Annotated in this window: 53 protein-coding genes, 1 tRNA gene and 2 pseudogenes (1 of these 56 only partly in view); 31 read left to right on the top strand and 25 right to left on the bottom strand. The window is 69.4% G+C overall.

Features of this window, described 5'->3' with window-relative positions; genetic code table 11:
• Positions 1-1,213, top strand: the 3' portion of a protein-coding gene (gene pyk / locus GA0115254_RS16680; RefSeq protein ID WP_093896075.1) for a pyruvate kinase. It extends 221 nt beyond the left edge of the window; the window shows 1,213 of its 1,434 coding nt (coding positions 222-1,434); its start codon lies beyond the left edge, outside the window; it ends in the stop codon at positions 1,211-1,213.
• Positions 1,214-1,221: 8 nt separating this feature from the next.
• Here the strand turns inward: pyk and GA0115254_RS16675 are convergent, their stop codons facing one another.
• Both GA0115254_RS16675 and GA0115254_RS16670 read right to left on the bottom strand, forming a co-directional pair.
• Positions 1,222-2,007 carry a hypothetical protein gene (locus GA0115254_RS16675; protein ID WP_093896074.1) on the bottom strand — a complete coding sequence of 262 codons (786 nt, stop codon included), beginning with the start codon at positions 2,005-2,007 and terminating at the stop codon, positions 1,222-1,224.
• An 86-nt stretch (positions 2,008-2,093) separates the two neighbouring features.
• A tRNA-Leu gene (locus GA0115254_RS16670) sits at positions 2,094-2,176 on the bottom strand.
• A 95-nt stretch (positions 2,177-2,271) separates the two neighbouring features.
• On the opposite strand from GA0115254_RS16670, the gene GA0115254_RS16665 reads away from it, so the two are divergent.
• Positions 2,272-2,934 (top strand): ANTAR domain-containing response regulator, encoded by a 663-nt coding sequence (locus GA0115254_RS16665; RefSeq protein ID WP_093896073.1) that lies wholly within the window; start codon positions 2,272-2,274, stop codon positions 2,932-2,934.
• 73 nt (positions 2,935-3,007) lie between these two features.
• Here GA0115254_RS16665 and GA0115254_RS16660 read toward each other — a convergent pair whose 3' ends face one another.
• From GA0115254_RS16660 to GA0115254_RS16630, 7 genes are all read right to left on the bottom strand, one after another.
• A complete protein-coding gene (locus tag GA0115254_RS16660; protein ID WP_093896072.1) occupies positions 3,008-3,724 on the bottom strand; it encodes an ABC transporter ATP-binding protein in 717 nt (238 codons plus the stop codon).
• Complete coding sequence (locus GA0115254_RS16655) at positions 3,721-4,653, bottom strand: ABC transporter ATP-binding protein (protein ID WP_093896095.1); 933 nt, start codon at positions 4,651-4,653, stop codon at positions 3,721-3,723. The genes GA0115254_RS16660 and GA0115254_RS16655 overlap by 4 nt, the downstream gene beginning before the upstream one ends.
• A gap of 5 nt (positions 4,654-4,658) precedes the next feature.
• Positions 4,659-6,455: a branched-chain amino acid ABC transporter permease gene (locus GA0115254_RS16650; protein ID WP_093896094.1), complete on the bottom strand. Its 1,797-nt coding sequence runs from the start codon at positions 6,453-6,455 to the stop codon at positions 4,659-4,661.
• 5 nt (positions 6,456-6,460) lie between these two features.
• Complete coding sequence (locus tag GA0115254_RS16645; protein ID WP_093896071.1) at positions 6,461-7,390, bottom strand: branched-chain amino acid ABC transporter permease; 930 nt, start codon at positions 7,388-7,390, stop codon at positions 6,461-6,463.
• Positions 7,391-7,499: 109 nt separating this feature from the next.
• Complete coding sequence (locus GA0115254_RS16640; RefSeq protein WP_093896070.1) at positions 7,500-8,714, bottom strand: branched-chain amino acid ABC transporter substrate-binding protein; 1,215 nt, start codon at positions 8,712-8,714, stop codon at positions 7,500-7,502.
• Between the two features lie 669 nt (positions 8,715-9,383).
• A complete protein-coding gene (locus GA0115254_RS16635; protein ID WP_093896069.1) occupies positions 9,384-9,854 on the bottom strand; it encodes a PaaI family thioesterase in 471 nt (156 codons plus the stop codon).
• Between the two features lie 100 nt (positions 9,855-9,954).
• Positions 9,955-12,246 (bottom strand): FdhF/YdeP family oxidoreductase, encoded by a 2,292-nt coding sequence (locus GA0115254_RS16630; protein WP_093896093.1) that lies wholly within the window; start codon positions 12,244-12,246, stop codon positions 9,955-9,957.
• 151 nt (positions 12,247-12,397) lie between these two features.
• On the opposite strand from GA0115254_RS16630, the gene polA reads away from it, so the two are divergent.
• Entirely contained in the window at positions 12,398-15,109 is a 2,712-nt protein-coding gene (gene polA, locus GA0115254_RS16625; RefSeq protein ID WP_093896068.1) for a DNA polymerase I, read from the top strand.
• Positions 15,110-15,161: 52 nt separating this feature from the next.
• Here polA and GA0115254_RS16620 read toward each other — a convergent pair whose 3' ends face one another.
• On the bottom strand, positions 15,162-16,001 hold the full coding sequence (locus tag GA0115254_RS16620; RefSeq protein ID WP_093896067.1) for a DUF4184 family protein: 840 nt from the start codon (positions 15,999-16,001) through the stop codon (positions 15,162-15,164).
• 186 nt (positions 16,002-16,187) lie between these two features.
• On the opposite strand from GA0115254_RS16620, the gene GA0115254_RS16615 reads away from it, so the two are divergent.
• The 3 genes from GA0115254_RS16615 to GA0115254_RS16610 all read left to right on the top strand — a co-directional run bounded on the left by GA0115254_RS16615 (position 16,188) and on the right by GA0115254_RS16610 (position 19,187).
• Entirely contained in the window at positions 16,188-17,852 is a 1,665-nt protein-coding gene (locus GA0115254_RS16615) for a lytic transglycosylase domain-containing protein (RefSeq protein ID WP_093896066.1), read from the top strand.
• A 146-nt stretch (positions 17,853-17,998) separates the two neighbouring features.
• Positions 17,999-18,136, top strand: a complete 138-nt coding sequence (locus tag GA0115254_RS43175; RefSeq protein WP_107451335.1) for an SPW_0924 family protein — start codon at positions 17,999-18,001, stop codon at positions 18,134-18,136.
• A gap of 40 nt (positions 18,137-18,176) precedes the next feature.
• Entirely contained in the window at positions 18,177-19,187 is a 1,011-nt protein-coding gene (locus tag GA0115254_RS16610) for a cell envelope lipid trafficking protein PgfA (RefSeq protein ID WP_093896065.1), read from the top strand.
• Here the strand turns inward: GA0115254_RS16610 and hrpB are convergent.
• Together hrpB and GA0115254_RS16600 are read right to left on the bottom strand one after the other, a co-directional pair.
• Positions 19,174-21,671, bottom strand: a pseudogene (gene hrpB, locus GA0115254_RS16605) (ATP-dependent helicase HrpB). The gene GA0115254_RS16610 and the pseudogene hrpB sit on opposite strands and share 14 nt — an antisense overlap.
• Positions 21,672-21,735: 64 nt before the next feature.
• Positions 21,736-22,548, bottom strand: a complete 813-nt coding sequence (locus GA0115254_RS16600; protein WP_093896064.1) for a class I SAM-dependent methyltransferase — start codon at positions 22,546-22,548, stop codon at positions 21,736-21,738.
• A gap of 398 nt (positions 22,549-22,946) precedes the next feature.
• Here GA0115254_RS16600 and rpsA point away from each other — a divergent pair, with 398 nt between their 5' ends.
• On the top strand, positions 22,947-24,458 hold the full coding sequence (gene rpsA / locus GA0115254_RS16595; RefSeq protein ID WP_072483117.1) for a 30S ribosomal protein S1: 1,512 nt from the start codon (positions 22,947-22,949) through the stop codon (positions 24,456-24,458).
• A gap of 93 nt (positions 24,459-24,551) precedes the next feature.
• Here the strand turns inward: rpsA and GA0115254_RS16590 are convergent, their stop codons facing one another.
• Positions 24,552-25,514: a right-handed parallel beta-helix repeat-containing protein gene (locus GA0115254_RS16590; protein WP_093896063.1), complete on the bottom strand. Its 963-nt coding sequence runs from the start codon at positions 25,512-25,514 to the stop codon at positions 24,552-24,554.
• A 243-nt stretch (positions 25,515-25,757) separates the two neighbouring features.
• Here GA0115254_RS16590 and GA0115254_RS47615 point away from each other — a divergent pair, with 243 nt between their 5' ends.
• From GA0115254_RS47615 to GA0115254_RS16570, 6 genes are all read left to right on the top strand, one after another.
• Entirely contained in the window at positions 25,758-25,964 is a 207-nt protein-coding gene (locus tag GA0115254_RS47615) for a hypothetical protein (RefSeq protein WP_370740884.1), read from the top strand.
• Entirely contained in the window at positions 25,961-26,476 is a 516-nt protein-coding gene (locus GA0115254_RS47610) for a flavin monoamine oxidase family protein (RefSeq protein ID WP_370740883.1), read from the top strand. The genes GA0115254_RS47615 and GA0115254_RS47610 overlap by 4 nt, the downstream gene beginning before the upstream one ends.
• 92 nt (positions 26,477-26,568) lie before the next feature.
• Positions 26,569-26,733, top strand: coding sequence for an FAD-dependent oxidoreductase (locus GA0115254_RS47605; RefSeq protein ID WP_370740885.1), 165 nt, complete (start codon positions 26,569-26,571; stop codon positions 26,731-26,733).
• Between the two features lie 96 nt (positions 26,734-26,829).
• A complete protein-coding gene (locus tag GA0115254_RS16580; RefSeq protein WP_176740156.1) occupies positions 26,830-27,768 on the top strand; it encodes a PAC2 family protein in 939 nt (312 codons plus the stop codon).
• A 39-nt stretch (positions 27,769-27,807) separates the two neighbouring features.
• Complete coding sequence (coaE, locus tag GA0115254_RS16575; RefSeq protein ID WP_093896061.1) at positions 27,808-28,410, top strand: dephospho-CoA kinase; 603 nt, start codon at positions 27,808-27,810, stop codon at positions 28,408-28,410.
• 68 nt (positions 28,411-28,478) lie between these two features.
• Positions 28,479-28,847 carry a tetratricopeptide repeat protein gene (locus tag GA0115254_RS16570; RefSeq protein ID WP_093896060.1) on the top strand — a complete coding sequence of 123 codons (369 nt, stop codon included), beginning with the start codon at positions 28,479-28,481 and terminating at the stop codon, positions 28,845-28,847.
• Between the two features lie 55 nt (positions 28,848-28,902).
• Here the strand turns inward: GA0115254_RS16570 and GA0115254_RS16565 are convergent, their stop codons facing one another.
• Complete coding sequence (locus GA0115254_RS16565; RefSeq protein ID WP_093896059.1) at positions 28,903-29,181, bottom strand: DUF6343 family protein; 279 nt, start codon at positions 29,179-29,181, stop codon at positions 28,903-28,905.
• A gap of 100 nt (positions 29,182-29,281) precedes the next feature.
• On the opposite strand from GA0115254_RS16565, the gene GA0115254_RS16560 reads away from it, so the two are divergent.
• The 3 genes from GA0115254_RS16560 (at position 29,282) to GA0115254_RS16550 (ending at position 31,789) form a co-directional block, all read left to right on the top strand.
• Positions 29,282-30,400, top strand: coding sequence for an ADP-ribosylglycohydrolase family protein (locus GA0115254_RS16560; RefSeq protein ID WP_256102619.1), 1,119 nt, complete (start codon positions 29,282-29,284; stop codon positions 30,398-30,400).
• 129 nt (positions 30,401-30,529) lie between these two features.
• Positions 30,530-31,225, top strand: coding sequence for a class I SAM-dependent methyltransferase (locus GA0115254_RS16555; RefSeq protein ID WP_093896057.1), 696 nt, complete (start codon positions 30,530-30,532; stop codon positions 31,223-31,225).
• A 108-nt stretch (positions 31,226-31,333) separates the two neighbouring features.
• Positions 31,334-31,789 (top strand): DoxX family protein, encoded by a 456-nt coding sequence (locus GA0115254_RS16550; RefSeq protein ID WP_093896056.1) that lies wholly within the window; start codon positions 31,334-31,336, stop codon positions 31,787-31,789.
• Between the two features lie 105 nt (positions 31,790-31,894).
• On the opposite strand, the gene GA0115254_RS16545 is transcribed toward GA0115254_RS16550, so the two are convergent.
• Positions 31,895-32,242, bottom strand: a complete 348-nt coding sequence (locus tag GA0115254_RS16545) for a hypothetical protein (RefSeq protein ID WP_093896092.1) — start codon at positions 32,240-32,242, stop codon at positions 31,895-31,897.
• Positions 32,243-32,500: 258 nt separating this feature from the next.
• Here GA0115254_RS16545 and GA0115254_RS16540 point away from each other — a divergent pair, with 258 nt between their 5' ends.
• From GA0115254_RS16540 to GA0115254_RS16530, 3 genes are all read left to right on the top strand, one after another.
• Entirely contained in the window at positions 32,501-33,508 is a 1,008-nt protein-coding gene (locus GA0115254_RS16540) for a slipin family protein (RefSeq protein WP_093896055.1), read from the top strand.
• A gap of 190 nt (positions 33,509-33,698) precedes the next feature.
• Complete coding sequence (locus GA0115254_RS16535; protein WP_093896054.1) at positions 33,699-36,647, top strand: DEAD/DEAH box helicase; 2,949 nt, start codon at positions 33,699-33,701, stop codon at positions 36,645-36,647.
• The gene (locus GA0115254_RS16530; protein WP_093896053.1) at positions 36,644-37,960 is read left to right on the top strand and encodes an SWIM zinc finger family protein; all 1,317 of its coding nucleotides are present in this window, start codon (positions 36,644-36,646) and stop codon (positions 37,958-37,960) included. Before GA0115254_RS16535 ends, GA0115254_RS16530 begins: the two co-directional genes overlap by 4 nt.
• Before the next feature lie 32 nt (positions 37,961-37,992).
• Here the strand turns inward: GA0115254_RS16530 and GA0115254_RS16525 are convergent, their stop codons facing one another.
• Together GA0115254_RS16525 and GA0115254_RS16520 are read right to left on the bottom strand one after the other, a co-directional pair.
• Entirely contained in the window at positions 37,993-38,301 is a 309-nt protein-coding gene (locus tag GA0115254_RS16525; RefSeq protein WP_093896052.1) for a hypothetical protein, read from the bottom strand.
• Between the two features lie 79 nt (positions 38,302-38,380).
• On the bottom strand, positions 38,381-38,959 hold the full coding sequence (locus GA0115254_RS16520) for a TetR/AcrR family transcriptional regulator (RefSeq protein WP_093896051.1): 579 nt from the start codon (positions 38,957-38,959) through the stop codon (positions 38,381-38,383).
• Between the two features lie 76 nt (positions 38,960-39,035).
• Between GA0115254_RS16520 and GA0115254_RS16515 the strand changes: the two genes are divergently transcribed.
• Entirely contained in the window at positions 39,036-39,584 is a 549-nt protein-coding gene (locus GA0115254_RS16515) for an HXXEE domain-containing protein (protein WP_256102618.1), read from the top strand.
• A gap of 33 nt (positions 39,585-39,617) precedes the next feature.
• On the opposite strand, the gene GA0115254_RS16510 is transcribed toward GA0115254_RS16515, so the two are convergent.
• Entirely contained in the window at positions 39,618-40,133 is a 516-nt protein-coding gene (locus GA0115254_RS16510) for a DUF3574 domain-containing protein (RefSeq protein WP_093896050.1), read from the bottom strand.
• A gap of 202 nt (positions 40,134-40,335) precedes the next feature.
• On the opposite strand from GA0115254_RS16510, the gene GA0115254_RS16505 reads away from it, so the two are divergent.
• The 3 genes and pseudogenes from GA0115254_RS16505 (at position 40,336) to GA0115254_RS44500 (ending at position 41,696) form a co-directional block, all read left to right on the top strand.
• Positions 40,336-40,746: a RidA family protein gene (locus GA0115254_RS16505; RefSeq protein ID WP_093896049.1), complete on the top strand. Its 411-nt coding sequence runs from the start codon at positions 40,336-40,338 to the stop codon at positions 40,744-40,746.
• Between the two features lie 100 nt (positions 40,747-40,846).
• Positions 40,847-41,578 (top strand): DUF7873 family protein, encoded by a 732-nt coding sequence (locus tag GA0115254_RS16500; protein ID WP_093896048.1) that lies wholly within the window; start codon positions 40,847-40,849, stop codon positions 41,576-41,578.
• 32 nt (positions 41,579-41,610) lie between these two features.
• Positions 41,611-41,696, top strand: a pseudogene (locus GA0115254_RS44500).
• A 318-nt stretch (positions 41,697-42,014) separates the two neighbouring features.
• On the opposite strand, the gene GA0115254_RS16490 reads toward GA0115254_RS44500, so the two are convergent.
• Positions 42,015-42,632, bottom strand: coding sequence for a cysteine peptidase family C39 domain-containing protein (locus GA0115254_RS16490; RefSeq protein ID WP_093896089.1), 618 nt, complete (start codon positions 42,630-42,632; stop codon positions 42,015-42,017).
• Between the two features lie 13 nt (positions 42,633-42,645).
• Entirely contained in the window at positions 42,646-43,857 is a 1,212-nt protein-coding gene (locus GA0115254_RS16485; protein WP_093896047.1) for a pyridoxal phosphate-dependent aminotransferase, read from the bottom strand.
• An 86-nt stretch (positions 43,858-43,943) separates the two neighbouring features.
• Between GA0115254_RS16485 and GA0115254_RS16480 the strand changes: the two genes are divergently transcribed.
• The 3 genes from GA0115254_RS16480 to GA0115254_RS16470 all read left to right on the top strand — a co-directional run bounded on the left by GA0115254_RS16480 (position 43,944) and on the right by GA0115254_RS16470 (position 45,996).
• A complete protein-coding gene (locus GA0115254_RS16480; protein WP_093896046.1) occupies positions 43,944-44,612 on the top strand; it encodes a winged helix-turn-helix transcriptional regulator in 669 nt (222 codons plus the stop codon).
• A 114-nt stretch (positions 44,613-44,726) separates the two neighbouring features.
• Positions 44,727-45,233: a cupin domain-containing protein gene (locus GA0115254_RS16475; protein WP_256102617.1), complete on the top strand. Its 507-nt coding sequence runs from the start codon at positions 44,727-44,729 to the stop codon at positions 45,231-45,233.
• A 115-nt stretch (positions 45,234-45,348) separates the two neighbouring features.
• Positions 45,349-45,996 (top strand): nucleoside/nucleotide kinase family protein, encoded by a 648-nt coding sequence (locus GA0115254_RS16470; protein WP_093896045.1) that lies wholly within the window; start codon positions 45,349-45,351, stop codon positions 45,994-45,996.
• Between the two features lie 31 nt (positions 45,997-46,027).
• On the opposite strand, the gene GA0115254_RS16465 is transcribed toward GA0115254_RS16470, so the two are convergent.
• Both GA0115254_RS16465 and GA0115254_RS16460 read right to left on the bottom strand, forming a co-directional pair.
• A complete protein-coding gene (locus tag GA0115254_RS16465) occupies positions 46,028-46,924 on the bottom strand; it encodes a carbohydrate kinase family protein (RefSeq protein WP_093896044.1) in 897 nt (298 codons plus the stop codon).
• The gene (locus GA0115254_RS16460; RefSeq protein ID WP_093896043.1) at positions 46,921-47,931 is read right to left on the bottom strand and encodes a pseudouridine-5'-phosphate glycosidase; all 1,011 of its coding nucleotides are present in this window, start codon (positions 47,929-47,931) and stop codon (positions 46,921-46,923) included. Before GA0115254_RS16460 ends, GA0115254_RS16465 begins: the two co-directional genes overlap by 4 nt.
• Before the next feature lie 133 nt (positions 47,932-48,064).
• On the opposite strand from GA0115254_RS16460, the gene GA0115254_RS16455 reads away from it, so the two are divergent.
• Positions 48,065-48,427, top strand: a complete 363-nt coding sequence (locus GA0115254_RS16455) for a cupin domain-containing protein (protein ID WP_093896042.1) — start codon at positions 48,065-48,067, stop codon at positions 48,425-48,427.
• Between the two features lie 4 nt (positions 48,428-48,431).
• On the opposite strand, the gene GA0115254_RS16450 is transcribed toward GA0115254_RS16455, so the two are convergent.
• The 3 genes from GA0115254_RS16450 to GA0115254_RS16440 form a co-directional block, all read right to left on the bottom strand.
• Positions 48,432-49,796 carry an MFS transporter gene (locus GA0115254_RS16450; protein ID WP_093896041.1) on the bottom strand — a complete coding sequence of 455 codons (1,365 nt, stop codon included), beginning with the start codon at positions 49,794-49,796 and terminating at the stop codon, positions 48,432-48,434.
• A gap of 121 nt (positions 49,797-49,917) precedes the next feature.
• Positions 49,918-50,460 carry a methylated-DNA--[protein]-cysteine S-methyltransferase gene (locus tag GA0115254_RS16445; protein ID WP_093896040.1) on the bottom strand — a complete coding sequence of 181 codons (543 nt, stop codon included), beginning with the start codon at positions 50,458-50,460 and terminating at the stop codon, positions 49,918-49,920.
• 59 nt (positions 50,461-50,519) lie between these two features.
• Positions 50,520-51,470: a glycerophosphodiester phosphodiesterase gene (locus GA0115254_RS16440; RefSeq protein WP_093896039.1), complete on the bottom strand. Its 951-nt coding sequence runs from the start codon at positions 51,468-51,470 to the stop codon at positions 50,520-50,522.
• A gap of 215 nt (positions 51,471-51,685) precedes the next feature.
• On the opposite strand from GA0115254_RS16440, the gene GA0115254_RS16435 reads away from it, so the two are divergent.
• From GA0115254_RS16435 to GA0115254_RS16420, 4 genes are all read left to right on the top strand, one after another.
• Positions 51,686-52,573, top strand: coding sequence for an MHYT domain-containing protein (locus GA0115254_RS16435; RefSeq protein ID WP_093896038.1), 888 nt, complete (start codon positions 51,686-51,688; stop codon positions 52,571-52,573).
• A gap of 62 nt (positions 52,574-52,635) precedes the next feature.
• Positions 52,636-54,756 (top strand): excinuclease ABC subunit UvrB, encoded by a 2,121-nt coding sequence (uvrB, locus tag GA0115254_RS16430; protein ID WP_093896037.1) that lies wholly within the window; start codon positions 52,636-52,638, stop codon positions 54,754-54,756.
• A 131-nt stretch (positions 54,757-54,887) separates the two neighbouring features.
• Entirely contained in the window at positions 54,888-55,466 is a 579-nt protein-coding gene (locus GA0115254_RS16425) for a TerD family protein (RefSeq protein ID WP_073747806.1), read from the top strand.
• A gap of 129 nt (positions 55,467-55,595) precedes the next feature.
• The coding region (locus GA0115254_RS16420; RefSeq protein WP_141720844.1) for a TerD family protein at positions 55,596-56,106 on the top strand (511 nt) is incomplete at its 3' end.

Below are 56,106 nucleotides of genomic sequence, written 5' to 3'. Positions count from 1 at the left end.
CGGACGCTTCCGCGAAGGCCCCGTACTCCTTGAACGCGGCGACAGCTTCACCATCACCGTCGAACCCATGGAAGGCAACCGCCACACCTGCGGCACCACCTACGACGGCCTCGCCACCGACGTCACCACCGGCGAACGCATCCTCGTCGACGACGGCCGAGTCACCCTCGAAGTCACCGAAGTGGACGGCCCCCGCGTCCACACCACCGTCATCGAGGGCGGCATGGTCTCCGACCACAAGGGCCTCAACCTCCCCGGCGTCGCCGTCTCCGTCCCCGCACTCTCCGAGAAGGACATCGAAGACCTCCGCTGGGCCCTGCGCACCGGCGCCGACGTCATCGCCCTCTCCTTCGTACGCAGCGGCCGCGACATCGAGGACGTCCACCGCATCATGGACGAGGAAGGCCGCCGCCTCCCCGTCATCGCCAAGGTCGAGAAGCCTCAAGCCGTCGAGAACATCGACGGCATCGTCGCCGCCTTCGACGGCATCATGGTCGCCCGCGGCGACCTCGGCGTCGAAATGCCCCTGGAGCAGGTACCGATCGTCCAGAAGCGCGCGATCAAACTCGCCAAGCGCAACGCCAAGCCGGTCATCGTCGCCACCCAGATGCTCGACTCGATGATCGACAACTCCCGCCCCACCCGCGCCGAAGCCTCCGACGTCGCCAACGCGGTCATCGACGGCACGGACGCGGTGATGCTCTCCGGCGAGACCAGCGTGGGCAAGTACCCCATCGAGACGGTCCGCACGATGTCCCGCATCGTCGAAGCCGCCGAGGAGGACATCCTCGCCAAGGGCCTCCCGCCCCTGAACGACCGCAACAAGCCCCGCACCCAGGGCGGCGCGGTGGCCCGCGCGGCGGCCGAGATGGGCGACTTCCTGGGCGCCAAGTTCCTCGTCGCCTTCACCCAGAGCGGCGACACGGTCAGGCGCCTCTCCCGCTACCGCTCACCCATCCCGCTCCTGGCCTTCACCCCGGACCCGGCCACCCGCTCCCAGCTGAACCTGACCTGGGGCGTCGAGACCTTCCTCGGCCCGCACGTGGAATCGACGGATGCGATGGTGGCCCAGGTCGACGAGGAACTGCTGAAGATCGGCCGCTGCGAGAAGGGCGACATCGTGGTCATCACGGCCGGCTCCCCGCCGGGAGTCCCGGGCTCGACGAACCTGGTCCGGGTGCACCACATCGGCGAGGACGACAGCCCGAAGTAGGCCGGTCGTCAGTACTTCGGCCCGACGTGGGCGTCCATGAGCGCGACGGACGCCCGTCGGGCGACGGAGATGTTGAACGGATCGCTGCCGCGAGCGAGGGTCGTCCACTGGACTCCGACCTTATTGAGGGTGTCGGAGAAGAGCTTGCGGATGTCGTCGGACTTGTTGGAGAAGAAGTAGCGCGGGTACTCGTAGCGCTTCCGCTCCCCGGAGACGAGGCGGGTGGTCCAGTTGGTGATGCGGCATCCGTCGGAATGGATCAGACCACGGATGAACTCCCACGGGTGTGCGTCCACGATCTCCTGTTGCCAGTTTGCGAGGACGATCGGGCGCTCGTGCTTTTTGCCGGGGCCATGCTGAGGGAAGAGGCACCAAAGATGCTTGGAGTACATCTTCACCTCGCGGCACCCTTTCCGGCGGACGCGGCACACAGAGTTATCGGGGAAGACGGCACGCATAGAGCTCTCGCACAGATCCATGAGGCCTGGCCAGGAATCGGCGCATGTGATGGACAGGCTGGGCGTGCGCATGGCCTTGTTCTGGATTATGTGCCCGTCACCGAGATAGAGGCCGAGAAGGTAGGCGTAGGCCGAGCGGTCCAACTCTCCCTCGCATCGTGGGCAGAAGGAACGATGGGCTCCCGGGCACTCGCCGCGTTTGGCGCGGTCCATGTGCTTCCAGTAGCTGATCGTGCCGGCGGGTACGTTCAGCTTCCGTGCCACGTCCGCGTTCTTTGCGCCGCCTCGAAGGAGGGTGAGCGCCTTCTGCCGTAATTCTGGTCCGTGGAAGTTCATGCGAACACCATGAGCGACCACTCGCTACTGAGTGCAGCAGAAAGCGGATGTTCACGAGAACGTGAACATCCGCTTTGTCTCGCATGTGCCGAGTGCGGGATTCGAACCCGCAAGCCCTTTCGGGCAGATGTGTTTGAGACATCCGTGTATGCCATTCCACCAACCCGGCGAGGCTGCTGCCGGAAAGTGTACCGGGTGACACGCCCGGTCCGCTGCTAGGTAGGCTCATAGGAGCTGTACCTGCCCTTGGAACGAGGAGTCCCCGTGACCGCCCCCGAGTCGCCCCAGCCCGTCGCCGACGACGACAAGTCGCACGTTCCGCCGCTGACGACCCGCGTCGTCATCGCCGAGGACGAGGCGCTCATCCGTCTCGACCTCAAAGAGATGCTGGAAGAAGAGGGCTACGCGGTTGTCGGTGAGGCGGGCGACGGTCAGAAGGCCGTCGAGCTCGCCCGGGAGCACCGGCCGGACCTGGTCATCCTCGATGTGAAGATGCCGATCCTGGATGGGATCTCCGCCGCGGAGAAGATCGCCGAGGAGTCCATCGCGCCGGTCCTGATGCTCACCGCGTTCTCGCAGCGCGATCTTGTCGAGCGGGCGCGGGACGCGGGGGCGATGGCGTATCTCGTGAAGCCGTTCAGCAAGAGCGACGTGGTGCCGGCCATCGAGATGGCGGTGTCGCGGTTCGCGGAGCTGAAGGCGCTGGAGGGTGAGGTCGCCGACCTCGCGCAGCGGCTGGAGACGCGGAAGCTGGTGGACCGGGCGAAGAGCATTCTGCAGACGGATTACGGGCTGTCGGAGCCGGCCGCGTTCCGCTGGATCCAGAAGACGTCGATGGACCGTCGGCTGTCGATGCAGCAGCTTGCCGAGGCGCTGATCGAGGATGCCGAGGAGAAGAAGCGGGCGGCGAAGGACGGCGACCAGTAGGCGCGCGTATACGAGAGAGGCCCGCACCCCGGATCGATCGGGGTGCGGGCCTCTCGCGTATGAGTGGGAGGGGTCAGTCCTCGCCGAGGTAGGCCTTGCGGACGGACTCGTCGTGGAGGAGGTCCGCGCCGGTGCCGGAGAGGACGATCTTGCCGACCTCCATGACGTGGCCGTGGTCGGCGAGGGAGAGCGCGGCCTGGGCGTTCTGCTCGACGAGCAGGATGGTGGTGCCCTGTGCCTTGAGTTCGACGATGGTCTCCATGATCTTCTGCATCATGATCGGGGAGAGGCCCATGGAGGGTTCGTCGAGCATCAGGAGCTTGGGCTGGCACATCAGGGCCCTGCCCATGGCGAGCATCTGCTGTTCGCCGCCCGAGAGGGTTCCGGCGGCCTGCTTGCGGCGTTCCCCGAGGATGGGGAAGAGGTCGTAGGCGCGCTGGATGTCCTTCTCGATGCCTGCCTTGTCGTTGCGGAGGTAGGCGCCGAGCTGGAGGTTCTCGGTGATCGTCAGCCGGGGGAAGATGTGTCGTCCCTCGGGGGAGTGGGCGAGGCCCAGGGAGACGATCTTGTGGGCCGGGACGTTGTTGAGCGGTTTGCCGTCGAAGAGGATGCTGCCGCCGACGGGCTTGAGGAGCCCGGAGAGGGTGCGCAGGGTGGTGGTCTTGCCTGCACCGTTGGTGCCGATGAGGGTGACGACCTGGCCGGCTTCGACGGTGAAGGAGATGCCCTTGACGGCTTCGATCTTGCCGTAGGCGACGCGGAGGTCCTCGACCTCTAGCAGTGCGGTCATCGGGTGTCCTCCTCCTCGGTGCTGGTGGTGCTGGTGGTGCTGGTGGCGTCGGCGGTGCCGCTGGTGTCGGCGGTGCTGTCGGCTGTCTTGGCGGCGCCGGCTTCGGCGGCTTCGACCTCGGCGACTTCTTCGGCGCCGGGGGCGCCTTCGAAGGGGGTGCCGAGGTAGGCGGCGACGACGCGTTCGTCGCTCTGGACGACGTCGGAGGTGCCTTCGACGAGTTTTTCGCCCTGGACGAGGACGGCGACGCGGTCGCAGAGGTTGAAGATGAACCGCATGTCGTGCTCGATGACGAGGACGGCGATGCCCTGCTCGCGGATGGCGAAGATGAGTTCTTCGGTGACGCGGGTTTCCTGCGGGTTCATGCCGGCGGTGGGCTCGTCGAGGAGCAGGAGTCCGGGGTCGCTGGCCAGTGCGCGGGCGATTTCCAGCTTGCGCTGGTCTCCGTAGGGGAGGTTGCGCGCGAGGTGGTCGGCCTTGTCCTGGAGGCCGATGAACTCCAGGAGTTCCATGGCTCGTTCGCGGCTGGCGTGTTCGGCCTTGGTGAAGCTGGGGAGTCGCAGGAGGGCGGACCAGAGGCCTTCCTTGGTCCTGGTGTGGCGTCCGACGAGGACGTTCTCCAGGACGGTCATGTTGGCGAAGAGCCGGATGTTCTGGAAGGTGCGGGCGATGCCTGCCTGGGTGACGAGGTGGGGCTTGGGCGGCAGGACGGTGCCCTTGTAGCTGACCTTGCCCTCGGTGGGGACGTAGAGGCCGGTGAGGCAGTTGAAGAAGGTGGTCTTGCCGGCGCCGTTGGGGCCGATGAGGCCGACGATTTCGCCCGCGTTGACGGTGAGGTCGACGTTGCGTACGGCGGTGAGGCCGCCGAAGCGCATGGTGACGCCGCTCGCGTCGAGGACGGTGGTGGCGGTTTTCGTGGTGGTGGTCATGGTGGTCACGCCCCCGCCTTGGCGATGCCGGCGTCGGTCTCTTCGGACTGCCGTGGCTCTGGTACGTCGAGCTGGTCGGTCTCGTGGAATTCGAGCTGCTTCCTGCGGTCGGCGACCAGGCCTTCGGGGCGCAGGCGCATCAGGAGGATGAGTGCGACGCCGAAGAGGAAGAGCTGGTAGTCCTGCATGAACTGCAGTTTGGCCGGGATGAGGTAGAGCAGTGCGGCGCCGACGAGGGGTCCGCTGAGGGTTCCCATGCCGCCGAGGATGACGGCGGCGAGGAGGAATGCGGAGTTGGGAGGTACGGAGCCGGCGAACTGGTACTGCTCGGGTGTCACGGTGTAGTTGACGTGTGCCTGGACGGTTCCGGCGAGGCCGGCGAGGGTGGCGCCGAGGGCGAAGGCCAGCAGTTTGAGGCGGAAGGCGTTGATGCCCATGGCGGTGGCTGCGGTTTCGTCCTCGCGGATGGCGACCCAGGCGCGGCCGATGCGGGATTCTCCGGAGCGGCGGAAGACGAGGACGACTACGGCGGTGAAGACGAGCATCAGCAGGTAGTAGTTGGCGGACCTGCCGAGGGTGAAGCCGAGGATGTCGTGCTTGAGTCCGAAGTCGAATCCGAAGAAGTTGAGGTCGGGGATGCTGGGGATGCCCTGGGAGCCGTTGGTGAGGTCGGGGCCGCTGTTGCCGTTGAGGTTGTTCACGGTGAGGCGGAAGATTTCACCGAAGCCGAGGGTGACGATGGCCAGGTAGTCGCCGCGTAGTCGGAGTGTGGGTGCGCCGATGAGTACGCCGAAGACGAGCGAGGCTCCTGCGCCGGTCAGGACGGCGGCCCAGAAGGGGAATTCGACGCCGATGGCCGACATGGTGGAGCCGGAGACCAGGGCGGCGGCGTAGGCGCCGACGCCGAGGAAGGCGACGTATCCGAGGTCGAGGAGGCCGGCGAGGCCGACGACGACGTTGAGGCCGAGTGCGACGGTGCCGAAGATGAGGATGTTGGCGCCGATGAGCGCGTATTCCTCCTTCTGCTGTGTGAACGGGAAGCAGACGGCGGCGACGAGGGCGGCGGCGAGGGTGATGTTGCGGTGCTTCGTGGTCAGGGCGGTGAGGCGGGAGACGAGTCCGGCCCGGTGGAGTGCGGTGAAGCCGAAGCCGACGGTGATGAGGAAGCCGATGAAGAGTTCGGTGTAGTCGGTGTCGATGCCGTAGGCGAAGACCTGGAGGCCGATGCCGAACGACACGACGATGATGAGGATCTCGGTCCAGTCGGGGAGCGCTTTGGCGCGGCGGGCCGGCGGGGCGCCGAGGCTGTTGCGGAAGCGCTGCCAGGCGCCGGCCGTTGTGGTGCTGGGGTGCGGCTGGTCGCCGGGGAGTCCGAGTGCGGCGGAGGCGGCGATGAGTGCGCCGATGCCGCTGACCCAGGCGCCGGGTTCCAGGTTGACGACGCCGCCGAGGTCGTACGCGATGGCGCCGATGGTGTAGCCGGTGGTGCCGAAGGTGCCGAGCGCCAGGAGGCGGACGGGGCTGTTGGTGCCGCCGGGGGTGAGCCAGCCGAGGCCTCGGATTCCGTATCCGGACAGCGCGAAGAGCAGGGTGAGTGCGGCGCTGATGAGGGTGAGGACCTGGAGGCCGCCGGGGTAGCCGGTGACGGTGAGGTCGCCGGGGAATTCGCTGGTCCAGGTCCAGGCGAGGAAGGTGCCGACGAGTGCGACGGCAGCGCCTGCGAGGGTGCCGATGCGGGCCGCGGCTGCGGGGATCGCGAGGAAGGGGGCGGCCCCGGGTGCGGTGGTGTGGTTGGTGGTCATCGGTATCACGCCCGATCCGCGACGCGTTCGCCGAGCAGGCCCTGGGGGCGGAGCAGCAGGACGATGATGAGGAGGACGAAGGCCCATACGTCCTTCCAGGCGCCGCCGCCGAAGAGTTCCATGCCGGGGACGTTGCTCATGTAGCCGGTGGCGAGGGATTCGGCGATGCCGAGTACGACGCCGCCGAGCATGGCGCCGTAGATGTTGCCGATGCCGCCGAGTACGGCTGCGGTGAAGGCCTTGAGGCCCATGATGAAGCCCATTTTGAAGCCGATCTGGCCGTTCTTGAGCCCGTAGGCGACGGCGGCGACGGCGGCGAACGCGGCACCGATGGCGAAGGCCATGACGATGATGCGGTCGGTGTTGATGCCCATGAGCTTTGCGGTGTCGGGGTCCTGGCTGGTGGCTTGCATGCCGCGACCGGTGCGGGTCTTGGAGACGAAGAGTCCGAGGGCGAGCATGCAGATGGGTGCGGTGATGAGGACGAAGAGGTCACCGCGCTGGATGTGGGCGCCGAAGATGTCGATCGCTTCGCCCTTGAACTGGGGGAAGGAGCGGTCCTTCTTGGCGTCGGGGTACCACTTCCAGATGGCCTGCTGGAGTGCGAGGGAGAGTCCGATCGCGGTGATGAGCGGGGCGAGTCGGGGGGCGTTGCGCAGGGGCCGGTAGGCGAAGCGTTCGGCGGCTGTGCTGACGGCGACGGAGCATATGACGCCGCCGATGATCATGAGTGGGATGATTGCGAGGAGGGAGACGCCGGCCGGCATCCAGAGGTACACGGTGAGAGCTCCGAAGCCTCCGATCATGAAGATCTCGCCGTGGGCGAAGTTGATGAGCTGGATGATTCCGTAGACCATCGTGTAGCCGATCGCGATGAGACCGTACATCGCGCCGAGGATGAGTCCATTGGCCAGCTGTTGCGGCAGTTCGTTCACCGCAGGGCCTCCGTGGAGTGGTTCGGATATGGCACCGCGCGGGAGCGCTGGTAGCGCCCCCGCGCGGTCTGGTGTCAGTTCAGTGCGTGCTCGGGAGGGGCGGGCCGGGTCAGGGCTTGTAGACCTCGCTGAGCTTGGACGTCCACTTGCCGCCGTCGACCTGGTAGGCGGTCATCATGGTGTTGGTGGTGTCGCCGTATTCGTCGAAGGAGACGGGGCCGGTGACGCCGTCGAACTTGACCTTGGCCATGGCGGCGAGGACCTTGGCGCGGGCGTCGTCGCCGCTGGGGAGCTTGCCGCCGTTCTCGGCGACGGCGATCTTGACGGCCTCGATGATCGACCAGGTGGCGTCGTAGGTGCCGCCGCCGTAGGCCTCGTAGGCGTCCTTGTATCCGGCCGTCTTGTAGTCCGCGATGAACTTCTTGGCGGAGTCGAGTTCCTCGACGGGCTTGCCGACGGAGGTGGCGATGTCGCCCTGGGCCTTCTTGTTGAGCTTGATGAAGTCGGCGCTGTACATGCCGTCGCCGCCCATGAGGGGGATCTGGACGCTGTCCTTGAGCTGCTGGCTCAGGGGTGCGCCGGCGGGGTATTCGCCGCCGTAGTAGACGGCCTTGGCGCCGGACTTCTTGACCTTGGTGACGACGGCGTTGAAGTCGCGGTCGTCGGGGTTGACGTGGTCGGTGCCGACGATCTTGCCGCCGAGGGTGGTGAAGGTCGCCTTGAAGGAGGCGGCGAGACCGGCGCCGTAGGGCTTCTGGTCGTCGATGAGGTAGACCTGCTTGATCTTCGCGTTGTTGAAGAGGTACTTCGCGGCGAAGGCGCCCTGGATCTGGTCCGTGGTGGCGGTGCGGAAGTAGGTCTTGTAGGGGCGCTTCTTGTCGCCGGTCTTCCAGTTCTCGCCCTGGGTGAGTTCGGTGCCGGTGTTGGCGGGGGAGATCTGGGTGAGGCTGGCGTCGTTGAGCGGCTTCTGCATCGACTGGGAGACGCCGGAGTTCAGCGGGCCGACGACGCCGAGGACGGTGTCGTCGTCGATGAACTTCTGGGCGTTCTGCTGTCCGACGGAGGGCTGTGCCTGGTCGTCGAGCGGCTTGACCTCGAACTTGATGCCGGGGACGGTCTTGTCCTTGTTGGCCGTCTTGACGGCGAGTTCCGCGGAGTTCTTGATGCCGAGGCCGAGGGCGGACAGGTCGCCCGTGATGGGCGCGTCGACGCCGATGACGACGGTCTGGGTGTCGCCGCTGCTGCTCTTCTTGCTGTCGTCGCGCGACCCGCAGGCGGTGAGTGTCAGTGCTCCTGTGGTGAGCACTGTGGTGAGGATGAGCAAAGAACGGTGTCGCACGAAAGGTCCTTTCCCTGGCGCGGCCTCCTCTGCTTGAGGTGCCGTGTCGTTCGCCGGGCCGTACTGGTTGGTACAGGGCCGTGCTGCAGACGCGCCCGGCGGCGCGGTGACTGGCGGTGACTCTAGGCGCAGGTGTGGGGGTCCGGGATGGGTCCGCCGCAGGATGTGACTGTCTTGTTATGCCCTTGAGCAAGGCTTGAGGTGGCTGTGCGGACATGTACGGCTTTTTACGAGTCGATGAAATGACCGCATCGTGAGAACGCGCAGCTCTGCTAAGGGGCTTGAGGTGATCTTGCTGCTGTCGCGCGTCGAGGGGCGAAGAGGGCGATATGGGGGCGCGACGAGCAGCCCGGCTTCTGCGGGGCGGGGTTCGGGGTGCTGCGCGGAGACGTTGCGCATTGCGCACTTGTTACGCAGTGTTACATCGGGGCCGATGTGGTCGACGCGGTGTTGTGTGCGTGGGGTGTGTGCCGGGTGTGGCCGGGGTGCCGAGGTGGCCACACAACCAGCTGGAGAGTCAAGGGTGTTGGCCGGTTCGATTGCTCAACAATGCCTTGTGCGTGGGTGGTTGTGGGCGGGAATGGTGCTGCCCGGCCGGAATGCGGTCCGGCCGGGCAGTGGTGTCGGGGGTGTTGTGCGGTGTGTTTCGGTCGGTCAGGCGGCGCTGGCCTGCGGTGCGTTGCGGAGCATGCAGGTGAGGCGGGCGGTGCAGACCCGCTTGTCGTGCTCATCGGTGATGACGATCTCGTACGTGGCGGTGGAGCGGCCGCGGTGTACGGGGGTGGCGACGCCCGTGACGAGTCCGCTCCGTACCCCTCGGTGATGGGTGCAGTTCAGGTCGACACCGACAGCGAGCTTGGTGGCGCCGCCGTGGAGCATGGAGCCGACCGAGCCGAGGGTCTCGGCGAGGACGGCGGAGGCGCCGCCGTGGAGGAGTCCGTACGGCTGGGTGTTGCCCTCGACGGGCATGGTGCCGACGACGCGGTCCGCGGAGGCTTCGACGATCGTGACGCCCATCCGCTCGCCGAGGTGGCCGGCGGAGAAGAGTGCGGGCAGATCGACGCCGAGCGTGGCGTACTCGTCGATGATCTCCTGGGGGAACTTGGGTGCGGTGTGCTCGCCCATGGGGTCCGGCTCCGATCGTCTGCGTGGTTCATAGCTTTATTGCTGTGTGCATCGTTCTTATCAGACGACTGAGCGAACGCTTAGTGGGTTGTGGTACGGATTACCTCTGGGCGTTCTGCCCCTGGATGTTCTCGAAGCGCACGACGACGGACTTGCTGGCGGGGGTGTTGCTGGTGTCGGCGGTGGAGCCGAGGGGGACCAGCACGTTGGTCTCCGGGTAGTAGGCGGCGGCGCAGCCCCGGGCAGTCGGGTAGTGCACGATGCGGAAGCCGGGGGCGCGGCGCTCCACCCCGTCCTTCCATTCGCTGACGAGGTCGGTGTACGCGCCGTCGGTCAGGCCGAGGGTGCGGGCGTCGTCGGGGTTGACCAGGACGATGCGGCGGCCGCCCTTGATGCCGCGGTAGCGGTCGTCGAGGCCGTAGATCGTGGTGTTGTACTGGTCGTGCGAGCGCAGGGTCTGCAGCAGCAGCCTGCCTTCGGGGAGTTCGGGGTACTCGACGGGTGCGGCGGTGAAGTTGGCCCTGCCGGTCGCGGTGGGGAAGCGGCGCTCGTCGCGCGGGGCGTGCGGGAGGGTGAAACCGCCGGGGTGTGCGATGCGGGCATTGAAGTTCTCGAAGCCGGGGACGACGCGGGAGATGCGGTCGCGGATCGTCGCGTAGTCCTTCTCGAACTCTTCCCAGGGGGTGGCCGATCCGGGGCCGAGGACGGCGCGGGCGAGGCGGGCGACGATGGCGGGTTCGGACAGCAGATGCGGGCTTGCCGGGGTGAGGTTGCCGCGTGAGGCGTGGACCATGCTCATGGAGTCCTCGACCGTGACGAACTGCTTGCCGCTCGCCTGGACGTCCTTGTCGGTACGGCCCAGCGTCGGCAGGATCAGCGCGCGGGTGCCGGTCACGGCGTGCGAGCGGTTGAGCTTGGTGGAGACATGGACGGTGAGGCGGGCGCGGCGCATCGCGGCCTCGGTGACCTCCGTGTCGGGCGTGGCCGCGACGAAGTTGCCGCCCATGGCGAAGAAGACCTTGGCATCGCCGTCGCGCAGGGCCTGGATGGAGCGGACGACGTCGTAGCCGTGGTGGCGCGGTGAGGTGATCGAGAATTCCCTGTCGAGTGCGTCGAGGAATTCGGGTGCGGGCCGTTCGAAGATGCCCATGGTGCGGTCGCCCTGGACGTTGGAGTGGCCGCGGACGGGGCAGACTCCGGCGCCGGGGCGGCCGATGTTGCCGCGCAGCAGAAGGAAGTTGACGACTTCGCGGATGGTCGGTACGGAGTGTTTGTGCTGGGTGAGGCCCATGGCCCAGCACACGATGGTGCGCTTCGAGGCGAGGACCATCGCGAGGGCCGCTTCGATGTCGCTGCGGTCGAGGCCGGTGGCGGCGAGGGTCTGTTCCCAGTCGGCTTCGCGGGCCGTGGTCACGAACTCCTCGTAGCCGTGGGTGTGGTCGCGTACGAAGGCTTCGTCGACGGCGCCCTCGGCCTGAAGGATCATCTTGTTGAGGAGCCGGAAGAGGGCCTGGTCGCCGCCGATGCGGATCTGCAGGAAGAGATCGTTGAGCGCGGCGCCCTTGATCATGCCGAGCGGGGTCTGCGGGTTCTTGAACCGCTCCAGGCCGGCCTCGGGCAGCGGATTCACCGAAATGATCTTCGCGCCCGCGGACTTGGCCTTCTCCAGGGCGGAGAGCATCCGGGGGTGGTTCGTGCCGGGATTCTGCCCGGCGACGATGATCAGGTCCGCCTGGTGGAGGTCCTCCAGCGAGACGCTGCCCTTGCCGATGCCGATGGTCTCCGTCAGCGCCGAGCCGGAGGACTCGTGGCACATGTTGGAGCAGTCGGGGAGGTTGTTCGTGCCGAACTCGCGGGCGAACAGCTGGAGCAGGAACGCCGCCTCGTTGCTGGTGCGTCCCGAGGTGTAGAAGAGGGCCTCGTCGGGCGAGGTGAGCGCACCCAGCTCCTCGGCGATGATGCCGAAGGCCCGCTCCCAGGTCACCGTCTCGTACCGCTCGGCGCCTTCGGGGAGGTACATCGGCTGGGTGATCCGCCCCTGCTGGCCCAGCCAGTACCCGCTGCGCGAGGCGAGGTCGGCGACCGGGTGCGCGGCGAAGAAGTCGGGGGTGACACGGCGCAGCGTCGCCTCCTCGGCGACGGCCTTGGCGCCGTTCTCGCAGAACTCCGCCGTGTGCCGCTCGTCACCCTCGGGCCAGGCGCAGCCGGGGCAGTCGAAGCCGTTCTTCTGGTTGACCTTGAGGAGGGTCTGCGCGGTGCGCCGCACGCCCATCTGCTGCTGGGCGATGAGCAGGCTGTGCGCGACGGCCGGCAGTCCGGCGGCGGCGTGCTGTGCCGGCTCGACCCGCGGCGCATCCTGGACCGGGTCACCTGTGGGCGGCTTCGTGGCCATTTCGTGCTCCCCTTTGAGCAACTGCATCACTGCGCGGTGCGCGGCGATGCAGTACGTGTTCCTCCCTCGATCCTGTCACGAGGCACCGACAGAGAGTCCGGCGAGCCATGTCCGGTCGGGATTGTCAGTGGTCCGTGGCAGGATCGGGGGCGTGGCTGAGACGGCATCGAAGAAGACGGCAGACAACCGACCGCGCCTGCTCCTGATGGACGGGCACTCCCTGGCGTACCGGGCGTTCTTTGCGCTGCCTGCGGAGAATTTCACGACAGGTTCGGGGCAGCCGACGAACGCGGTGTACGGCTTCGCGTCGATGCTGGCGAACACGCTGCGTGACGAGGCGCCGACGCATTTCGCGGTGGCGTTCGATGTCTCCCGCAAGACCTGGCGCTCGGAGGAGTTCCCCGAGTACAAGGCGAACCGCTCGAAGACCCCGGACGAGTTCAGGGGGCAGGTCGAGCTGATCGGCGAGCTGCTCGACGCGATGCACGCCGACCGTTTCGCGGTCGACGGTTTCGAGGCGGACGACGTCATCGCCACGCTGGCCACGCAGGCCGAGGCGGCCGGCTTCGAGGTGCTGATCGTCACCGGTGACCGGGATTCGTTCCAGCTGATCACGGACAACGTCACCGTGCTGTACCCGACGAAGGGCGTCTCGGAGCTGACGCGCTTCACCCCGGCCAAGGTCGAGGAGAAGTACGGGCTCTCGCCGCAGCAGTACCCGGACTTCGCGGCGCTGCGCGGTGACCCGTCGGACAACCTTCCGGGCATCCCCGGTGTGGGTGAGAAGACCGCCGCGAAGTGGATCAACCAGTTCGGTTCGTTCGACGAGCTGGTGGAGCGCGCCGAGGAGGTCAAGGGCAAGGCCGGGCAGAATTTCCGGGACCACCTGGACGCGGTGCGGCTCAATCGCAGGCTGACCGAGATGGTCCGCGACGTGGAGCTGCCGAAGACCCCGCAGGACCTGGAGCGCGCACCGTACGACCGCACCGCGGTGACGGGCGTGCTGGACGTCCTGGAGATCCGTAACCCGAGCCTGCGCGAGCGGCTGCTGGCCGTCGACCCGGGCGCGGCCGAGGACGAGACTCCGGCGCCCGCCGCGGGCATCGAACTGGACGGCGCGGTGCTGGGCGCGGGCGAGCTGGCGCCCTGGCTCGCCGCACATGGCGGGCAGCCGCTCGGCGTCGCCACCGTCGACACCTGGGCGGTGGGCAGTGGCACGGTCACCGAGATCGCGCTCGCCGCGGCCGACGGGGCGGCGGCCTGGTTCGACCCCGCGGAGCTCGACGAGGGCGACGAGCAGGCGTTCGCCGCGTGGATCGCCGACGCGCGGCGGCCGAAGGTCATGCACAACGCGAAGAGCGCCATGCGGGTCTTCCCCGAGCACGGCTGGCAGGTCGACGGCGTCACGATGGACACCGCGCTGGCCGCCTATCTGGTCAAGCCCGGGCGCCGCTCCTTCGCGCTGGACGCGCTGGCGGTGGAGTATCTGGGCCGGGAGCTGGCCCCCGCGGCGGCGTCCGACGGGCAGCTGGCCTTCGGCGCGGACGACCGGGCCGAGGCCGACGCCCTGATGACGCAGGCCCGCGCGGTCCTGGATCTGGGCGATGCGTTCACCACCCGGCTGGCAGAGGTCGGCGCGACCGAGCTGCTGCAGGGCATGGAGCTGCCGACGTCCGCTCTGCTGGCCCGTCTGGAGCGGCACGGCATCGCCGCCGACCGGGCCCATCTGGAAGGGATGGAGCAGCAGTTCGCCGGTGCGGTGCAGCAGGCGGTGAAGGAGGCGCACGCGGCGGTCGGCCGCGAGTTCAACCTCGGTTCGCCCAAGCAGCTCCAGGAAGTCCTCTTCGGCGAGCTGGGTCTGCCCAGGACGAAGAAGACGAAGACCGGGTACACGACGGACGCCGACGCCCTGGCCTGGCTCGCCGCACAGACCGAGCACGAGCTGCCGGTCATCATGCTGCGCCACCGCGAGCAGGCAAAGCTGCGGGTCACCGTCGAGGGCCTGATCAAGACGATCGCGGCGGACGGCCGTATCCACACCACGTTCAATCAGACGGTGGCGGCGACCGGCCGGCTCTCCTCCACCGACCCCAACCTGCAGAACATCCCGGTCCGTACGGACGAGGGCCGGGCCATCCGCCGGGGCTTCGTCGTCGGCGAGGGCTTCGAAACGCTGATGACGGCCGACTACAGCCAGATCGAACTGCGCGTGATGGCCCACCTCTCCGAGGACGCGGGCCTGATCGAGGCGTTCACCTCCGGCGAGGACCTGCACACGACGGTCGCCTCGCAGGTCTTCGGCGTCGACAAGTCGGCCGTCGACCCGGAGATGCGCCGCAAGATCAAGGCCATGAGTTACGGACTCGCGTACGGGCTCTCCGCGTTCGGCCTCTCCCAGCAGCTGAACATCGAGGCGGGCGAGGCGCGCGGCCTGATGGACACCTACTTCGAGCGGTTCGGCGGAGTGCGTGACTATCTGCACCGCGTGGTGGAGGAGGCCAGGGCCACCGGCTACACGGAGACGGCCTTCGGCCGCCGCCGCTACCTCCCCGACCTCAACAGCGACAACCGTCAGCGCCGCGAGATGGCCGAGCGCATGGCGCTCAACGCACCGATTCAGGGCACGGCCGCGGACATCGTCAAGGTGGCCATGCTCCAGGTCGACCAAGCGCTGACCGAGGCGAAGCTGAAGTCCCGGATGCTGCTCCAGGTCCATGACGAAATCGTTCTGGAGATCGCCGAGGGCGAGCGGGCACAGGTGGAGGAGATCCTCCGCCACGAGATGTCCACGGCCGTGCAGTTGCGCGCCCCGCTGGATGTATCGGTGGGTGTCGGTACGGACTGGGAGTCCGCAGCGCACTGACGCGGCGGCGCCGGACGGGCCCCGGGGGTTTGTGCAGACAGCCCCGGAGGAATCAGGCCCGTCCGGCGGCCGAGGGTACGGAAGCGCGCGGTCGCCGCAGCCGCATCCACGCCCCGTACAGCACCAGGCCCGCCGCCAGTCCCGCCCCTGCGCCGAAGCAGGCGGTCGGGATGATGTCCAGCGGGGTGTCGATGTGCCCGAAGTACGCATACCAGCGCGCGCACCGGTGCACGACGCCGAGCACGACGCAGACGCTCAGCAGCGCCCCTGCCGACCACCGCCCCCGACGGCCCAGCACCGGCACGGACGGCGGGACCGGGCGCGCCCCGGTCCGCCGCAGCCCCGAAGCCGTGAACCAGGCGAGCACGGCCAGTGCCACCGCCGAACTGCCGTACTGCACCAACTGGAACACGGGAATCCCGCCGATGTTCCGGTCGAGCACCGGCAGCAACCGCACACCCCACCGGTCGTGATGGGTGAAGGCGTCCCAGACGACATGCGTGGCGGATCCGATGACCGCCGACAGTACGAACCACGCACCGTCCCGGACATTCCACGCCCCTCGGTCGGATCCGCACCACTGCCCTCGCACGAACGCATGCACCCGTCCCTGCCAGGTCCTCGGCAGCAGCGCCACCGACGGTTCGCGCAGCAGCAGCCACAGCGCCACCACGGCCGCGGTGATCAGCACATCGACCGTGAACACGCCCCACACCGAGTGGGTGACCCGCCCGAATTCCATGGCCCCCGGGATCGCGGTGTCCGCGTAGTACGTCATGTCGGGGGCGAACGAACCCGCGACGAGGGCCGAGGCGAGGAGCGGCCCGCGCGCCGTTCCGTCCCGCCGCATCCCCGGCAGCACGGCCGCGGCATGACTGAGTGTGAACGGCATGGCGGCAAGTATGCGTGAGCCGCCGTCGCCCGCCCGACACCCGCCGTACAACTTGCTGTCCGGAACGTGAAAAACAGGTAAGAACCGGTCAGTGCACGGTGTTCCGGCGGCACAAGTTGCCGTAGGGTCGCCTGAGTCCCGGCGCTGGGGAGCGCGGACAGCCGTCGAAGGGGAGGGGCCAGAGGTATGGCAGCGCAATTCGGTCGCCGACTTCGCAAGGGGGCGACCACGACCGCTGTGGCCGCGGTCGCCGTGGCGGCACTCTCCGCCTCAGGGGCCCCTGGCGCAACGCTGGCCACCGGGAGTGGCGATCAGCAGTCCGCCGGAACGACACCGTCGCCCGACGACACTCCGGCCACCGGCAACTCGCCGTACTACACGGACCTTCCGCCGCTGAACACGCCCAACAAGCCTGGAACCGCGACCGATCTGCCCATCACCGGCAGTGCGGAAGCCGGCATACCGGCTTCGATCCTGGCCGCGTACAAGAAGGCCGAACAGACCGTCGCCGGCAGCGATGCCGCCTGTCGGCTGCCGTGGCAGCTGCTCGCCGCGATCGGCAAGGTCGAGTCCGGCCAGGCCCGCGGCGGCAGGGTCGATGCGAACGGCACCACGTTCTCCCCGATCCTCGGCCCGGTCCTCGACGGCCGGGGCTTCGCCATGATCAAGGACACCGACAACGGGGCGTACGACGGGGACGCGACGCACGACCGTGCCGTCGGCCCGATGCAGTTCATCCCGTCCACCTGGGCGACCTGGGGCCAGGACGGCAACGGAGACGGCCGCAAGGACCCCAACAACATCTACGACGCGGCGCTCGCCGCCGGACGCTATCTCTGCGCCGGTTCCCGCGATCTGTCCGTAGCCGCGGATCTCGACCGGGCGGTCCTGAGCTACAACCACTCGGACGCCTACCTCCGTACAGTCCGCTCCTGGTTCGACTACTACAGGCGCGGTACCCACGAGATCCCCGACGGCACCGGCACGGTCCCGCCCGGCCTCGGCGGCGGTACGGACCCGAGCCCGAACCCCAACACCCCCGGCGCCTCACCGTCCCCGACCCCGCCTCCGAGCTCGAAGCCGAAGCCGCCGAAGCCGGGCGGCTCCACTCCGACCAGTCCGAAGCCCACGCCACCCACGCCCCCGCCGTCCCGGACCGTCGCACGTGTGGAGAACGCCGGTACCGGCGCGCTCACCGCGACCGCGGGCGACGCGTTCGCCGAGCGGATCAAGGTGCGGGCCGAGGACAAGCTCGGCGGTTCGCTCGCCAAGGCGTCCGTGACCTTCACCATCGCCGGTGACACGGACGCCACCTTCACCGGCGGGAAGAACGCGGTCACCCTCCGCACCGGAGCCGACGGCACCGTCACCGCGCCGGTGCTGAAGGCGGGCGAGAAGACGGGGCAGTTCACGGTGCGAGCCGCCGCCACCGGCCACTCGCTGCCCGCCGTCACCTACACCGCGACCGTCACCGCCCGACAGGCCGACGCGATCGTCAGGACCGACGAGAAGGCACTGACCGCCGCGCCCGGCGCCGAGTTCGCCGACACCGTCGAGGTCAAGGCCACCTACAAGGACGCGGTCGCCGCCGGTGTAGCCGTCACCGCAACCATGATCACCGACGCCGCGGAGCCGGTGGAGAACGGCAACGGCCCGTACTTCAAGGACGCGGACGGCAGGACGGTCCGTACCCTCACGGACCTCGAGACCGACGCCGACGGCATCCTGAGGCTCCCGAAGATCTACGCCGACGACACCGCGGGCACGTACAAGCTGCGCCTCACCACCGAGGGCGGCGCCACGGTCGTCATCGAGCTCAAGGTCGAGGCCCCGCAGACGCCCGCTGCCTGACCCGTTCCGCCGCACGTCACTCACGACAGCCCCTTTGCCACCGCCCGGCAGAGGGGCTGTTCTACGTGTTCTCATCTCGCGCCCGCATTGCTACGGTGCCCCAACCCTGACGACCCATCAGATCCGTGTTCTCCGGGAGGACCGGCATGCGTGCCCTCGTCGCCGCCGCCATCGGGCTGGCCGCAGCCCTCGCGCTCGTCTTCACCATCACCACGATCGGCGCCCCGCCCGGAGAGACCTCGCCCAAACCCCTGCTGACCACCGTCCCGGGCCCCAAGAACTAGCCACCGGAAGAAGCAACAGAAGCTGAGGGAGGGCACCACCATGCGCCGCAGAGCCAGCCTCGTACTCCTGGCCTTCGCCGTCTTCTTCGCCGCCATGTCGCCACTGCTGCGCTGGTACGCCTTCCCGCGGCTGGCGAAGATCCCGCCCAGCCAGTACCAGGAGACGGTGCTGGAGGCGAAGCCCGCCACCCTCCTCGACTACAACGACAACATGAAGGTGAAGCAGGTCCCCAAGGTCACCATCGTGCAGACCCTCAAGGGCAATGTGGAGGAGTCCGAGAAGATCGAGCGCAGCGCCGGCCGCGACGTCGTCGTCTGGGACGCCCTCAGCTACGTGGCCGGCCCCGACGGCAAAATGGTCTCCGAGATCCCCGAGCGCTACATCTTCGACGCCCACAGCCAGGCCCCCGTCCACGCCACCGGCGAAATGGTCGACGGCGACCCGGTCAGGCGCGAGGGCATCGAGTTCAAGTGGCCCTTCCTCACCGAGAAGCGCGACTACGAGTACTTCGACGCGCAGGCCCGCACCAGCTCGCCCATCCACTACCAGGGCACCCGCACCTTCCACGGCATGGACGTCTACTACTTCGAGCAGACCATCCCGTGGACCAAGGTCCCGATGCCGAAGAAGATGCCCATCAAGGGCGTCACCCCGGAACAGATCGCCAAGACGGGCATGACCCGCTGGTACACCACCAAGCGGATGTTCTGGGTGGACCCGGTCACCGGAGCGCCCGTCAACGGCGAGGAGATCCACAAGGAGGAGCTGCGCAACGCCAAGGCGATGGGCATGTCCCAGGACACCGTCACCGTGTTCGCCGGGCACGTGAAGATGCGCGCGGACTACGTCGACTCGATCGTCGCCCTGGTCAAGTCCCAGCGGCTGCTGGTCCTGCTGCTCACCTCGTACCTGCCCTGGGGCTTCCTCGCCCTCGGCACGGTCCTGCTCGCGCTCGCCCTGTGGCTGGAGGCGCGCTCCCGGCGCCCGGACGACGAACTGTCCGACGGGGCACCGGCACCCGCCCCGGACCCGGAACCTACTCCCGCCTGAGCCGCGCCTTCGTGAACCGGGTCGCCTCCACCGTCGTGGGGTCCTGTGGCCACGGATGCTTCGGATAGCGGCCCCGCAGCTCCGCCCGCACGGCCCGGTAGCCGTCCCGCCAGAACGACGCCAGATCCGCGGTGACGGCCGCGGGACGGCCGGCGGGGGAGAGGAGGTGGACCAGCACCGGCACCCCGGCCACCCTCGGGGTCTCCTGCAGGCCGAACAGCTCCTGGAGCTTCACCGCGAGTACGGGCTGCGCCCCGCCGTACTCCACCCTGATACGGGAGCCGCTCGGCACCTCGATCCGCTCCGGTGCCAGCTCGTCCAGTCGGGCCGCCTCGCCGGTCGCCCACGGCAGCAGCCGCCGCAACGCCTGCCCCGCATCGATCCGCGCGAGATCGGAGCGCCGCCGCGCCCGTGACAACTCGGGCTCCAGCCACTCCTCGGTACGGTCCAGCAGCGCACCGTCCGACACGTCCGGCCAGGGCGCGCCCAACGTCCGGTGCAGAAAGGCGAGCCGCTCCCGCAACTGCTCGGTATCACGCGTCCGGCGCAGCAGCCCGAGCCCTTCACGCCGCAGACCCTCGATCAGCGCCTCGCGCACCAGCTCGGGCGCAGGCTCCTTCAGCGGGCGCACCGACAGCTCGACGGCACCCAGCCGCTCCACCCTGCGGGCCACCACATCGCCGCCGGCCCAGCGGACCTCCTCGCCCGCGAACCGCAGATGCCCGGCAGCCGTCCGCGCCGTGTCCTCGTCGATGACGGCGGCGAGCCGCACCCGCGCGGACGCCGCGTGCGCGGGCCGGTCGGCGACCGCGACCGCCAGCCACGGCGCGCTGCGCAGCCGAGACCCGTCGCGCAGCTCCGCACCCGTACCCGACACCATCAGGAACGCTCCCTCGCCCCGGGCCCGCGCCACCCGCTCCGGGAACGCCAGCGCGGCCACCAGACCGACGGCTCCATCGTCCGGACCGGAACCCCCACCCACGTCCTGGACCGACGAGGACAGCCGCCGGACCTCCTGCCGCCAACGCGCCGCATAGCCGTCCCCGCCCCGCCGGGCGGTACGCAGCGCCGCCGCCAGATCATCCCCGTATTCGCGCGGCGGCTCCTCGCTCAGCAGCGCCACCACCTCGGCAGCCCGGCGGCCGCCCACCTCGGCAGCGCCGTCCAGCAGGGCCCGCGCCAGACGCGGATGCAGGCCGAGCCGGGACATCCGTACGCCCCGGTCGGTCACCCGCCCGTCGGCGTCCACCGCGCCGACGGCCGTCAGCACCTCGCGTGCCGCGCCCATCGCACCCGCCGGCGGCGGATCGAGCAGCGCCAGCCCCGACGCGTCCGGATCGCCCCAGCACGCTGCCTGCAACGCGAACGCCGCCAGATCGGCGACCTTGATCTCCGGAGACGGGAACCGCGCCAGCCGCCCGTCCTCCGCCTGCTCCCAGCACCGGTACACCGCCCCCGGCGCCTCACGCCCGGCCCGGCCCGCCCGCTGCCTTCCCGCCGCCTGCGACGCCCGTACCGTCGTCAGCGCGCTCAGCCCCCGCGCGTGATCGGTACGCGGCTCCCTGGCCAGCCCCGAGTCGACCACGACCCGCACCCCGGGCACCGTCAGGGACGACTCCGCGACCGAGGTCGCCAGTACCACCCGCCGTCTGTCGGACGACCCGGCCAGCACAGCGTCCTGAACCGCCGCCGGGGCCCGCCCGTGCACCTGGAGCACCTCGGCGGCCACCCCCGCCAGCTGCACCGCGACCCGCCCGATCTCGCCGACACCGGGCAGGAAACAAAGCACATCGCCCTCCCGTTCGGCGAGTGCCCGGCGCACCGTCGAGGCGACATGTGTCAGCAGCGCCGGATCGACCCGCATCCCGTGCGGCGGCCGCACCGGCCCGGCGGGCGGGGCCAGACCACCTCCACCGGATGCGAAACACCCTGCGCCGCCACCACCGGAGCGTCGCCCAGCAGCCGTGCCCAGCCCTCCGCGTCCGTCGTCGCGGACGCGGCGACCAGCCGCAGATCGGGCCGGATCGCCTCCCGCACACCGAGAAGGAACGCGGCGACCGTGTCCGCGTCCAGATGCCGCTCATGGCACTCGTCGATGATCACCGCATCGACGCCGGCCAGTTCCTGGTCGCGCTGCAGCCGCTGGAGCAGCACCCCGGTGGTCACCACCTCCACCACGGTGCGGGGCCCGACCACCCGCTCCCCGCGGACCGTGAAGCCCACCCGCCCGCCGGCCTGCTCGCCGATGAGCCATGCCATCCGGCGCGCCGCCGCCCGCGCCGCGATGCGCCGCGGCTCGGCGACCACCACCCTGCGCACCGGGCCACCCCCGGCCAGACCGGCCAGGACCAGCGGTACGAGGGTCGTCTTGCCGGTGCCGGGCGGCGCGCACAGCACCGCGACACCGCGGTCGTCGAGGGCCCGTTCCAGGGCGGGCACAGCGGTGCGTACGGGCAACTGGTCCAGGGCGTCGGTACGGATCACGCTCCCAGTCTCGTACGGGGAACCGGGGCTCCCGTACCCCGGGACCGGGCCCAGGGCCTCCGTATCAGTCCCGTACGCAGACGAAGATCGCCGTCCCCGGGATCAGGCTGCCGCGCAGCGGGGACCAGCCGCCCCACTCCTGGTTGTTCCAGGCGGGCCACTCCGGCTCGACGAGGTCGACCAGCCGGAACCCGCCGGCCACCACGTCCCGCACCCGGTCGCCCAGCGTCCGATGGTGCTCGACGTACACGGCATTGCCCTGCTCGTCCTGCTCGACATAGGGGGTGCGGTCGAAGTACGAGGCCGAGACGGAGAGCCCCTCGGGACCCGGCTCGTCCGGGAACGCCCAGCGGACCGGATGCGTCACCGAGAAGACCCAGCGGCCCCCGGGGCGCAGCACCCGGTGCACCTCGCGGAACACCTGCACGGGATCGGCGACGAACGGCACCGCGCCGTAGGCGGAGCACGCCAGGTCGAAGGAGCCGTCGCGGAACGGCAGCACCCCGGCGTCCGCCTCGACCAGGGGGACCTCGTCGCCGATCCGCAACGCGTGCTGCAGCTGCCGGTGCGAGAGGTCCAGGGCCACCGGGCGGGCGCCCTTGGAGGCCAGCCAGCGCGAGCACTGCGCCGCGCCCGCACCGATCTCCAGGATGTCGAGGCCCTTCAGCGAATCGGCGGGGCCGAGCAGACCGGCCTCGGCCTCGTCGAGCCCCTCCGGACCCCACACGAAACGGTCGTCGCCGAGGAAGGCGCCGTGGTCGCTCTGGTACTCGTCGGCGTTCCGGTCCCACCAGCCGCGACTTGCCCGGCTGCTCTCCGCCTCCGACGCGCTGCGGCGAGTCGCTTCGGGTTCGGCCGCGTAGATCTCTTGGCTCATCGTGTCCGTCGTTGTAGTTTGCCTTCACCCCGCCGCACGCGGTACGTACCCAGGGGTACCCGTGAGTACGGCTCCGTACTCACGGATTGTCTCCCGGGGCCGATGTGGCCTCGGAGAACACGAATTGTGCCGGATATGGGGCACTGTGCCCCCGGTGTGCGCCTTCGCGCATTGACCGTGCCCGGCTGCCCCCGTATGCTACAAGTTGCGCTGCGAGCCTGCGCGCCTCAGACCTAGCAGGCCGCGCTCGCGTCTGTTGTATGTCCCCTCGGTTCACGAGGCGCCTCCCGCCCAGCGGGTTCGGTGTTTCCCGGGCTGTCCGGCTTCTGCAGAGGCGATACGGGCTCCCGGCGTAGCAGTACCTACGACTCACTGTCCGTACCGGAGCCCTTTCCCACATGACGAGCAGCACCGAGACCACCGCCACCACCCCGCAGGTAGCGGTCAACGACATCGGTAACGAGGAAGCCTTCCTCGCCGCGATCGACGAGACGATCAAGTACTTCAACGACGGCGACATCGTCGACGGCGTCATCGTGAAGGTCGACCGGGACGAGGTCCTGCTCGACATCGGTTACAAGACCGAAGGCGTCATCCCCTCCCGCGAGCTTTCGATCAAGCACGACGTCGACCCCAACGAGGTCGTCAAGGTCGGCGACGAGATCGAGGCCCTGGTTCTCCAGAAGGAGGACAAGGAAGGCCGCCTCATCCTGTCCAAGAAGCGCGCTCAGTACGAGCGTGCCTGGGGCACGATCGAGAAGATCAAGGAAGAGGACGGCATCGTCACCGGTACCGTCATCGAGGTCGTCAAGGGTGGTCTCATCCTCGACATCGGCCTCCGTGGCTTCCTGCCGGCCTCCCTCGTCGAGATGCGCCGCGTCCGCGACCTCCAGCCCTACGTGGGCAAGGAGCTCGAGGCCAAGATCATCGAGCTGGACAAGAACCGCAACAACGTGGTCCTGTCCCGCCGTGCCTGGCTGGAGCAGACCCAGAGCGAGGTCCGCCAGACGTTCCTCACGACCCTGCAGAAGGGTCAGGTCCGCTCCGGCGTCGTTTCCTCGATCGTCAACTTCGGTGCGTTCGTGGACCTCGGCGGCGTCGACGGTCTCGTGCACGTCTCCGAGCTGTCCTGGAAGCACATCGACCACCCCTCCGAGGTTGTCGAGGTCGGCCAGGAAGTCACCGTCGAGGTTCTCGACGTCGACATGGACCGCGAGCGCGTCTCGCTGTCGCTCAAGGCGACGCAGGAAGACCCGTGGCAGCAGTTCGCCCGTACGCACCAGATCGGGCAGGTCGTTCCCGGTAAGGTCACCAAGCTCGTTCCGTTCGGTGCGTTCGTGCGCGTCGACGAGGGCATCGAGGGTCTGGTCCACATCTCCGAGCTGGCCGAGCGCCACGTGGAGATCCCGGAGCAGGTCGTCCAGGTCAACGACGAGATCTTCGTCAAGGTCATCGACATCGACCTCGAGCGCCGCCGCATCAGCCTCTCGCTGAAGCAGGCCAACGAGTCCTTCGGTGCCGACCCGGCCTCGGTCGAGTTCGACCCGACCCTGTACGGCATGGCCGCGTCCTACGACGACCAGGGCAACTACATCTACCCCGAGGGCTTCGACCCCGAGACCAACGACTGGCTCGAGGGCTACGAGACCCAGCGCGAGGCGTGGGAGACGCAGTACGCCGAGGCGCAGCAGCGCTTCGAGCAGCACCAGGCCCAGGTCATCAAGTCCCGCGAGGCCGACGAGGCCGCTGCTGCCGAGGGCGCTGCTGCCCCGGCCGGTGGCGCCCCGGCTGCCTCCGGCGGCAGCGGTGGCGGCTCGTACTCCTCGGAGTCCGCGGACAACTCCGGCGCCCTGGCGTCGGACGAGGCCCTGGCTGCCCTGCGCGAGAAGCTGGCGGGCGGCCAGAGCTGACGCTCTGCCCCTCCGGCCGGTGATCGGCTGCAGTAGCTGAAAGTGAGGCCCGCTCCCCTCGGGGAGCGGGCCTCACTCGTATGCGCGGTGCCGTCACGGAGTGACGCTGATGTTGGTCAGGCCCTTGCCGCCGATCACCGTGTTGCTGCTGTAGACGGTGGTCGGACAGCTCGCGCTGTGGTTGGTCACGTCGAACGCGATTTGCTTGTCGCCCGTGGAGCCGGTCAGGTCCGAGGTGTTGTTGCGGAAAACGGTGCCGCAGCCCCAGCCGCTCTGCTGGGTGTGGGTCTCGTAGCCGTTGTCGGTCGTACGGGAGCCCGTGTTGCCCTCGACCAGGACGTCGTTGCCCTTCACATCGACCCAGGAGTCGTCGTAGTTGGCGCCGGTCAGCCCGCTGCCGTCGAAGGTGTTGCCGATGATCTGTGCCCCGGTGGTGCCCTCCTTGATGTCGACGTTCTCGCCGCCGACCCCCGGTCCGATCGTGTTGTTCCGGATCTGGACCTGGTCGCTCCGGTCGGAGAGATCGCCCGCCGTGCCGACGTAGACGCCCTCGCCCATGCCGCGGCCGTCGTGCCCGGTGTCGTAGATCCGCGAGTTCTTGATGACGCCGTTCTTGCTGGACTTGCGGAAGTGCACGCCCTCCATGTCCAGATCGTGCACGGTCACCGAATCGATCACTACCCCGGTGGCGGCGTCGGCCATGATGCCCTTCTGGCCGCCGGCGACGGTGATGCCCTGGACGGTCCAGTAGGAGGCGCCGTTGAGGTGGAGTCCGTAGCCGCCGCCGGCCGTGAGGACTGCCTTGGCGGAGCCGGTGAGGGTGATCCGGGCGGAGGCGGTGCCGGGGACGGTTGCCTTGAAATTGCCGGTGTAGGTCCCGTCGGCCAGGCTGATCGTGTCGCCGGGGGCCGCGGCGGTGAGGGCGGACTTGAGCTGGGCGGCGGTGCTCACATCGATGACCGTCGCCGCGTCCGCGGTGGTGGCGGAGGTGAGGGCGAGGCCGCCGGTGGCGAGTGCGGTGGCCAGCAGAGCGGGGAGCAGCGTGCGGGTACGCATGGGGTGCCTTCCCGTCGAAAGAGTTCGAGAGTTCTCGTACGTGAATGTGGGGCGAGTCTCTGAACGTGCTGCCCAGTGACGGTAAGGGTGAGGTGTGGCCATGTCAAGGTCTGGACCATTGTTCGCGGCGGCGTCGATCGGGGTGAGCAGAGAGAAACGTGCGGAATACACGAGTAACTGACGGCCCGTAACAAGCCCTTGCCAGGATCCCGGCAACCTCGCGATCCGAAGGGGCGCCGGGGCATGACGCACACTTCGCGCAACTCGCCTGTGGTGCCGGGCGCGAGCCGCCGCACGTTTCTGCGCAACGTAGGGATCACGGGTGGCGCGGGCGCGATGTCCGCGACCATGGGGGCCCTCGGCATCGCCCCCGCGGCCCAGGCAGCAAGCCGCGAACCTGCCTTTCGCGCACCCAGTAAAGGGGACTTCACGCTGAAGGGGCGGCTGTGACCGAGGTCGTGATCGTCGGCGGCGGAATCGCCGGACTCACCACCGCGTACGAACTGGGCAAGGCGGGCTACGACTGCACGATCCTGGAGGCCCGGAGCCGTACGGGCGGCCGCAACTTCACCGTGCGCGGCGGCGATTCCACCATCGACACCTACGGCAACCGGCAGACCGCGCACTTCAGTGACGGGCAGTACATGAACGCGGGGCCCGCCCGGATCTCCCAGTGGATGGTCACCCTCGACCACCGTCGCGAACTCGACGTTCCTATCGAGGTGTTCACCAACGTGAACGCCCATGCCTATATCTTCAACGAGGAGGCCGGTATGAAGGCCCCGGTGCGCTACCGCACCGCCAAGGCCGACGTGTACGGCTATGTTGCCGAACTCCTCTCTACGGCCACCAGGGCAAGCGCCGCACCAGCATCGGGTACTGCAACACCGGCTCCAACGCCGACGCGTACGCCGCTCTCACCCCGAGCGACAGGGAGGCGCGGGCCATCGCCCAAGGCGTGAAGATCCACGGTGACAAGTACCGGACGGAGCCTGCCACGTCGTTCTCCCACCACTGACGGCAGACCCCGTACCCGGAGGCCTCCTGGCACTCCCTGTCGGAAGGCCCCGACGCACCAACCTTCGCACCGCTCAACCAGGCCGCCGGACGCGTCTACTTCGCCGGTGACCACCTGAGCTACGCGGATGCCTGGCAGCACGGCGCGTTCACCTCCGCGCGGAAGGCGGTGACGGCACTGCACACCCGCGTTCTCGCATAAGGTCTGGCATGAAACGCCGGGTGAAGGGGCACGGTCCGGGAATGCCCGTACCCCACCGGGCGTTCTTCTCCAAGAACACGAGGAGGAGCGGTAACCGTGCCTGATCCGCAGAGTTTGTACGAATGGGAGCCGAAGGGACTGGCCGTCGTCGACATGGCGCTCGCCCAGGAGTCGGCCGGCCTGGTCATGCTCTATCACTTCGACGGATACATCGACGCGGGTGAGACCGGTGAGCAGATCGTCGACGGCCTGCTCGAAACGCTGCCGCACCAGGTCGTTGCCAGCTTCGACCACGACCGGCTCGTCGACTACCGCGCACGACGCCCGCTGCTGACCTTCCGGCGCGACCGCTGGGCGGCCTACGAGACCCCGACGATTGACGTACGGGTCGTCCAGGACGCCACCGGAGCGCCGTTCCTGCTGCTTTCCGGGCCCGAGCCGGACGTGGAGTGGGAGCGCTTCGCCGCCGCCGTCGAGCAGATCGTCGAACGCCTCGGTGTCCGCCTCGCGGTGAACTTCCACGGCATTCCGATGGGCGTCCCGCACACCCGCCCCGTCGGCATCACCCCGCACGGCAACCGCACGGACCTCATGCCCGGCCACCGCAGCCCGTTCGACGAGGCGCAGGTGCCCGGCTCCGCCGAGGCACTGGTGGAGTTCCGGCTGATGGAGGCCGGACACGACGTCCTCGGCGTCGCCGCCCATGTGCCGCACTACGTCGCCCGCTCCGCCTACCCGGACGCCGCGCTCACCGCCCTGGAGTCGATCACGGCCGCGACCGGCCTGGTCCTGCCGACCGTCGCCCATGCGCTGCGCACGGAGGCCCACCGCACCCAGACGGAGATCGACCGGCAGATCGACCAGGGCGACGAGGAGCTCGTCTCGCTCGTGGAGGGCCTTGAGCACCAGTACGACGCGGTCGCGGGCTCCGAGACCCGGGGCAACCTGGTCGCCGAGCCGGTCGACCTGCCGTCCGCCGACGAGATCGGTCTCGAATTCGAGCGATTCCTCGCGGAGCGTGAGGGGGACGCCTGACCGGCCGCGCCCGTCACCCCTCGTACTAGGCTGCCCGGCATGCTGAAAGTGGGCCTGACCGGTGGGATCGGCGCCGGCAAGAGTGAAGTGTCACGGCTGCTCGTCGGATACGGAGCGGTGCTGATCGACGCGGACCGGATCGCCAGAGAGGTCGTCGAGCCAGGAACCCCCGGTCTCGCGGCCGTCGTCGACGCGTTCGGTGCCGGCATCCTCACCGCCGAAGGCACCCTGGACCGGCCGAAGCTCGGCTCGATCGTCTTCTCCGACGCCGACCGGCTCGCCACCCTCAACGCGATCGTCCACCCGCTGGTGGGCGCCCGCTCCGCCGAGCTGGAGCGGGCCGCGGGACCCGACTCGGTCGTCGTCCATGACGTCCCCCTCCTCACGGAGAATGGCCTCGCCCCGCTCTACGACCTGGTCGTCGTCGTGGACGCCAGTCCCGAGACCCAGCTCGACCGGCTCGTACGGCTGCGCGGCATGACCGAGTCCGAGGCGCGCGCCCGCATGGCCGCGCAGGCGACCCGGGAGCAGCGGCGTGCCGTGGCCGATCTGATCGTCGACAACGACGGGCCGCTGGAGGAACTGGAGCCGCAGGTCCGCAAGGTCTGGTCGGAGCTGACCCAGCGGGCCGCGGCAGGCTGATTTCCGTATCGGAATACCGGACAGTGGCCGAATGTTGAGAACGCGGTAGCGAAGGGAAGGATGCGATCGTGCCCGAGAGGACTCCGGAAACCAACGTCATCGACTTCCGCGCGGCCGAACACCTGTTGGCGGCGCACGACCCCAGGGGCGCGGTCAAGCTCCTGGACTCGGTGATCGCGTCCCATCCGGAGAGCACCGCCGCCCGGCTGCTGCGGGCCCGCGCCTTCTTCGCCGCCGCCCAACTGCGCCCTGCCGAGCTCGAATTCGAACTCGTCCTGGAGCGCGAACCGGACAACGCCTTCGCGCACTTCGCGCTCGCCCGCACTTTCGAGCGCTCCGGCCGCTCCGACCGGGCCGCACGCCACTTCAGGCTGGCCGCCGCACTGGACCCGAACCCGGAGTATCTGAAGGCGGCCCGCTTCCGTACGGACGGCTGACGCCCACCGCCGGGGCGCGTGCGCCCCAGCTCGTCCCGGCCCCGGCACATCCGAGTCAGTGCCCGTACCTGCCGCGTCCGCCGTGGTCGGGTTCGTACGGCGGGATATTGCGGCCCGGCTGGTAGTGCGGGCCCTGGTGGATGTGGTGGACGATCACCGCGATGTCCACGAGGACCAGCAGGAGCAGCAGACCGCAGGCCGCGGCCCAGCCCGGGCGATCGGTCAGCGTGAACGCAACCAGGCCGAAGACGGCCCAGGCCAGCCCCCATAGACTCAGGCAGAGCCGCAGCCGCAGAGGACTGCGTGCAGTCGTCGGTTCATTACCGGTACGCATGGCGATCGCCTCTCCTACCAGGATGGACCCGCGACGGTGTTTTGGAACATGTCGACGTCGGATCGGATGGAGACGTCGGATCGGATTGAGGGGATCGTGCGTGAACGGCACATCGTGGGGGGACCGTACCGGCCGCAGGGCGAGGGTCCGGGGTTGTCTGCTGGGCGGGGCGATCGGGGACGCCCTGGGGAACCCGGTGGAGTTCCTTTCGCTCGCCGGTATCCGCCGCGCGCACGGTGAATACGGTGTGCAAGGACTTCTCCCCGACGAGGAGGGGGTCGTCGGACGGGTCACGGACGATACGCAGATGACCCTGTTCACGGCCGAAGGACTGATCAGGGCCCATTCCCGGGCGATGTCGAAGGGTATCGGCGGCGCCGAGATCGGGATCGTGCGGAACGCCTATCTGCGCTGGCTGGACACCCAGAACCACCCCACTTTGCCGGTCGGCGGAGCCGACAACCCGGTACGCACCGGCTGGCTCAGGCAGCAGCCCTGGCTGTATGCGCGCCGGGCGCCCGGCAACGCCTGTCTGACGGGGCTCGCGACCGGCCATGTCCCCGAACCGACGGGGCGGCTCGGTGAGCCCGGCCCCGTCAACACCGGGTCCAAGGGGTGCGGCACGGTGATGAGGTCCGCCCCCTTCGGACTGGTGGGGGAGGACGCCCAGGTGGGCTTCCGGCTGGCCTACTGGTGCGCGCAGATCACCCACGGCCACCCGACCGGTGCGTACGCGGCCGGGGCGTTCGCCGCGATCGTCGCCCATCTCCTGGAGGGCGACTCCATGGCGGGTGCGGTGCTGCGGGCCATGGAACTGCTGGGCCGCCACCCGGGGCACGAGGAGACGACGACGGCGCTGCGGGCGGCCGTCGACCTGGCCGCCGAAGGCGAGCCGACCGCCGAGAAGGTGGAGAGGCTCGGCGCGGGCTGGGTCGCCGAGGAGGCCCTTGCCATCGCCGTGTACTGCGCCCTCGTGCTGCCGGGCGCCGATCAGGTGGCCCAGTCGCTGCTGCTCTCGGTCAACCACTCGGGCGACAGCGACTCCACCGGTGCGGTCTGCGGCAATCTGCTCGGCGCGCGCCACGGGGACGTACACCTTCCGCCGTCCTGGCTGGTGGCGACCGAGGGGCGAGCGGTGATCACCGAGGTGGCCGACGACCTGTGCGTGGAGTTCGAGCACGCGGTCGTGTGGCCGGCCGACCGCTACCCGGTGCACTGACGGTCGGCCCGTACCTTGCGCCCCGACGACCTGTCAGTGCGTCACCGTCGCTCCGCTCGCCTGTCGTTCGGTGTGACGGGAAGACTGCGTGGCAGGAACGGCCATCAACGGCCATTCGTTCGGCTGTACATGAGCGGACGACTGGTGCGTGAGGGATATTCAGGGACGGGCCCCGGCGCGATCACGCCGGACGGCTGTGCGGTCGAACTGTACAGACGGCTGACCGTCGGCGATGAACCGGAGGTGATCGCGGCGGCCGTACCCGCCGGGGCAAGCATTCTGGAACTGGGCTGCGGGGCGGGCCGGGTGACCCATCCGCTGATCGCGCGAGGCTTCGACGTCACCGCCGTGGACGAGTCGGCACAGATGCTGGAGCACATCCGCGGCGCCCGCACCGTACAGAGCCCCATCGAGTCACTGGACCTCGGTGACGAGACGTTCGACGTGGTGATGCTGGCGTCGTTCCTGGTGCACACGAGCGAGCACCGGGTGCGTGACGGGATGCTGCGTGCCTGCCGGAACCACGTCAAGGACGGCGGGGCCGTACTCATCCAGCGCGAGGGCGCCGATTACCACACCAACCTGCCGCGGGAACGGGTCGATCCGGGCGGCTGCACCGTACGGATCGTCTCGGCCGAGCCCGTGGAGGACGGGGTGGACTCGGTGCATGCCGAGTACCTCTTCGACGATGCGCGGTGGACCCAGACATTCCTGTCGCGGGCGCTGTCGAAGGAGCAGTTCGAGGGGTACCTGGAGGCGGCGGGTCTGACCGTCGACCGGTATCTCACCGATGACGGGATCTGGGTGCGGGCTCTGCCGAAGTAGCCCCTCGGAGCGAAGGATCCGCGGTCCGGGAAGCGATGAGTTCCGGACCGCGGACCGGTCTACCTCTTCGTAGGCAACACCGCGCGAAGCTTTCCCGAGGAGACCCAGATGTCCGAGTGCACACCGGTCCCGAACACCCCCGCTGCCACCCTTGCCACCTCTTCCGGCACCCGAGCCGGGGGTCGCAGTCGCGGGGCCGTCGCACTGACCGCCGCACGCGTCGTTCTTGCCCTGTTCTTCGGGTTCAGTGCGTTCGCCAAGCTGATCGCTCATGAGACGGCGATCGAGTCCTTCGACCGGATGGGCTGGAACCAGGCCGCGATGTACACCATCGGAGGGCTGGAGATGGCGGGGGCCATTGCCCTGTTGATCCCGGTCCTGGCAGGAGTGGCGGCCATGGCCTTCTGCGGGCTGATGGCCGGCGCCTCCATCGTCCAACTGACACTGCTCGACCGGATGAACGCGATCATGCCGGCGCTGCTCATCGTGCTGCTCGTCCTGATCGCCCGGGAGCGACAGGGCCGCACGGCGGATCTGGTCGCGCTCGTCCGCAGGCGTGCATAGCGGCCATGGAGCGGCTCTCGTCCACGTCGACGGCCCGGCACCGAAACTTCGGCAGCGGGCGCCGGCGGACACCCTTCAGCGGCTTTCCGCTCTGCACGCGGCCGGTCAGTGGACCGTGCTGAAACTGCGCCACGGCAGGGCGCCGGACCCGTTGACGTCGCTGAGTGTGGTCGCGAGGTACGTCGTACCCGGACCGGTGCAGTTGGGTGTGCGGTACAGAATGATGTCGATCAGGGTGCCGTTGCTCACTTCCTTGGCACCAGCGGGAGCAAGCGGGTGGCAGCCTTTCACCGAAGGGCTGTTCACCGCGATCACGGCGTCCCGCTCGGTCGTGTAGATGATCGGCCCGACCGCGGTCCGGCCGAGGCCGGAACAGCCCGCGACGGTGAGGGTCAGGAGCGCGGTCCCGGCTGCGATGCCGAGACGGCGGCGCCGGTGATCGATCACGGGCATGGGCGGGTCCTCGTCTGTCTCGTCCGGCTCATCCGTCAGCACGGCGTACGCCACAGCACCGCATGCGCCACGGAGAACGTGCTGACGCTGGTCACCCTGCCTGCTCCCCGGTGGTCCGGCATCCGGTGCGCGGCCGGCCGGGCGACAGTCGTACAGGGTGGGCCTCGACTTATGTTCATATCGGTTGATATTGGGCATACCGTGGTAACAGCGATTGATTTCTGTGTCGCAGATATTTCCGGCGTTCAGGGGGCCGTCATGGTCCAGGAGCTCGTAATCGCGATAGTGGGGGCGGCCTCGGCGGGTGCGCTGTACATGGCGGCGGCGGCCAAGGTCGTCAAGCAGTACGAGCGGGGCGTCGTACTGCGGCTCGGCAGGCTCCGTAACGATGTGCGAGGGCCCGGATTCACCATGGTGCTGCCCGGCATCGAGCGGCTGCGCAAGGTCAATATGCAGATCGTGACGATGCCGGTGCCCGCGCAGGACGGAATCACCCGGGACAACGTGACGGTGCGGGTGGACGCGGTCATCTACTTCAAGGTGGTCGATGCGGCGAGTGCCGTGATCCAGGTGGAGGACTACCGGTTCGCGGTGTCACAGATGGCACAGACCTCGCTGCGGTCGATCATCGGCAAGAGCGATCTGGATGATCTGCTGTCCAACCGCGAGAAGCTGAATCAGGGCCTTGAGCTGATGATCGACAGCCCAGCGGTCGGGTGGGGTGTGCAGATCGACCGGGTGGAGATCAAGGACGTTTCGCTGCCGGAGACGATGAAGCGCTCCATGGCCCGTCAGGCCGAGGCCGACCGTGAGCGGCGAGCCCGCGTCATCAACGCGGACGCCGAGCTTCAGGCCTCGAAGAAACTCGCCGAGGCGGCGAAGGAGATGTCTTCCCAGCCGGCCGCGCTCCAGCTGCGCCTGCTGCAGACGGTGGTCGCGGTCGCGGCCGAGAAGAACTCCACGCTGGTGCTCCCGTTCCCGGTGGAGCTGCTCCGCTTCCTGGAGCGGGCGCAGCAGCCCGTGCAGCAGCAGGTGAGGCAGCCGCAGCAGGCCGTGCGGCCGCCGCAGCAGCCGGCACAGGCACAGCGCCCTGCACAGGCACAGCGCCCTGCACAGGCGCAGCGCCCTGCACAGGCGCAGCGCCCTGCGCAGGCACAGCCGCAGCCGTCCGTGGCGCCCGCGGCCCCTCCGGCTTCCGCGCCCGCTGTTTCTGCGGCCACGGCGCCCGCGCGGCCCCCTCGCCCGAAGCCGCTCGCCAGGCACTGAGCCGAACCGCGCCATTTCCTGCCCTGGGCCGGTCGGGTCGGCCTGTCGGCAAGGGCGTATCAAGGCCTGTATTGCATCTGACCTGCTGGAATGCAGGTGCGCGACCGGTTGTCAGACCCCCCGCCTAGACTCGCAGGAGTCATAAGGATCAAGACGATCAAAAGGACCGGGGCGGGACGGGAGGGGACCGATGACCACGGCACGACATCAGCTGGACGCGTCCGCTGCCCGCCTCCTGAGCTGTGCCGCTGTCTTCCTGCCCGCATCGCTGCCGAGGGACGGGCGCATCGCCTTCTGGGATCCCGATGGCGGCCCCCTCCCGGAGCCGGGTGACTCCGCGGACTTCGAAGATCGGACACCCGGTCCGACCGCCGCGGAGATCACCGTCGTCCGTCGGCATGGACAACAGGACGGCGTCCGTCGGCGTACGGTGCCCGCCATCCTGCTGCCCGTGACCGATGCCCTGCCGCTGCTGGCCCGCGCCCGCCACCAGCAGTCCGCCCACCCCGCCACCCGGTGCTGGGGTGCAGCCGCACTCCAGGCGCTCCATCTGGTGGCGCGCGGCAGGCTGCTCCCCGGCCTGACCGGCGACGACCACGACGCCTGGCGGGCCGGACCGCGCGACGCCGAGGACATCGCCCATCTCCGGGCGATCGCAGCCGCCATGCCGGTCGAGGGGTACGCGGTGCCGCTCCCGGACCGCGCACCGCTTCAGCTCCCCGATCCGGAGTGGCTGCTCGGGGCGTTCCTCGATGCTGTTGCCGATGTCCTGCCCCGTACGCCGGCCGCGGCGTACGCGATGGGTGCGGCCTTTGCAGCCCGTGAGGCCCAGCATCTGCCAGGAGCCCGTGACTGGGCCGTCGAGGTCGCGGCCGGTCTCGATGCGGGTGTACGGGTGTCGCTGCGTCTCGACCTGTCGGCATACGAACTCTTCGACACGGCCGATACGTACGACAGCCCCGACGACAGCGAGGCCTTCGGCGACAACGGGGCCTCCGGTACGGCGGCGGATGCCCGTCCCGGCGCCGCGCGGCACGCCGCCGCAGCCATCACCCAGGTGCACAGCCTGGCCGACCCGACCTATGTGGTCGACGCCGCCGCGCTGTGGCACGGCGGGGTGGGGGAGCCGTTCGGCCCGCGGGCCAGGATCGACGCCGTGCTCGCACTGCGCCGCGCCGCCCGCGTCTGGGCACCGTTGGAGCGGTTGCTGGACCAGCCGGTGCCCGATGTGCTCGCACTCGAAGAGGACGAGCTGTACGAGCTGCTGAGCGACGCCGGAGCACGGCTGGCGGCGGCCGGGGTGAGCGTCCACTGGCCCAGGGAGCTCGTCCGTTCCCTCACTGCCTCCGCCGTTGTGCGACCCGCCCCCGGTTCGGCCACCGACGGCACCTCGTTCTTCGACGCCGAGCAGCTCTTCGCCTTCAACTGGCAGTTGTCGCTGGGCGACGAGCAGCTCACCGAGGCGGAGATGGACGTTCTCGCGGAAGCCCACCGGCCGGTGGTGCGCCTGCGGGACCAGTGGGTCGTCGTCGACCCGGCGCTCGTACGCAAGGCGCGCAAGCGGGAGCTCGGCCTGCTCGATCCGGTCGACGCGCTTGCCGTCGCCCTGACCGGCAGCGCCGAAGTCGACGGCGAACAGGTCGAAGCGGTGCCCGTCGGAGCGCTGGCCGCACTCCGTACCCGCATCACCGCCGACGACACCACCATCGCCCCGCCGCCCGGTCTGGACGCCACGCTCCGCGACTACCAACTGCGCGGCCTCGCCTGGCTGGACCGGATGACCTCACTCGGCCTCGGCGGCTGCCTCGCCGACGACATGGGCCTGGGCAAGACGATCACCCTCATCGCCCTCCATCTGCATCGTGCCCACCCCGCGCCCACCCTGGTGATCTGCCCCGCCTCCCTCCTGGGCAACTGGCACCGGGAGATCAACCGCTTCGCCCCCGGCGTCCCCGTGCGCCGCTTCCACGGCACCGACCGCACACTCGCCGAACCCGACGGCGGCTTCGTCCTGACCACCTACGGCACGATGCGTTCGAGCGCGGCGCAACTCGCCGGCCACAGCTGGGGACTGGTCGTCGCCGACGAGGCCCAGCACGTGAAGAACCCGCACTCCTCCACTGCGAAGGCGCTGCGCACCATCCCGGCCCCGGCCAGAGTCGCCCTCACCGGCACCCCCGTGGAGAACAACCTCTCCGAGCTGTGGGCCCTGCTCGACTGGACCACCCCCGGACTGCTGGGCCCCCTCAAGGCGTTCCGGGCCAGGCACGCCCGTATCGTCGAGAACACCGGCTCGGCTGCCGGGCTCGCCAACGGCGAAGCGGTCGAGCGGCTTTCCAGGCTGGTCCGGCCCTTTCTCCTGCGCCGGAAGAAGTCGGACCCGGGCATCGCCCCCGAGCTGCCGCCCAAGACGGAGACCGACCACCCCGTCTTCCTCACCCGCGAGCAGGCCACGCTCTACGAGGCGGCGGTCCGCGAGACGATGGCATTCATCGAAGCCTCGGAAGGCATCGCCCGCCGCGGTCTGATCATGAAGCTGCTGGCCTCGCTCAAGCAGATCTGCAACCACCCCGCGCAGTATCTGAAGGAAGAACCGACCCGCCTCGTCGGCCGTTCGGGAAAGCTTGCCCTGCTCGACGAGCTCCTCGACACGATCCTTGCCGAGGACGGCTCCGTCCTCATCTTCACCCAGTACGTGACGATGGCCCGGCTCCTCTCCGCCCACCTCGCCTCGCGCGCCATCCCCTCTCAACTCCTGCACGGCGGTACGCCTGTGGCCGAGCGGGAACAGATGGTGGACCGCTTCCAGTCCGGCGAGGTCCCGGTCTTCCTGCTCTCCCTCAAGGCGGCGGGCACCGGACTGAATCTCACCAGGGCCGCCCACGTCATCCACTACGACCGCTGGTGGAACCCGGCCGTCGAGGAACAGGCCACGGACCGGGCGTACCGCATCGGCCAGACACAACCCGTGCAGGTCCACCGGCTGATCGCGGAAGGCACGGTCGAGGACCGGATCGACGAGCTGCTGCGGGCCAAGCGAGTCCTGGCCGACGCGGTCCTCGGCGCCGGTGAGACCGCGCTGACCGAGCTCAGCGATCGTGACCTGGCCGATCTCGTCTCGCTCCGGAGGCCGTCATGAGCCCCCGCCCCCAGTCCCATGCGTATGCCCGCCCCGAGCCCCGTCCCGTCGCACGCTCGCGCCCCGGCCCCGACGATCTGCGGCGCACCTTCGAGGCCGTGCCGCCCCGCCCGTCCGACGGCGACGAACCCTTCGCGGACAGCTGGTGGGGCCGCGCCTGGGTGGCCGCCCTGGAGTCCCTGTCGATGGACGAGGGACGGCTCTCCCGCGGTCGTACGTACGCCGACAGCGGCAAGGTCGCAGCGATCACCGTCACCCCCGGACGGGTCGTCGCCTACGTTCACGGCAGCCGCCCCCGCCCCTACCGCGCCGAGCTGCGTCTGCGGTCGCTCACCGACGCCGACTGGGACATGTTCCTGGACGAGGTCGCCGCCCGCCCCGGCCACCTTGCCGCGCTGCTCGCCAAGGAGATGCCGCACTCGCTGGTCGACACGGCGGCCGAGGCCGGTGTCGGACTGCTGCCCGCCGGGGGCGATCTCGACCCCGGTTGCTCCTGTCCCGACCACGGCTGGCCCTGCAAACATGTGGCCGCCCTCTGTTACCAGATGGCCCGTCTCCTGGACGCAGACCCGTTCGTCCTGCTGCTGCTGCGCGGCCGGGGCGAGCGCGAACTCCTCGAAGAGCTGGGCCGTCGCAACGCCGCACACTCCGCCCGGGAACGCCCCACGGCCCCTGCCACCCCCTCCGTGCCGGCCCGCGAAGCCCTCGCCGACCGCTACCTCCCGCCGCTCCCGGCCCCGCTCCCGGTCCTGCCGCATCCCGGGCAGCCACCCTCGTACCCGAGCCTGCCCGGCGCCCGCGACCCGCTCGCCCTCGACCACCTCGCCACGGATGCGGCGGCCCGTGCGCACACGCTCCTCACCACCGGCCTCGACCCGCTCGCCGGCCTCACCTCCTGGCAGGACGCGGTACGGCTGGCCGCGTCCCGCCCCACCGCCGGACTCACCGCAACCACCCGTGCCCTCTACCGCGAGCTGGCGTACGCCACCGGCCGCACCCCCACCGACCTGGCCCGAGCCGTCGCGGCCTGGCGCCAGGGCGGCGCCGAAGGACTGGCCGTCCTCGAAACGCCCTGGGATCCTCCGGCCGGCCCGTTCGACCGCGCCCGCCCCGCGCTCGCAGCCGCCGACTTCCCCCGCTTCCACCCCTGGCGCAACCACCTCACGCACCCCAGCGGGACACTTCAGCTCCGCTTCGGCCACGACGGCCGCTGGTACGGCTACGAATCCGAGCCGGGCGAGGACGACTGGTGGCCCCGCGCCACCCCGGACTCCGATCCGGTGGGCGCGCTCATGGAACTCGGCGGAGGCTGACCCCCGGCCGGCCCCGGACCGACCTCAGCTTCTCAACTCCGCAGATAGACGAAGAGACCGATCAGCAGCACGACGACGATCGGCAGCACGATCAGTCGCGCTTTCCGGAACGACTCGTTCTCCTGCTGGGACAGTCCCCGGTCGGCGCCGTGCGCCGACGCCAGATGTTCCCCGGCCATGTCGATGATTTTCTCCATGGTCAGGAGTGACGGCGACCAGCCGCAGTGCGCACAGATCAGGAAGTCACGGTACGGGTCGTACCGGAAATCCCGCTCCATGTTGACCGTGAACACCTCGCCATCCGGCGTCATGGCTGTGTAGTGGCGTATCGGCGCACCCATGTGGATCGCTCCCTGTTCCGCGCATGTGATGGGTCTCGGTCCGGCTGCGGCACAGTACCCGACCACCCCGGGGCCGCCCTCAGCGAGGCAACACGGCATCGACGACATCGCGGGCGAAGTCCGGCGGTACCGGTTCCCGGCGGAGCAGCACCCGCATCCAGACCGCTCCCGCGATCAGGTCCAGCAGCAGCATCGGGTCGGCGTTCTCGGGCAGTTCACCACGGGCGGTGGCGCGGGCGAAGACCGGCTGCTCGCGGGAGAACCGATCGGCGAAGAAATCGCGGGTGAGGGCGGCGAGTTCGTCGTCCGGCAGGCCGGTACCCGAGGTCATGGCGCGGGCGACCGGTTCCGTACGCCCGTCGGTGAGCAGGTCGGTGATCTGTTCGGTGAGGGCGATCAGATCACCGCGGAGGCTGCCCGTATCGGGGATGTCGATGTCAAGGACCCGGGCATGGAGCATGGCCGCCCGCAACAGCGCCGGTTTCGAGGGCCACCAGCGGTAGATCGTCGTCTTGTTGACCCCGGAGTCCTGGGCGACGGCCTCGATGGTGAGACGGGTGTAGCCGCGTTCCGCGAGATGGCGCAGCGTGGTTTCGAAGATCGCTTCGGCGGCACGAGGGCCCTTGCCCGGGCGGCGGTTCACGGTCGGATCGGGCATGAGCGCTCCAGGGAAAAGCAACGCAACGTTGCGTTGTATGGTGTGGTCATCGTACTGCGACGTATGGGGGCCAGGCATGGCGGAGGCAGCGGTTTCCAAGGCGGTGACCTGGGGGCTGCTCGCCGCCTGGGTGGCCAACGACCTGGAGGAGCTGGCCACCATGGCCGGCTGGACGCGGTCCGCCCGACCGAGGCTCCAGGAGCGATTCCCGAAAGTGCCCGAGCAGGTCTGGGCGCGGATGGAACTCTCGCAGCGGGATGTCAATGTCGCCATCGGCCTCATGGGCGGGGTCGTGGCGGCAGCGTCGGCGGACGGGGCGCGCACGGGAGGCCGCAGCCCGTTCTTCCGGACCGTACTGGTCGGATTCGGGCTGCACGGCGTCGTCCACATGGCGCAGTCGCTGGCGTACCGCGGCTACACACCAGGGGTCGCCACGGCACCGGCCGTTGTCATTCCGTACTCGCTCTGGGCTGTGCGGCGGCTGAAGGCGGCCGGTATCGAGAGCGGCGGCGTCGGCACAGCGGCAGCGACGCTGGCGCTCCTCCCGGTGGCCGTCGCGGGAGTGCACGGGCTGGCGCGCCGGCTCGGTCGGCCGCACGGGCACGGGGCCCGCACAGCAACGTGATCAGGGAGCGGCGCGCCAGGGCGGCGGACGGTGTCAGAAGTCGGCGGTCGTGTGCTCCTCGATCCGGGCCACCGAGTCCTGGGCGTATGCCTTCTCGTAGGCGTTCCGGATCCGCTCGATCTGGACGTCGCGTACACGTGCCTCGGACGCCGGGTAGAGCAGGGTCAGTTCGTAACTGCGCTCCCGTTCGATCACCCCGCGGGAATCCCGCCACTGCCCCCGGCCGTCCTGGATGGTCAGCCCGTTCGGGAAGCGGGGCGTGACCTCCTCGTCGACGAACGTCAGGAACTGACGATCGGTCACATCCGGCCCGCCGTCGGGACGTTCGGTGCCGAAGAACAACCGGGTCTCGATATAGGCCTTCCCGCGCGCGACACCGGCCGATGTCACCGGCTGCGAGGCGGAGAGGGCATCGTCGCCGAGTGTGGCGCACGCGACGGGCGCGCCCACGGCCAGTACGGCGAGGGCGGCGGCGGCCGCGGTGAGTGCGGTGTGCTGCTTCGGGCCGGTGAGACCCTTCGTGCTGGCGGGATGAGGGAAGCGAGGCACGGCGGGGACCTTCGTTCGGAGCCTGTGAGGCCGGAGTCTGCGTGGGCCTGCGGCGCGGATGCGCGCGGCTCACTGTGGCAAGCAGCCCCCGCCGGACGGCGGCAGGACATGGGCATCCGCCGGAAACCACCCGTACGGGTCGGCCCGCGGGCCCGCCGAAATCCCGCTGCGCCCCGTGACTCAGGCCGTCAGACTTATCCGCATGACTGCGGAGATCAGCCGGATCAATCCGGACCAGCTGCACCCCACGCCCGGCTATCACCACATCACTGTGGTGGAGGCGGGCCGGACCGCGTTCCTGGCCGGGCAGTGTCCGCTCGACCGCGACGGTGCGCTGGTGGGTCCGGGCGACCTCGATGTCCAGATCGATCAGGTGGCGGCCAATGCCCTCCTTGCTCTGGCGGCCGTGGGCGCCGAGCCCTCCCGGGTCGTCCGGTCGGTCATCTACGTGGTCAGCGACGACGTCACGGAACTGGGAGCCGCCTGGCGCCGGCTCACCGGTTCGGTCATCGGGCCCGCGTTCACCACCGCGAGCACGTTGCTCGGCGTCGCGCGGCTCGGCTTCCCCGGGCAGCTGATCGAGGTCGACCTCACCGCGGCACTGTCCGGCTGAACGCGCGCCCCGCGCGCCGGAGCTCCGGTGGCCGGTTGAAGCGGCCGGCACCGCGAAAAGCCCTGGTTCCGCGCGGCGCGGCACTGCTAGCTTCCTCGATGTGGCGAAACTCAATCAGATCATCGCAGTGGAGAAGGGCGTCAAGTCCAAGGCCCACCAGGACCTGACGGCGGCGCATCACGGCCTTCAGAAGACCGGTCTGCTGGCCGGGATCTCCCGGACGTATCAGCCGAAGGACGAGGAGGGCGAGCAGTTGCCGCCCGAGTCGACCCTGGTGCAGATCAAGGCCGAGGACGTGCTGCGGGAGACCGCGACGACCCTGACCCGGCTCTTCGATGTGACCGCCACGAAGGACTGGGCGAACTGTTCGGCCCGCGCGGATGTGAAGGTCGACGGGCGGGTACTCGTGAGCGAGGTGCCGGTGTCGTATCTGCTCTTCCTGGAGAAGCAGCTGACGGACATCAACACTTTTGTTCGCAAGCTTCCGGTGCTCGACGCCTCCGAGGCCTGGACACAGGACCCGTCGACGGACTCCTGGAAGACCGAGCCGGTGAGGACTCTTCGTACGAAGAAGGTGCCCCGCAACCATGTGAAGGCGGAGGCCACCGATAAGCATCCGGCGCAGGTCGAGGTGTACTACGAGGACATCCCGATCGGCTACTGGACGACCGTGAAGTTCTCCGGAGCTCTCCCCGCACGGCGGGTCAACGAACTGCTGAACCGGGTCGAGAAGCTCCAGCAGGCCGTGAAGTTCGCCCGCGAGGAGGCCAACGGCGTGGACGTCACCGACCAGCGGGTGGGTGATGCGGTATTCGGTTACCTCTTCGGGTGACCGACCATGGATTCCCCGGCCGGAGCACTTCGGCCGGGGTGCGCGAGGAGCGCAAGCTGAAACTGAAGCTTGTCGTGACGACGCGGTTCCAGTGGAGGTTCGAGTCCTCCTCCCGGCATTCTGTGCGTGCTGCGCACACGGACGGGCCGGGGTGGCCCAACTGGCAGAGGCAGACCGCGATCAATCTCAGACTCTTGCTCCAGGCTCAGCATTCGCCACCGATCGCCGAATCAATCGGGCCCGTGCCCATGGGCGTCGAGATGCCGGTTCGACTCCGGCCCGCAGAGCTTCGATCTGCGGTCGTCTAAAGGCAGGACGCGACGACATAAACCTGACACGGGTCCTTAAAAGTGTCGGCGTGCCGAATGGGTGGCATCTTCAGGGCTCGGGGGCCGGCTACGCCCCCGGGCCCGCTCCCGTTTCGCGGGACGTCCCGTCACACGCCCGCGGGCAGTGACACCCCGCGCCCCGCGAAGAAGCGCTCGAATTCGGGCAGCGGAAGCTCCGCGGCCCGCGTTGCGGCCGTCGTGCCGGACGGGTTGTGGAAGTGGACGCCGGTGCCGTCGGCCGTACGGGACGTCAGCAGCACCAGATGCCCGCCCCGCCCCGGAGCGGGCCGCCGCGGGTGGCGGATGCCGTAGTGCACCGAGGCCATGACCGTCCGGCCGCCGTCGAGCAGGCCGAGGATCTCCTGCGACGAGAGATGGCGGTGGACCGTGGCGTCGAGGCCGTGCTCCTGCTGTACGTACTCTGCGAAGGGGGCGTAGACCAGGCCCCGGATCACCCCCTCCGCATCCTCCGTGTACGCGCCGTACTTGAGCGCACCGTCGCGCAGCGTGAACAGGGGCGGGGCCCCGGCGCCGAGCGCCATGCGCAGGCAGGTCATACCGCACAGGTGACCTGCCCAGCGCGCATACTCGGCCGGTGACGCCGCACCCGAATCCGCCCAGGCCGGGTCGGTGGCCGGATCGAGACCGCCTTCCACGATCGGGCCGACGAGCTCGAACGAGGCGAACTGGGTGAGGACGGGAACGCGGCAGGCGGGGCAGGTCACCAGGGGCATCCGATCACTGGCGGTATCCGGTCAGGAAGCGGCCGATGCGGCTGATCGCCGCGTCGAGATCGTCAGCGTACGGGAGTGTCAGGATCCGGAAGTGGTCGGGCCGCGGCCAGTTGAAGCCGGTGCCCTGCACGACCTGGATCTTCTCCCGCAGCAGTAGATCCAGGACGAACTTCTCGTCGTCGACGATTCGATGCACCTTCGGGTCGATGCGCGGGAACGCGTACAGCGCGCCCTTCGGCTTCACGCACGACACGCCGGGAATCTCGTTCAGCTTCTCCCAGGCCCGGTTGCGCTGCTCGTACAGCCTGCCGCCGGGCGCGACCAGTTCCCGGATGGACTGCCGGCCGCCGAGCGCCGCCTGGATGGCGTACTGCGCGGGCGCGTTGGGGCACAGGCGCATCGAGGCGAGAGTGGTCAGCCCCTCCAGATAGTTGCGGGCATGCTGCTGCGGGCCGGAGACCACCATCCAGCCGGAGCGGAACCCCGCCACCCGGTACGTCTTCGACAGACCGCTGAAGGTGAGGCAGACCAGGTCGGGGGCGAGGGCCGCCACGCTGTGGTGCTGGGCGTCGTCGTAGAGGATCTGGTCGTAGATCTCGTCGGCGAGGACCATCAGGCCGTGCCTGCGCGCCAGATCGAGGATGCCTTCGAGGACCTCGCGCGGATAGACGGCGCCGGTCGGGTTGTTCGGGTTGATGATCACGACGGCCTTGGTCCGGTCGGTGATCTTCGACGCCATGTCCGCGAGGTCCGGGTTCCAGTCCGAGGCCTCGTCGCAGGTGTAGTGCACGGCCTTGCCGCCCGCGAGGGTCACCACCGCGGTCCACAGCGGATAGTCGGGGGACGGGATCAGCACCTCGTCGCCGTCCTCCAGCAATGCCTGGACGGCCATGGAGATCAGCTCGGACACGCCGTTGCCGAGGAAGATGTCGTCGACCCCGACATCCGTCAGACCCATGGCCTGGTAGCGCTGCGCCACCGCCCGGCGGGCGGACAGGATGCCGCGCGAATCGCTGTAGCCGTGGGCCTGCGGAAGCATCCGGATCATGTCCTGGACGATCTCCTCCGGCGCCTCGAAACCGAAGAGCGCGGGATTTCCCGTGTTGAGGCGGAGCACGCTGTGACCCGCCTCCTCCAAGGCGTTGGCGTGCTCGATGACCGGGCCCCGGATCTCGTAACAGACCTCGTCGAGCTTGCTGGACTGCCGGAATTCCATGCGGTGGCCTCCCCGACCTGATTGCGATACTTGGTTTTACCAAGCTCGGGCTTGGAAAGTCCAACAACATGTCTAGACTGCGTCGCATGCCACGTCAGCAACAGCCCGCAACACGCTCGGCTCGCCGCCGGAGTTACGACCAGTTCTGCGCCACCGCACGCTCCCTCGATTCCGTGGGCGACCGGTGGACCCTGCTGATCGTCCGTGAACTGCTGGCGGGCCCCCGCCGCTACACCGACCTCCACGCCGACCTGCCGGGCGTCAGTACGGACGTCCTCGCCTCCCGGCTCAAGGACATGGAACAGGGCGGCCTGGTCACCCGCCGCCGGCTTCCGCCGCCCGCCGCGGCCTCGGTGTACGAACTGACGGAGCGCGGCCACGGGCTGCTGCCCGTACTCGCCGCGCTCGCCGAGTGGGGTGCGCCCGCGCTTGCCGAGCGGCGGCCCACCGATGCGGTACGGGCGCACTGGTTCGCACTTCCGCTGCTGCGCTCGCTGGACGGGCTGACACATGCGGGAGTCGTCGAAGTCCATCTGGACGAGGGTGAGTTCCATGTGCGTGCCGGTGGTGCGCCGACCGGTGCGGCTGTGTACGGGGATGGTCCTGCGGCCCGGGCCGATGCCCGCATCGCGCTCGACGTCGAGGTCTGTCTGGCGCTCGGGCGAGGTGAACTGACGTTCGCCGAGGCCGTCAAGGACGGACGTATCGAAGTGTCGGGCGACGGGCCGCTCGCCGCCGAACTTCGCGGCGAATGACTGTCGGTCCGGGAGGGTTCCGCAGCTCAACTCACGGGTAGCGTGCGGGCGTTCGGGATGTCCGGTTCAGGATGTCCAGGACATTTCCAGGACGCCGAGGCAGAGGAGTCGCACGTGAGGGTCGGCAGACAGCAGGGGAGCCGGGGGCGGCGGGTACGGCAGGGGCGACTCGCCAAGGCCCTGGTCATAGGCGGCTGCGTGGCCGCGCTCGGCTTCGTACCGTCGGCGGCCCTCGCCACACCCGGCAGCGGTGTGAGCGGCACGGTGGTCGCGAAGGGCACATCGGTGGGAAAGCTGAAGGTGAAGACCCCCAACGGCCGCACCGATGTGACCTTCCGGACCATCACCGTCGAGCCGGGCGGCTCCACCGGCTGGCACACCCATGGCGGTCAGCTGATCGCCGTCGTCAAGTCCGGGACGCTGACGCGCACTCTGGACGACTGCTCGGTCGAGGTGACGCCCGCGGGCTCGTCCTTCATCGAGCCGTCCGGATCCGCTCACCGTCACATCGGACGCAATCTGGGGACCGAGCCCGTCGTGCTCTGGGTGACCTATCTGCTGCCGGAGGGCAGCGCGCTCTCCGACGACGCCGACGCGGTGGACTGCGACGCGAAGAAGTAGCGAACGACGCTCGCCCACCGCCTGGCCGAGAACCACCTGGCGGGGACCGACGAGGAAGAACCTCGCCGGCGGGACGGCCGACGCCGACGCACGAGGCCGGGGTGATGATGGACGCGTGCGATGTGAAGCGATCACCTGGGAGCGGCTGGCCGAGGCCTTCGCCGCGCACGCCGACGGTCTGAAGCCGGCCGACGCCGGCCCCTGGCTGAAGGTTGCCGTCGACGGTGCGCCGGCGGCCCGTACCGGGGAGCTGGCAGGGCTGGTCGCACAGGCGCTGCGGGTCCGGGGGCGTGCGGTGCTCGTCGTGTCCACCGAAGGGTTCCTGCGACCGGCGAGTCTTCGGTACGAGTACGGCAAGGAGGACCCCGACTCGTACTACGACAGCTGGTTCGACACGGGCGCGCTGTGGCGCGAGGTGTTCGGACCGCTGGAGGCGGGCGGGAGCGGGCGGGTGCTGCCCGATCTCTGGGATCCGGTGACGGACCGGGCCACCCGCAGTCCGTATCAACTCCTGCCCGAGGGCGGTGTGCTGGTGGCGCATGGCCCGTTGATGCTGGGGCACTGGTTCCCGTTCGACCTGAGTGTCCATCTGCGGTTGTCGCCGGGCGCACTGCGGCGGCGTACCGAGGAGAGCGAGCGTTGGACCCTGCCCGCTTTCGCGCGGTACGAGGACGAGGTGGTGCCCGGCGACCGTGCGGACGCGGTCGTACGGGCCGACGATCCGCTGCACCCCGCCTGGACCGGGTGGAGGCGGGGCGGGTAGCAGGCCGGGCTGATTCACCGAGCCGGGTGTGTCATGGACCGGGGCGGCCCCCCACGGTGGTGACCGCTTCCGCCGCCGACCGGCAGCCTGCTTCCACGGCCGAGGCGTCGTCCGCACCCGACAGGTGCGCCGCGAGAAAGCCGCCGGTGAACGCATCGCCCGCGCCCGTCGAGTCCACGGCACCCCGTACCCGGACCGCCGGGATGTGCCGGGTCACCACGCCCGCGATGGCCAGCAGAGCTCCGCCCTCGCCGAGCGTGACAACCACCCGGGGCACCTGAAGGCTCAACTTGGCTGCGGCGTCCGCCGGTTCGGGGAGTCCGGTGAGCAGCCGGGCCTCGTCCGCATTGGGCAGCAGCAGATCCGCGCCCTCCACGGTTGTCAGGAACCGGTCGACGCCCAGCTCGGCGAGAAAGCCGGCCGAAGCCGGGTCGACGCTCACCGGGATCTGCCGTCGCCGGGCCTCCCGCAGAGCGAGCATGGCCGTCGCCCGGCTCGTCGCGGCGAAGAGAAGGTACCCGGAGAGATGGAGATGGGCGATGCCGTCGAGCATCGACGGTGACCAGTCGTCGCGGGAAAGGCGGAGCACGGCACCGCTGTCGGTGAGGAAGGTGCGCTCGGCGGCGGAATCGACGAGGGCGACGACGGTGGCGGTCGGTATGTCGTCGTCCACGGCCAGCAGGCAACGTACCCCTGCCCGCTGCAGCGCGTCCCGGTGCCAGGCCGCGCTGTCGGCGCCGACCCGGGCCAGCAGCCGTACGTCGCGACATCCCGAACGCGCCGCCCAGCAGGCGACGTTGGCGCCCGCGCCGCCAGGGACGGTACGGATCCGGGCCGAGGTGTCCGTGCCGTGGATCAGCGCCGTTGCGTGCCGGGCCACGACATCTGTGACCACGTCACCGACGACGAGAAGGCCGTCGTCGGTCATCGGCCGGCCGCCGGGTTCCGGTGCGATGCCGTGTCCTGCGCGTCCGGGTGCGCTGCTGTCTCCTGTGCGGCGGCGGCCCATGCGCCGGAGATCCGCGCGGCAAGCGTTACGTTTCCGCGTACGGCCGTCAGATTGGCCTCCAGCGAAGCGCCCCCGGTTCCCCGCATCAGCCGGTCCAGCAGGAACGGTGTGACGGCCTGACCCACGATGCCGCGCTCCCGGCATGCGGCGAGGGCCTCGGCCAGCACACGATCGTGGAGTGCGGGATCCAACTGGTGCTCCACGGATACGGGGTTGGCGACGATCAGCGCGGAGCCGGGACCGCCGAGCGAGTCTTGGGCCCGCATCACCGCCGCGACCTCCTCGGGCGTCCGCACCGTCCAGTCGACCGGTTCGCCCGAACTGTTCAGGTAGAAGCCGGGGAAGCGGTCGGTGCCGTAACCGAGGACTCCGACGCCGAGCGTCTCCAGGCGCTGCAGCGTGGCCGGAACGTCCAGGATCGACTTCACCCCCGCGCACACCACGGTGATGCCGGTGCGCGCGAGGAGCCGGAGGTCCGCGGACTCGTCCTGGGTCCGGGTCCACTCCCGGTGTACGCCGCCGAGGCCGCCGGTCGCGAAGATGCGCAGGCCCGCGTGTGCGGCCAGGAATGCCGTCGCGGACACGGTCGTCGCCCCGCTCGCACCCGTCGCCAGAGCCGGTGCGAGGTCCCGGTGCCCCAGCTTCCGCATCGCCGGGTCCGCGGCGACCCGCTCCAACTGGGCCTTGTCCAGACCGATGTGGGCCCGTCCGTCCAGTACGGCGATCGTGGCGGGCACGGCGCCCGCAGAACAGACGAGCCCTTCGAGTTCCTCGGCGACCTGCAGATTGCGGGGGCGTGGCAGACCATGGGCGATGATCGTCGACTCCAGAGCCACGACGGGGTGGTGCGTGGCGAGGGCCGCCTGTACCTCGGTGGAGAGGGCGGGGGTGTAGGAGTGTGCGCTGTGCGACGCATTCAGTGACATGTCCACATCCCTGTCGCGGGCGCATCGACCTCAAACGTGCGGCCGGGACACCGGCCGAATCACCCGTCCCCTCCGCATGTTCTCCCGGTCCTGGTGTCGAGTCGCCTCGAAGCGGTCGCTAGGGTGACCGGCCATGACCACACTTGATCAAACTCCCGCCTCGTTCGCCGTACACATTCCGGACGCCGAGCTCGAACCGGAACCACTCGACCCCGCACAGATCGTCTCGGGCGAGCCCGCGGTGACCGGCAAGGTGCTCTGGGAGTCGCCCGACGGCAAGCAGCTGCGCGGGATCTGGCAGATCACGCCGGGCGTGGTCACCGACACGGAGGCCAACGAGCTGTTCGTGGTCGTCAGCGGGCGCGCGACCGTGGCGGTCGAGGGCGGGGCGACGCTGGAGGTCGGGCCGGGTGACGCCTGCGTGCTGCGCGAGGGCGACCGAACGACGTGGACCGTGCACGAGACGTTGCGCAAGGCCTACCACATCAGCCTCTGAAATTTCAGAGGTCGGAGGCGGGTGCCGTGGGTGCAGGTGTGCCGGCTGCGTCGGGCGAGGCGGGCGCAACGGGCGCGGTCGGCCGGGCGAGCGCCCGGCGCAGTGCCAGCGCCGCCATCGGCAGCAGCAGACATGCTCCGACTGCGTTCAGCCAGCCGTAGCCCGCCCTGGCGACGATCACTCCGGCGATCGCACCGCCGATGCCCGCCGCCGTGTTCATGGTCAGGTCCGACAGACCCTGCACGGCGGCGCGGGCGGGCTGCGGTACGGAGTCGGTGAGCAGCGCCGAACCGGCGACCAGCCCGGCCGACCAGCCGAGCCCGAGCAGGAACAGGCCTGCCGCCGTCTGACCGTGGCTGGGGCCCGCGGTGCCGGCCAGCAGTGCGGCGCAGGAGAGCAGCCCGACCGCCAGACCGATCACGGCGAGCCGGCCGAACCGGTCGGACAGCCAGCCCATCACCGGGGAGAACGCGTACATACCCGCGATGTGGCCGCTGATGACCAGGCCGATCAGTTGGAGTCCGGCGCCGTGATGACCCAGATCGACCGGGGTCATCACCATGATCGAGACCATCGCGGTGTGTGAGACAGCCACCGTCACCAGCGCCAGCCGCGCCATCGGGGACGCCCGGACCGCTGCGACACCGGCACGCAGCGATCGGCCTGCGGGGGACTCGTTGTCCTGCGGCGCCAGCGCCCGTGCGGTGAGCAGCGGGTCCGGCCGCAGCAGCACCCCGACCACCACGGCGGCCAGCAGGAAGATCCCGGCCGCGAAGAAGAACGGCCCCGCCTTCTCCGATATCGCGGTGCCGCGGAAGACCCGCCCCACCGGGGCCGCGATGTTCGGCCCCAGAACCGAACCGATCGTCGTGGCCCAGATGACAGTGGAGATCGCCCGGCCGCGCCGGTCGGGCTCGACCAGATCCGCGGCGGCGAACCGGGCCTGCAGATTGGCCGAGGAACCGGCACCGAACGCGGCCATGCCGAGCAGCAACAGCGGGAAGCTCTCCACGACGGTGGCCAGTACCACGAACCCCGCGCCGAGTGCACCGATCAGATACGCCAGGACGAGACCGGGGCGCCGGCCGCGCGAGGTCATCAGCGCGGCCAGCGGCAGCGAGAGCAGCGCGGTACCTGTCACCGACGCGGTCGGGGCCAGACCGGACAGTGCCTCGGAGCCGCTCACCTCCGTGGCCAGGACCGGGGCCAGGGCGATACCGATGGGCACGCCGAGGCCGCCGAGTATCTGGCTGGCTATGAGCACTGCGGACGTTCTGCGCCGCAATCCGGGCAGCTCGGCCGCCGTGACCCGGCCGGCGGGGTGGCCGGGCCCGGTGGGGGTGTCAGGTGCATCGAGGTTGTTGGTCACTGACGCAGTGTGCCAGCCCGTACACAGGTGCGAAACCGGGTCTCGTCAGGGCACGGACCACGCACGGACCGCGCACCGGACCCGGTGCCCCGGTGCGGGGAGCCCGGTCTCCACGACCGGCTCAGAACAGCGGCTGGGGGAGCACGCCCTCCAGAGCCAGCAGCTTCCGCTTGGTTTCGAGGCCACCGCCGAACCCGCCGAGTCCGCCGTCGCTCTCCACCACCCGATGGCACGCCACCACCACGGGCAGCGGATTGGACCCCATGGCAGCCCCGACCGCCTGAGCCGCCGTCGGCTGCCCCACGCGCTCGGCGAGGTCCCCGTATCCGACGACCGCCCCGTACGGCACCCCGGCCGCCAGCTCGCGGAGCACCTGGCGGTTGAAGCCGGAGGTCAGCGACCAGTCCAGGTCGAGGGAGAACTCCCGCAACGAGCCCGCGAAATACGCCGCGAGCTGGCGTATCGGCTCGGCGAGCCGTGCGGAGCCGGGATTCTCCACCGGCTCCGCGCCGAGTCGCGACCGCAACTGCCCGACCGCCTTCTCCCGCACCTCGGGACAGGCGTGGAAGACCACGCTCACCAGTCCCGCGTCGGTCGCGGCAAGCAGCAGCGGGCCGATGTCGCTCTCGACGACGGCCCACTCGACAACCCCGTTGCTGTTCATGGGAACCACCGTACGACCGGCCACTGACAACGGGCCGCGGCAACGGGGCGCCCGAGCCGTCAGCCCGTGGCCTCGCGCACCACATCGGGGGTGTTGGTGATGATTCCGTCGACGCCGAAGCCCGCCACCTTCGCCGCGGTCGCTGCGTCGTTGACCGTCCAGGTGTTGACCCGGAGCTTCTTGCCGTGTGCGCCCTTCAGCGCATGTACTGCCGTCACGTAGTCGGCGGAGATCGACGTGTACGAGGGGTTGATCTGGTCGGTGAACGCTGCGTACGAGGGCAGATCGGCCACTGCGGGGGTGCCGAGGAAGCCGGTCGTGACGTCCGGACGCTGCTGGTGCACCTTCTTCACGCTGTCCGCGCCGAAGCTCTGGATGACGAGCCTGTTCTTGACGTGGTCGCGGTCGAGCCACCCCTTCCGGCTCAGCACCCGCAGGGTCTCCTTCTCGATGCCCGGGTAGATCTCCGGGCTCTTGATCTCCAGCAGCAGCTTCTGGTGGTTCCGCTCGATCCGGTCCAGATACTGCTTGAGGGTGGGCACCCGGGTCCCGGCGAACTGCGGACCGAACCAGCTGCCCGCGTCCAGCCGGGCGATCTCGGCGGCCGTGAAGTCCTTGACCGCCCACGGGGCACGGTCCGGGAAGACCTCCTCGACGTCGGTGGTCCGCTTCAGGTCGGTGTCGTGGACGACCACCAGCACACCGTCCTTGGTGAACTGGACATCGTTCTCCACCCAGTCGAAGCCGAGCGCATCGGCCTTGTCGACCGCGGCCAGGGTGTTCTCCGGCGCATAGGCCGAAGCGCCCCGGTGGGCGAGGACGACCGGGGCGACCGGCTTCGCGTCCGCGGTCCGGGCGCTCACGGTCCGGATGCTCGTGCCCGTGCTCGTGTGCCCGGCCGTGGCCGTGCCCCTGCCAGTGGTCTGCGTACCGGCGGTCGACATCAGCAGCGCGCCGGCGCCCACGAGGGCGGCGGCAGCGACGGCGGCGGTTGCGGTGCGTGCGTACACGTGTACTCCTTGCGTCAGAGTTACGGACGGGCCGAGAGTGACAGCCGCCCCCCAACGAGGGACAGGCGAAGGATGGCCACAACGTGAACGCCGCTCCGGAGACCGGGTCACGGGCCGCTTTCCCTGTCGATAAAATGCTGCTCTTCTGTTTGTCTGCCGGGCCTCGCGTCTTGGGGTCACCCCCGAACCCGGGCTTCCGCGAAGGGCGTACGAGCATGCAGGGCACCATCGACGGTTTCAGCTACGGAGCGGTGACGCCTGTCGCGGCCTTCCTCATGGCCTGCCTCGGTGCGGCCCTCGGGCTGCGATGTACGAGCCGTTCGCTGCGCACCGAGCGTTCCTTCAAGGCCGGCTGGCTGGCCCTCGGCGCGACATCCATAGGCTCCGGCATCTGGACGATGCACTTCATCGCGATGATCGGCTTCTCCGTCGAGGGGGTGACCATCAGCTACGACAAGCCGATCACCTTCGCCAGCCTCGCCGTCGCGATCGGCATGGTCGCCATCGGGATCTTCATCGTCGGGTACCGGGGTGCCACCCGTATGGCGATGGTGACGGGCGGCACCATCACCGGGCTGGGCGTGGCCACCATGCACTACCTGGGCATGGCCGGAATGCGTCTTGAGGGACAGTTCGAGTACGACACGTTCACCGTGGCCCTCTCCGTCGTCATAGCCGTGGTGGCCGCCACGACCGCACTCTGGGCGGCCGTCTCCATCCATGGCTTTCTGCCCAGTCTCGGCGCCAGCGTCGTGATGGGCGTCGCGGTGAGCGGCATGCACTACACGGGCATGGCCGCGCTGAGCGTCCATCTGCACCCCGGCGCCCTCGCCGGCCCGGCTTCGGCCGGCGGCCGGGCCGCCCCCCTCCTGCCACTGATGATCGGCCCCGGCTGCTTCCTGATCCTTGCCGCGGTGGTCGTGATGTTCGACCCCCTGATGGTGATGGGCAGCCCGGACTGGGACGACCCCAGGGCCATGAACGGGGCCGGACGGCCACCCGGAATCCCGGCCCAGAGGCAGGTCCCGCGATTCGGAACACATGCCGACCCGGCGTCGTTCCACTCCCGGCCGCGCGATCCCGCGCCGCCGGGAGAATGGTGACCTCGGCCCGGCACTGCGGCCGACCCGGCCCGGTTGTCAGCGGTGGGTCGTACGGTGGTTGCATGCGGCCCGTTTCGAAGATCGAACGTTCGGTGGCGCCTTTCGAGGTCGTCAGTCCCTACCAGCCCAGCGGCGACCAGCCCGCGGCCATCGCCGATCTGGAGCGGCGCATCCGTGCGGATGAGAAGGATGTCGTCCTGCTCGGCGCGACCGGCACCGGAAAGTCGGCGACCACCGCCTGGATGATCGAAAAACTGCAGCGCCCCACCCTCGTCATGGCGCCGAACAAGACGCTCGCCGCCCAGTTGGCGAACGAGTTCCGCGAGCTGCTGCCGAACAACGCCGTCGAGTACTTCGTCTCGTACTACGACTACTACCAGCCCGAGGCGTACGTCCCGCAGTCGGACACCTACATCGAGAAGGACTCCTCGATCAACGAGGAGGTCGAGCGGCTGCGCCACTCCGCGACGAATTCGCTGCTCACCCGGCGCGATGTCGTCGTGGTCGCCTCCGTCTCCTGCATCTACGGCCTCGGTACGCCCCAGGAGTACGTGGACCGGATGGTCCAGCTCAAGGTGGGCGACGAGATCGACCGCGACCAGCTGCTGCGCCGCTTCGTCGAGATCCAGTACAGCCGCAACGACCTGGCGTTCACCCGCGGCACCTTCCGCGTCCGCGGCGACACCATCGAGATCTTCCCGGTCTACGAGGAGCTCGCCGTCCGAATCGAGATGTTCGGCGACGAGATCGAGGCGCTCTCCACCCTCCACCCGCTCACCGGCGAGGTCATCAGTGAGGACCAGTCCCTCCACGTCTTCCCGGCCAGCCACTACGTCGCAGGCCCCGAGCGCATGGAGAAGGCGGTCAACGGCATCGAGCAGGAGCTGGAACAGCGCCTCGCCGAGCTGGAGAAGCAGGGCAAGATGCTGGAGGCCCAGCGGCTGAGGATGCGCACCACGTACGACATCGAGATGCTCCGGCAGATCGGCACCTGCTCCGGCGTCGAGAACTACTCCATGCACTTCGACGGCCGCTCACCCGGCACCGCCCCCAACACCCTCCTCGACTACTTCCCCGAGGACTTCCTCCTCGTCCTCGACGAGTCGCATGTCACCGTGCCGCAGATCGGTGCCATGTACGAGGGCGACGCCTCCCGCAAGCGGACCCTCGTCGACCACGGATTCCGGCTCCCCTCCGCGCTCGACAACCGTCCGCTGAAGTGGGAGGAGTTCCTGAGCCGGATCAACCAGACCGTCTATCTCTCCGCCACACCCGGGAAGTACGAGCTCTCCAGGGGCGACGGCTTCGTGGAGCAGATCATCCGCCCCACCGGCCTCGTCGACCCGGAGGTCGTCGTCAAGCCCACCGAGGGCCAGATCGACGACCTGGTGCACGAGATCCGCACGCGCGCCGAGAAGGACGAGCGGGTCCTGGTGACCACCCTCACCAAGAAGATGGCCGAGGACCTCACCGACTACTTCCTCGAGCTCGGCATCCAGGTCCGCTATCTGCACAGCGACGTCGACACCCTGCGCCGCATCGAGCTCCTGCGCGAGCTGCGCTCCGGTGAGTACGACGTGCTGGTCGGCATCAACCTCCTGCGCGAGGGCCTCGACCTGCCCGAGGTGTCGCTGGTCGCCATCCTCGACGCGGACAAGCAGGGCTTCCTGCGCTCGGGGACGTCCCTGATCCAGACCATCGGGCGCGCCGCCCGTAATGTGTCGGGGCAGGTCCATATGTACGCGGACAAGATCACCCCGGCGATGGCGCAGGCCATCGACGAGACCAATCGCCGTCGCGAGAAGCAGATCGCCTACAACACCGAGCGCGGCCTCGACCCGCAGCCGCTGCGCAAGAAGATCAATGACATCGTTGCGACGATCGCCCGCGAGGAGGTCGACACCGAGCAGCTGCTCGGCACCGGTTACCGCCAGACGAAGGGTGCCAAGGCTCCCGTCCCCACGCTGGGCGTCAAGGCGGCAGGCTCCAAGAAGGCCGGGGGCAACGGCGCGTTGGTCACCGACCGGCCCGCCACCGAACTCGCCGGAATCATCGAGGAGATGACCGACCGGATGCGGGCAGCCGCCGCTGACCTGCAGTTCGAAGTGGCGGCCCGACTGCGCGACGAGGTCGGTGAGTTGAAGAAGGAGTTGCGTCAGATGCGGGAGGCGGGCCTTGCCTGACGCCGTCGCCCCCGGTGTGTTGCAGGACCGACACAAAAAGGCCCCAAGCGGCCACACGTGCGGTGTGAATGCGTAGGGTGCTGGAAAACCGCACACGGACGGTTGCGGGGCAAGCGGAGAGGGGACAGCGCGTGACGGTCAATATGACCAAGGGTCAGGCCATCAGCCTGCAGAAGAGCGACGGGGGGACCCTGACCGCGGTACGGATGGGGCTCGGCTGGCAGGCGGCGCCGCGCCGTGGTCTGTTCGGTTCACGTACGAGGGAGATCGACCTCGATGCTTCGGCGGTGCTGTTCGCCGACAAGCAGCCGGTCGACGTGGTCTTCTTCCGTCACCTCGTCAGTGACGACGGCTCGGTCAAGCACACCGGGGACAACCTGGTCGGCGGCGCCGGTTCGGGCGGCGACGACGAGGCGATCCTCGTCGATCTGCAGCGGGTGCCGGTCCACATCGACCAAATCGTCTTCACGGTGAACTCCTTCACCGGCCAGACGTTCCAGGAGGTGCAGAACGCCTTCTGTCGCATCGTCGACGAGACCAACGGCCAGGAGCTGGCCCGCTACACGCTGGACGGCGGCGGGCAGTACACGGCCCAGATCATGGCGAAGGTGCACCGTTCGGGGAACGGGTGGCAGATGACCGCCCTCGGCAACCCGGCCAACGGCCGCACCTTCCAGGACCTGATGCCGGCGATCCTGCCGCACCTGTAAGGCACGGTCGGACCAGCCGGTCGATATCGGTACGCGCAGCTCCCGGAGGCATCGGCCGCCGGGAGCTGCACCACATCGCACCGCACGACACCACACCACGCAGCAGCAACTCATCGAGGGGACAGGGCAATGACGGCCGAGCTGGTCCGGGGGCAGAACCACACCTTGCCCCAGACCCGTCTGGAGATCCGGGTATCGGCCGGCACGCCCATCGTGGCCGGTGCCACGCTCGGCGACGAGGACGGCACCGTGCACGGCACCGAGTGGGTCGCCCACCCGGGATCGCCACAGCTGCCCGGGCTCGAGGTGTCCCGACAGGCAGCCGCCGAACACCGGCTCGCCGTGGACCTCGACGCCCTGCCGGCTTCGGTGCACCGGGTCACCGTGCTGCTGGCCCTGCCCACGGGCGTCGGCGGACCGGTCCGGTTCGGCGCGGTCGCCTCACCGTTCGTCGCCGTCACCGGGCTCGAAGGCAGCGAGATCGCCACCTTCACCCTCACCGGCCTGGACACCGAGTCCGCCGTCACCGCCCTGGAGCTCTACCGCCGCCAGGGCGCCTGGAAGGTCCGCGCCGTCGGTCAGGGCTACGCGGGCGGCCTCGCAGCCATGCTCGCCGACCAGGGCCTGACGCGGGCGGCCG

It is taken from the genome of Streptomyces sp. Ncost-T10-10d, from assembly GCF_900091955.1.
Lineage (GTDB): Bacteria > Actinomycetota > Actinomycetes > Streptomycetales > Streptomycetaceae > Streptomyces.
Note: the sequence above shows the minus strand (reverse complement) of the source record. Positions and strands in the feature narration are given on the sequence as shown.

What these genes read in the sequence shown, in the direction of transcription:
- GA0115254_RS16675 (WP_093896074.1), bottom strand. Translation starts at nt 2,007, where the DNA reads ATGAACTTCCACGGACCAGAATTACGGCAGAAGGCGCTCACCCTCCTT.
- GA0115254_RS16660 (WP_093896072.1), bottom strand. Translation starts at nt 3,724, where the DNA reads ATGACCGCACTGCTAGAGGTCGAGGACCTCCGCGTCGCCTACGGCAAG.
- GA0115254_RS16655 (WP_093896095.1), bottom strand. Translation starts at nt 4,653, where the DNA reads ATGACCACCACCACGAAAACCGCCACCACCGTCCTCGACGCGAGCGGC.
- GA0115254_RS16650 (WP_093896094.1), bottom strand. Translation starts at nt 6,455, where the DNA reads ATGACCACCAACCACACCACCGCACCCGGGGCCGCCCCCTTCCTCGCG.
- GA0115254_RS16635 (WP_093896069.1), bottom strand. Translation starts at nt 9,854, where the DNA reads ATGGGCGAGCACACCGCACCCAAGTTCCCCCAGGAGATCATCGACGAG.
- GA0115254_RS16630 (WP_093896093.1), bottom strand. Translation starts at nt 12,246, where the DNA reads ATGGCCACGAAGCCGCCCACAGGTGACCCGGTCCAGGATGCGCCGCGG.
- GA0115254_RS16620 (WP_093896067.1), bottom strand. Translation starts at nt 16,001, where the DNA reads ATGCCGTTCACACTCAGTCATGCCGCGGCCGTGCTGCCGGGGATGCGG.
- GA0115254_RS16615 (WP_093896066.1), top strand. Translation starts at nt 16,188, where the DNA reads ATGGCAGCGCAATTCGGTCGCCGACTTCGCAAGGGGGCGACCACGACC.
- GA0115254_RS43175 (WP_107451335.1), top strand. Translation starts at nt 17,999, where the DNA reads ATGCGTGCCCTCGTCGCCGCCGCCATCGGGCTGGCCGCAGCCCTCGCG.
- GA0115254_RS16610 (WP_093896065.1), top strand. Translation starts at nt 18,177, where the DNA reads ATGCGCCGCAGAGCCAGCCTCGTACTCCTGGCCTTCGCCGTCTTCTTC.
- GA0115254_RS16600 (WP_093896064.1), bottom strand. Translation starts at nt 22,548, where the DNA reads ATGAGCCAAGAGATCTACGCGGCCGAACCCGAAGCGACTCGCCGCAGC.
- rpsA (WP_072483117.1), top strand. Translation starts at nt 22,947, where the DNA reads ATGACGAGCAGCACCGAGACCACCGCCACCACCCCGCAGGTAGCGGTC.
- GA0115254_RS16590 (WP_093896063.1), bottom strand. Translation starts at nt 25,514, where the DNA reads ATGCGTACCCGCACGCTGCTCCCCGCTCTGCTGGCCACCGCACTCGCC.
- GA0115254_RS47615 (WP_370740884.1), top strand. Translation starts at nt 25,758, where the DNA reads ATGACGCACACTTCGCGCAACTCGCCTGTGGTGCCGGGCGCGAGCCGC.
- coaE (WP_093896061.1), top strand. Translation starts at nt 27,808, where the DNA reads ATGCTGAAAGTGGGCCTGACCGGTGGGATCGGCGCCGGCAAGAGTGAA.
- GA0115254_RS16565 (WP_093896059.1), bottom strand. Translation starts at nt 29,181, where the DNA reads ATGCGTACCGGTAATGAACCGACGACTGCACGCAGTCCTCTGCGGCTG.
- GA0115254_RS16555 (WP_093896057.1), top strand. Translation starts at nt 30,530, where the DNA reads ATGAGCGGACGACTGGTGCGTGAGGGATATTCAGGGACGGGCCCCGGC.
- GA0115254_RS16550 (WP_093896056.1), top strand. Translation starts at nt 31,334, where the DNA reads ATGTCCGAGTGCACACCGGTCCCGAACACCCCCGCTGCCACCCTTGCC.
- GA0115254_RS16545 (WP_093896092.1), bottom strand. Translation starts at nt 32,242, where the DNA reads ATGCCCGTGATCGATCACCGGCGCCGCCGTCTCGGCATCGCAGCCGGG.
- GA0115254_RS16540 (WP_093896055.1), top strand. Translation starts at nt 32,501, where the DNA reads ATGGTCCAGGAGCTCGTAATCGCGATAGTGGGGGCGGCCTCGGCGGGT.
- GA0115254_RS16535 (WP_093896054.1), top strand. Translation starts at nt 33,699, where the DNA reads ATGACCACGGCACGACATCAGCTGGACGCGTCCGCTGCCCGCCTCCTG.
- GA0115254_RS16530 (WP_093896053.1), top strand. Translation starts at nt 36,644, where the DNA reads ATGAGCCCCCGCCCCCAGTCCCATGCGTATGCCCGCCCCGAGCCCCGT.
- GA0115254_RS16525 (WP_093896052.1), bottom strand. Translation starts at nt 38,301, where the DNA reads ATGGGTGCGCCGATACGCCACTACACAGCCATGACGCCGGATGGCGAG.
- GA0115254_RS16520 (WP_093896051.1), bottom strand. Translation starts at nt 38,959, where the DNA reads ATGCCCGATCCGACCGTGAACCGCCGCCCGGGCAAGGGCCCTCGTGCC.
- GA0115254_RS16515 (WP_256102618.1), top strand. Translation starts at nt 39,036, where the DNA reads ATGGCGGAGGCAGCGGTTTCCAAGGCGGTGACCTGGGGGCTGCTCGCC.
- GA0115254_RS16505 (WP_093896049.1), top strand. Translation starts at nt 40,336, where the DNA reads ATGACTGCGGAGATCAGCCGGATCAATCCGGACCAGCTGCACCCCACG.
- GA0115254_RS16485 (WP_093896047.1), bottom strand. Translation starts at nt 43,857, where the DNA reads ATGGAATTCCGGCAGTCCAGCAAGCTCGACGAGGTCTGTTACGAGATC.
- GA0115254_RS16480 (WP_093896046.1), top strand. Translation starts at nt 43,944, where the DNA reads ATGCCACGTCAGCAACAGCCCGCAACACGCTCGGCTCGCCGCCGGAGT.
- GA0115254_RS16465 (WP_093896044.1), bottom strand. Translation starts at nt 46,924, where the DNA reads ATGACCGACGACGGCCTTCTCGTCGTCGGTGACGTGGTCACAGATGTC.
- GA0115254_RS16460 (WP_093896043.1), bottom strand. Translation starts at nt 47,931, where the DNA reads ATGTCACTGAATGCGTCGCACAGCGCACACTCCTACACCCCCGCCCTC.
- GA0115254_RS16455 (WP_093896042.1), top strand. Translation starts at nt 48,065, where the DNA reads ATGACCACACTTGATCAAACTCCCGCCTCGTTCGCCGTACACATTCCG.
- GA0115254_RS16445 (WP_093896040.1), bottom strand. Translation starts at nt 50,460, where the DNA reads ATGAACAGCAACGGGGTTGTCGAGTGGGCCGTCGTCGAGAGCGACATC.
- GA0115254_RS16435 (WP_093896038.1), top strand. Translation starts at nt 51,686, where the DNA reads ATGCAGGGCACCATCGACGGTTTCAGCTACGGAGCGGTGACGCCTGTC.
- uvrB (WP_093896037.1), top strand. Translation starts at nt 52,636, where the DNA reads ATGCGGCCCGTTTCGAAGATCGAACGTTCGGTGGCGCCTTTCGAGGTC.